Origin of the sequence: Streptomyces narbonensis, assembly GCF_014649015.1 — a bacterium.
GTDB classification, from domain to species: domain Bacteria; phylum Actinomycetota; class Actinomycetes; order Streptomycetales; family Streptomycetaceae; genus Streptomyces; species Streptomyces narbonensis.
Genome location: NZ_BMSF01000001.1, coordinates 458,710 through 516,380 on the forward strand (window position 1 = coordinate 458,710; position 57,671 = coordinate 516,380).

The window sequence follows — 57,671 nt, forward strand, 5'->3', positions numbered from 1 at the left end:
GGGGAGTCCGACGGCGGGGGCGTGCCCCCTCTTCGTGCGGGAGAGCCACAGACCCAGCAGCACTCCGACGGCGGCGGCGCCCGCGTACGCCCACTGGCCGCCGATCGTCTCCCACACGCGCCACCAGTCGCGGAACGTTTCTCTCAGGAGTGCGAACGACAGCGGCTCCGGCGGATGCTGGGCGCGCCGCCACCGCGCCCCCGGTGACGTCGAGAGCAGGACGAGGCCGACGGCGAGCCCCAGACAGGCCGCCGCGCACCAGGTCGACGCGTACCGGTCCTTCGCCCAGCCGAGTCGGGGCAGGCAGAGAAGACCGGCCGTGACCGCGAACACCCCGGCCACCAGGGCGAAGGGCTCGCTGAGCATGCCGAGCGCCGTCCCGAGAAGCAGCGCCGCGCCGACCGCCGCCGAGCGCTCCCACCCGCGCCCGCCGCGCGCCGCGCGGACGGCGCCGAGTACGGCCCAGAGGGCGATCACGCTCGGCAGGGTGTGGGAGATGGTCGCCGGGGCCCAGAGGAGTACCTGGTACGAGCGGGTGCCGGCGAAGAACAGCAGCGCCGAGAGGAGCGCCGCGGCCGCGGCGAGCAGGACCCGGGAGGGCGGGGGCACGCGCAGGGCGCGCAGCGCCGCGCGGGCGAGGAGGAAGAGCGCGGCGCCGAGCGCCACCACGAGGACGGCGGGCAGCAGTTTCGGCCCCCGCATGTCGTCGGAGTAGGCCAGGCCGGTCAGGAAGGCGTTGGTGACCCGCCCGTTCTGGGTGCGGTAGAAGTCCGCGGTGATGCCCAGGACGCCCATGTCCCGGGCCTTCCACAGGGCGCACCAGTCGTCCGACGTGGGGCGGACGTAGAGCCCGAGGAAGGCGCCGACCGAGAGGAGCGCGCCGGCGCCGGCGGCGACGACGAGCCCGGTCCAGGACAGAGCCCGCCCCGTGCCGTCCGCGCGCTCCGTGTGCCCGTCCTCTTCCTCGTCCTCGTTCCTGCCTGTCAGCGCGCTGCCGTGCTCCGGGGTGGTCGTCCTGCTCACCGGTCTTCGCTCCAGGTGGTCGACATGCGTGGCACGGCGTCTCTATGGGTGACAAATGGGTAAGGATGCCCCGTATATGAATATCTTCCCCGCATGCTTTGCTGCATGGACGACATGCCGACCAGGAGAGGCCACCCGGGCGACGCCCAGCGGTCACCGCCGCTCAGTACCGTGGCCGCGCTGCTCGAAGGAGAGTTCGGTGGCGGTCCCTCAGGACGTAATCTCGCTCAGCCCTCTGGAGTGACCGTTCCATGACCAGGCTTTCCGTCGTCGTCCCCTGCTACAACGAGGAGGACGTCGTCGAGCGGTTCGACGCGCGCATGCGCCAGGTGCTCGACGGCCTCCCGGTCGGCTACGAGATCTGTTACGTGGACGACGGCAGCTCCGACGGCACCCTCGGCAAGCTGCGCGCGATCGCCGCCCGGCACCCGCACCGCACCCAGTACGCCTCCTTCAGCCGCAACTTCGGCAAGGAGGCAGCCATGCTCGCGGGCCTGCGGAAGTCCACCGGCGACGCCGTGGTGATCATGGACGCCGACCTCCAGCACCCGCCCGAGCTCCTCGCTCGCATGCTGGACCTCTTTCACCAGGGCCACGACCAGGTCATGGCGCGGCGCACCCGCGAAGGGGACAAGAAGCTCCGCTCCGCGCTCAGCCGCGTGTACTACCGGGCCGTCAACCGCTGGGTCGACGTGGAACTCACCGACGGGGTCGGGGACTTCCGCCTGCTCTCCCGCCCCGCCGTCGACGCCCTGCTCTCGCTGCCCGAGTACAACCGCTTCTCCAAGGGCCTCTTCTCCTGGATCGGCTTCGACACCGTCACCTTCGACTACCAGAACGCCGCGCGCGAGGGCGGCGAGACGAAGTGGAAGTTCAGCTCCCTGCTCAACTACGGCATGGACGGGCTGATCTCCTTCAACAACCGCCCGCTGCGCATCGCCCTGTGGCTGGGAATGATGCTCAGCGGCCTCGCCGTCCTGTATGCGGCCTGGGTGGCCGTCGCCGCGATCACCCAGGGCGTCACCGCACCCGGATACGTCACCCTGGTCGCGATCATCGTGGGGCTCGGGGGAGTGCAGATGGTGATGCTGGGGCTGATCGGCGAGTACATCGGCCGGATCTACTACGAGACGAAACGGAGGCCGCACTTCCTCGTCAAGGAGACCCACCGCTCCTTCGGGCGCGGAGCCGCCGAGCTGGCCTCCGCCGAACGCATCCGCGTCGTGGCCACCGACCGGGACCACTGATGGCGTCAGGTGGCGAGAGGAACGGGAAGAGCGAGGGCGACGAGGGCCACGAGCGCCGCGAGCGCCACGAAGGAGGCAAGGGGAACGAGGGGAGCGGCCGGCGGGCGGGGCGGGCTCGGCGGGCACGACTGGCCGAGATCTTCCGGTTCGCCCTCGTCGGCGGCGTCAACACCTGCACGTTCTTCGGCTGTTACCTGCTGCTCCACCCCTGGATGCCGTATTTCGCCGCGTACTCCCTCGCCTTCGTCCTCAGCATGGTCGGCTCCTTCTTCCTCAACACCTACTTCACCTACCGCACCCGGCCGACCTGGAAGAAGTTCGCCCTCTTCCCGCTCACCAACGTCACCAACTACCTCGTGCAGAGCGTCGGACTGTACGCGCTCGTCACCTGGGCCGGCATGGACGACAGGATCGCGCCCCTCGTCGCGGCCGTCGTCGCGATCCCGTTCACCTATCTGATCTCCCAGCGGATCCTGGTGCCCCGCGGCAAGGCGGCCGAGGGACCGGACGGTCCGGAGGGCCCCGACGGGTCCGGTCCAGAGAACGGAATGGACGAGCGGCAGCCCTCCCGCCTCGCGTAGATTGCCTGGCAGCCGCGGCGGGGCGCGCGCGGCGCGTGGGACAGCCGAGTGAGGACGACGCAGGTGACGACGCAGGTGACGGGACAGACGGACGTGGCAAGGCAGTACGTGACGGAGGCCCGCAGGATCGTCGTCAAGGTCGGCTCCTCCTCGCTCACCACCGCCTCCGGAGGCCTCGACGCCGACCGCGTCGACGCCCTCGTGGACGTCCTCGCCAAGGTCCGCAGCGGAGGCGAGAAGGAGATCGTCCTCGTCTCCTCCGGCGCCATCGCGGCGGGTCTCGCCCCGCTAGGCCTCACCCGCCGCCCCAAGGACCTCGCCCGCCAGCAGGCCGCCGCCAGCGTCGGCCAGGGCCTCCTCGTCGCCCGCTACACCGCCTCCTTCGCCCGCTACGGCGTCCGCGTCGGCCAGGTCCTCCTCACCACGGACGACACCAGCCGCCGCGCCCACTACCGCAACGCCTACCGGACGCTCGACCAGCTCCTCGCCATGGGTGCGCTGCCCGTCGTCAACGAGAACGACACCGTCGCCACCGACGAGATCCGCTTCGGCGACAACGACCGGCTCGCCGCCCTCGTCGCCCACCTCGTCCGGGCGGACCTGCTCGTCCTGCTCTCCGACGTCGACGGGCTGTACGACGGCGACCCGGCCAAGCCCGGCACGTCGCGGATCGCGCAGGTCACCGGCCCCCAGGACATCGCCCACGTCGAGATCGGCGCTGCCGGCAAGGCCGGCGTCGGCACCGGCGGCATGGTCACCAAGGTCGAGGCCGCCCGGATCGCCGCCGCCGCCGGCGTCCCGGTGGTCCTCACCTCCGCGAGCCGCGCCGCCGACGCCCTCGCGGGCCGCGACACCGGCACCTACTTCCACCCGACCGGCCGCCGCTCCGCCGACCGGCTCCTCTGGCTCGCCCACGCCTCCACCCCGCAGGGCTCCCTGACCCTGGACGACGGAGCCGTACGAGCCGTCGTCGAGGGCAAGAAATCCCTGCTCGCGGCAGGTATCGCGGGTGTCGAGGGCGACTTCGTGGCCGGTGACCCCGTCGAGCTCCGCGACGCGCAGGGCCGGGCCGTCGCCCGCGGCCTCGTCAACTTCGACGCCAAGGAGATCCCCCAGCTCCTCGGCCGCTCCACCCCGGAGCTCGCCAGGGAACTCGGCCCTGAGTACGAGCGCGAGGTCGTCCACCGTGACGACCTGGTCGTCATCCGCTGAAACGGCTGAAAGTACGGCCATCCGGAAGGGACGTTTACCAAAACCGCCCCATCTGCCGCCTCGGGCTGGTCAACTTTGTCTCGGGGGTAAGAGCAAGGCGGGTACAGCACCACACGCATCACACAGGAGGCCGCCGGTGAGACGAGCGCGCCCTGGGGCACCGCCCCGTGGGACTGCCGAACGCGCCCTGACCAGTGTCGAGGCCGGAGCCGACTTCGACGAGGCACGGGACAGGTCCACGGACAGCAAGACCGAGACCACCACCGAGACACGGGAATCACGCGCCGAGGAGCGGCCCCTGTCCAAACTCTGGCACATCACCCTCAGCGTCTCCGGGGCGGAGTCACCGCTGAAGGAGGTGCGACGCGGGCTCGAACAGCTGGCCCATGACCACCCCTTCCTGCTGACCAGCCGCTATGCCAACGACCACGCCGAGATCCGGTACTGGGAAGAGGCCCGCGACCTGCACGACGCCGCGGCCGTCGCCCTGCGCCTGTGGGGCGAGCACCGACAGACCGCGAAGCTGCCGCCCTGGGAGATCGTCGGCCTCGAGGTCATCGACCGCGAGACCTACCACCAGCGGATCGCGGAGGGCTACGGCCCGCCCCCGGCGGCCCCGGTCGGCGTCCACCCCTACTGAGGACCTCCCGGCCCGAGGACGACGTCCCCCACCGAGATCGTCCTCGGCCGAGCCGAGATCGTCCCGGGACGAGTGTGTCTCGGAGTGCGGGATACGTGAGGGATGTCCGCAGGGGTGCCAGTACCCTGCGGACATGACCTCGCTCACGCCCCTCGACAACCTCTCCCCGGTCACCCGGGCCGCCTACCGGGCCCGTGGCGCCGCCGCCGAAATCGCGCCACTCCCGCGCTCGGCCAAGGACGACGCCCTGCTGGCGATCGCGGACGCCCTCGAAGTCCGTACCGCCGAGATCGTCGAGGCCAACGCCGAGGACATCGCCAAGGCCCGCGAGGCCGGCACCGGCGAGGGCATCATCGACCGCCTCACCCTCACCCCGGAGCGCGTCCGGGCCATCGCCGCCGACGTCCGCCACGTCGCCGCGCTGCCCGACCCCGTCGGCGAGGTCGTCCGAGGCTCGACCCTCCCCAACGGCATCGACCTCCGCCAGATCCGCGTACCCCTCGGCGTCGTCGGCATCATCTACGAGGCCCGGCCCAACGTCACCGTCGACGCCGCCGCCCTCTGCCTCAAGTCCGGCAACGCCGTCCTGCTCCGCGGCTCCTCCTCCGCGTACGCCTCCAACACCGCCCTCGTGAAGGTCCTGCGCGACGCCGTCGGCGGCGCCGGACTGCCCGCCGACGCCATCCAGCTCGTCCCTGGGGAGTCCCGCGAATCGGTCCGCGAGCTGATGCGCGCCCGAGGCCTCGTCGACGTCCTCATCCCGCGCGGCGGCGCCTCCCTGATCCGCACCGTCGTCGAGGAGTCCACCGTCCCGGTCATCGAGACCGGCACCGGCAACTGCCACGTCTACGTCGACGCCAACGCCGACCTCGACATGGCCGTGGACATCCTGATCAACTCCAAGGCCCAGCGGCCCAGCGTCTGCAACGCCGCGGAGACACTCCTCGTCCACCAGGACATCGCCGAGGCCTTCCTGCCCCGGGCCCTCGACGCCCTCGCCGAGGCCGGCGTCACCGTCCACGCCGACGAGCGGGTCCTCACCCACGCCCCGGCCTCCAAGGCCACCGTCGTACCGGCCACGCCCGAGGACTGGGAGACCGAGTACCTCTCGTACGACATCGCCGCCGCCGTCGTCGACTCCCTCGACAGGGCCGTGGAGCACATCCGCACCTGGTCCTCCGGTCACACCGAGGCGATCGTCACCACCTCGCAGGCCGCGGCGCGCCGTTTCACCCAGCTGGTCGACTCCACCACGGTGGCCGTGAACGCCTCCACCCGGTTCACGGACGGCGGGCAGTTCGGATTCGGCGCCGAGATCGGCATCTCCACGCAGAAGCTCCACGCCAGGGGCCCCATGGGCCTTCCGGAGCTGACCTCGACCAAGTACATCGTCACCGGCGACGGTCACGTTCGATAACCGGCTTCTTTCGGTACGGGCGGGGAGGGTTCGCACTCTCCCTGCCCAAAACCACCTCCCGGGTCTACTCTGAATCCGTGCCGGACGACGTGGGGGGCACGCCGTTTCCGGACGGCGGGGACCCTGAGGACTCTGTCGACCGCGGAGGCGCAGACGACTACGCCACCGTGGTCTTCGACGAGGCCTTCGTACGGGCCGCCACGGTGCACGAGCCGAGCGCGGTCGAGCGACTTCTCGCAGCAGCCCAGGCCCGCGCGGAGGCCGAATCCGCCCGTACCCGCGCCGCCGTCGGATCCGGGGACGACGACCCCTACGAGGACGGCTACGACCCCGTAGGCCTCACCTACGAGCCCGACGACATCGGCGACGACGCCAGCCCCTACGGCCGCCACGGCGGCGCCCTGCGCCCCTACCGGGGCAGCGCCCGCTGGCACCGGCCCGTCGCCTGGATCCTGGCCCTCCTGATGGGCATCGGCATGGTCGCCCTCGCCTTCAGCGCCGTCTACCGCGGCGCCGTCGCCAACCGCCAGGACCAGATTTCCCCGCCGGCCACGACCGGCGTGGACACCCCGAATCCGGCCCCGGCCCCGCCCGCCGCGTACGCACCCCCGCGGGTGTCCGTCGCCCCCCGTACCCCCTGACGGGCGCACCCGTCCGAAGTTGTCGTACCGCTCGGCGTTTACCGATGCCCCCGCAGACCTACCCTGAAGGTATGGCAGGGCGTGGCGACCCGCCTGAGGGGACACCCGAGGGTCTCCCCGGCGGTGGTGAGGACGAGTACCGATCCGTCGTCTTCGACGAGTCGTTCGTCCGCGCTGCCCGCCTCCAGGAGTACTCCGCCCAGGAGCGGATGGGGGAGTACGCCCAGCCCGTACGGTCCCGGACCGCCCGGGAGGGCAGAACCGGCTCCCGCCAGGCCGTCCTGCTGGTCCTGCTGATCCTTTTGGCCTTCGGCACCGCCATCTACCTCGGCGTCCGCAACCCGTACCAGCCCCCCGCCGACCAGCGGGCCGAACCGCTGCGGACGACCGTGGTCCCGCTCGCCCCGCAGGGCGCCGTCCCGGGCGGGCAGCCCGAGCAGCTCTTCGCCCGCAGCCCCGTCGCCGAGTACCGCACGGGAGCCGCCGGGATCAATCTGCCCGTCGTCGGACGCACCTCCCACTTCGCCGAGAGCCAGGTCGTCACCGCCCTCAGCATCGCCAAGGACTACCTCGTCGCCTCGTCCCTGGAGCCCGACACCCTCTCCGGGACCACCGTGCGGCCCGTCCGGCTGCTGCTCGACCCCGACCAGCTGGAGCAGTTCGACCGGAGCGTCGAGTCACCAGCCGATGACGGACGGCACGCGCTCGCCGCCTGGCTCGTCCGCTTCGACCCGAAGCAGGTCGTGCTCGCCGACTCCGGCACCCGCGTGCAGGGCACGCTCCGCTTCGAGGAGTCCGGCCCGGACACGCTGGACGTCACCGCCGACCACACGTTCACCTACGCCCTGCGCCCGGCCGAAGGCGCGGGACCGGCCGCCGCGGCCTCGCTCTTCACCGTCCACCGCGTGGTGCACTTCCGCTTCGACCGTGAGGACCTGCGCATGCACCGCGCCGAGCTCCTCGCCAGCACGGCGGAGGCCGGGCCGCAGGCCTGCGGCCCCGACTCCACAGGCGCCCTGAAGCCGCTCCTGGCCGGAGCGCGGGCCCCGGAGGCGGGCGGGCCGGCGGTCACCGACCCGTACGCCACGACCAGGCCCGCGGCCCCGTCCCTGTGCGGCGCGCTGGCGCCGAGCGCTCAGCCCTCGCTCTGATCGTCCCCGGTCCCGCCGTCGGCCTCCTTGGTGGTCTGCCCACCGCCCTGCCCGGCGCTCTGGCCGCCGAAGCGGTTGCGCAGCCGCCCGCCCAGGTCGCCCGCGAGGTCACCGGCGCCCCCCGCTATGTCCCCGACGAGCTTGATCAGCGGATCCTTGCTGGTCCGCACCGTCTCGGCGTAGTGCTCGGCCGACTCGCGGAAGGCGTCCGAGACCGAGGTGTCCTTGTCCTCGGAGCGCCGGGGGTAGTGCCCGTCCATGATCCGCTGGTGGTCGCGGCTTTCCGACCACTTCTTCAGCTCCGCGGCCCGCACGGTGGCGAAGGGGTGCGAGCGGGGCAGCACATTGAGGATCTTCAGGACCGAGTCCCGCAGGTCACCGGCCTTCTCGTACTCGTCGGCCTGGGCGAGGAACGCGTCCACGTTCATCTCGTGGAGGTGGTTGCCGCCGGCGAGCTTCATCAGACCGCGCATCGAGGCCTGCACGTCCTGCCCGACGAGGAGCCCGGCCCGGTCGGCGGAGAGCTCCGACTTGCGGAACCACTCGCGCAGCGCCGTCACGATGGCCGTGATCGCCACGGTCCCCAGCGGCACCCAGGCGATCTTGAGCGCGAGATTGGTGAGGAAGAGGAGGATCGTTCGGTACACGGCGTGGCCGGAGAGCGCGTGGCCCACCTCGTGGCCGATGACCGCCCGCATCTCCTCCTCGTCGAGCAGCTCCACCAGTCCGGTGGTGACCACGATGATCGGCTCGTCCATGCCGATGCACATGGCGTTGGGCTTGGGGTCCTGCGTGACGTACATCGACGGGACCTTCTCCAGGTCCAGGATGTAACAGGCGTCCCGCAGCATGTCGTTGAGCTGGCTGAACTGCGCGTCGCTCACCCGGACGGAGTCCGAGAGGAAAAGCAGCCTCAGGCTGCGCTCGGGAAGAAGCCCGCTGAGCGCCTTGAAGGCGGTGTCGAAGCCGCTGAGCTTCCGCAGCGCGACCAGCGCCGAGCGGTCGGCCGGATGTTCGTAGGCCCGCGAGGAGATGCCGGGGAACCGCTTTCGCTGCCTGCTCGGCACGTTCCCCTGGTGGTTCTCGGTCATGGATGCCCCCTGTTCGTACGAGTCGGTGCTCGTCCCCCTGACGGGACCCACCCTAGGCGTTGGCGCTACCGTGTGCCGGAGCCTGTGGATAACTCGGGCACAGCGGACCACCGAGGAGCACGACCGACATGCCGGACACCATCGACGCGACCGCGGCCCTGCTCGCGGCCGCCGCATCGGAAGGCCCCGGGGACACCCTCCGGATCGTGCTGCTCGGCTCGATCGTGGGAGTCGCCCTGCTCGCCTGGTTCCTGCTGCGCGGCTACCGCACCGACGACACCGCCACTCGTACGGACGGCGACGCCAACACCGACGGCGACGCCAACGCCTGAGTCGGCGTGAGAGTGTCCGGACGGCCCGCATACGATGTGCGCGAAGTCTCCGCTCCCATCCCCGATCGAATAGGTCCTGCTGACGATGAGCCTCCACAGCACCGCCGCCAACCTGGTCACGCTCGCCGAGGGCGCCACCGAGCACGGTGGCAACCACGAAAGCCTCAGCCCCTACCTCACCGGCTTCGGCGCCCTCGGGGCGCTGCTCCTGCTGCTGTGGATCACCACGCGCTTCAACCGCGACCGCTGATCCGACGACCGCCGATCGGGCGTCCGCCGCGGTGCCAGTAGGCTCTGCACGCATGGGAGAGCAGGAAGTGTCTACCGGCGGCCGCGGCAAACGCCGACTCGGCGTGATGGGCGGGACGTTCGACCCGATCCACCACGGTCACCTGGTGGCGGCCAGTGAGGTGGCCGCCCTGTTCCACCTCGACGAGGTGGTGTTCGTGCCGACCGGGGAGCCGTGGCAGAAGGGGCACAAGGCCGTGTCCGCGGCGGAGGACCGCTATCTGATGACGGTCATCGCCACCGCGTCCAACCCGCAGTTCTCGGTCAGCCGGATCGACATCGACCGGCCCGGCGCGACCTACACCATCGACACGCTGAGGGACCTGCGCTCTCTCAACAGCGACGCGGACCTGTTCTTCATCACCGGGGCCGACGCGCTGTCGCAGATCCTCACCTGGCGCGACGCCGAGGAGCTCTTCTCGCTCGCGCACTTCATCGGCGTCACCCGGCCGGGCCACGACCTCACCGACGACGGACTGCCCAAGGGCGGCGTCTCTCTGGTCGAGGTTCCCGCGCTCGCGATCTCGTCCACCGACTGCCGGGCGCGGGTCGCCCAGGGCGATCCCGTCTGGTATCTCGTCCCGGACGGTGTGGTGCGCTACATCGACAAGCGCCAGTTGTACCGCGGCGAGTGAGCTTCGGGGAGGGCCACCGGTGAACGACCAGCAGAATCCGTACGATCCGTACTATCCGCAGCCGCAGATCATCGGCTACGACGAGTACGGGCAGCCGGTGTACCAGCCACCGCAGCCACCGCAGCCACCGCAGCCACCGCAGCCACCGCAGCCACCGCAGCCACCGCAGCCACCGCAGCCACCGCAGCCACCGCAGCCACCGCAGCAGCCCGGGCAGCAGCACTACGACCCGTACGGCGGCCCGCAGCAGCAGCCGCAGCAGGCGTACGGCTACGACCCCTACGCCCAGCAGCAGCCCGTCCAGCAGCCTCAGCAGCAGCCGCAGTACGACCCGTACGGGCAGCAGGGCTACGCGTACCCCTCGTACGACACGGACACCGGCCGGCAGTGGGCCGCCCAGGCCGAGCCCGCCCCCGTACAGGCCACGCAGGCGATGCCGGCCGCGCAGACGGCGCAGGCCGCACCCGCCGCTCCCGTCGCTGCCCCGGCCGGTGTCCCCGGTCAGCGGCCCGCGTCCGAGCAGCCCGCCCCGGCCCGGCAGGGCGACGACGACCGGGAGTACCGCACCGAGCAGTTCTCGTTCATCGAGGAGCCCGACGAGGACTCCGAGGACGTCATCGACTGGCTCAAGTTCACCGAGAGCCGATCGGAGCGGCGCGAGGAGGCCAGGCGGCGCGGCCGCAACCGGATCGTCGCGCTCGTCGTCGTCCTCGTGCTCGCCGTCGTGGGTGGTGTCGGCTACCTCTGGTCCGCCGGGATGCTCCCCGGCACCTCCGCCCCGGAGCAGAAGCAGGACACGGCGACCGGCCCGCAGAAGCGCGACACGATCGTCGTCCACCTCCACAACACGAAGGGCGGGGGGACCTCCACCGTCCTGCTCGTCGACAACACCACCACCAAGCAGGGCACCACGATCCTGCTCCCCAACAACCTCACCGTCGCCGACGGCGAGGGTTCCGCGACCACCCTCGGCAAGTCCGTCGAGGACGACGGCTCGGGCGGCACCCGCGAGGCGATCGGCAACCTCCTCGGCGCGAAGATCACCGGCACGTGGCGGCTCGACACCCCGTTCCTGGAGAACCTGGTCGAGCTGGTCAGCGGCATCGAGATCGACACGGACACGGCCGTGCCCGACACGAAGAAGGGCGCGGGGCCGCTCGTCGAGAAGGGCGAGAAGCAGAGCCTGGGCGGCCGCGCGGCCGTCGCCTACGCGACCTACCGGGCTCCCGGCGAGGCCGAGGTCAAGCAGCTCCAGCGCTTCGGCCAGGTCATGTACGGGGTGCTGCGCAAGATCTCCGACGACCCCAAGGCCGCGACGGTCACCGTCGAGTCCCTGGTCCAGATCCTCGACCCCTCGCTCCCGGAGAAGGACCTCGGCGCCTCCCTCGCGAAGCTCGCCGAGCACGCCAAGATCGGCGACCACAAGACCGCCCTGCTGCCGGTCGGGCAGGACGGCACCCTCACCGAGGGCACCAGCGACAGCGTGGTGAAGGACATCCTCGGCGGCAAGGTCTCCGCGCCCGACGCAGGAGACGTCCCGCGGGTCTCCGTGCGGGACGGATCCGGCAAGGACGCGACCGAGGCGGCCCGGGTGGTCCTGATCAACGGTGGCTTCGCCTTCATCGGCGGCGCCGAGGCGGAAACGCAGGAGAAGTCGCAGGTCATCTACGGTGACGAGGCCCAGAAGGTGACGGCGGCCGAGGTCGCCAAGACCCTGGGGCTCCCGGCCGGCTCCGTCGAGAAGGGCAAGCCCTCCGGGACAGCCGCGGTGACCGTCGTCCTGGGCCAGGACTACAAGGCCCCGGGGGCCCGGTAAAGGCCCCGGGATTAAACGTTGGCGGCGTCGTCGGCGGTCCGTGAGACCCTGGAGGGGTACTGGACCGCCGACGAAAGCCTGCTTGTGACCGCCACGGATCGCTCCATCGAGCTCGTCAACGCCGCCGCTCTTGCGGCCGCCGACCGGCTCGCTCACGACATCATCGCGTACGACGTCAGCGATGTGCTGTCGATCACCGACGCCTTCCTGCTCGCCTCCGCCCCCAACGACCGCCAGGTCAAGTCGATCGTCGACGAGATCGAGGAGCGGCTCAACAAGGACCTCGGCGCCAAGCCGGTGCGCCGCGAGGGCGACCGCGACGCCCGCTGGATCCTCCTGGACTACGTCGACATCGTCGTCCACGTCCAGCACAGCGAGGAGCGTGTCTTCTACGCCCTCGAGCGCCTGTGGAAGGACTGCCCCGAGCTCCCGCTGCCCGAGGAAGCCCTGAAGACCCGCGGCAAGGCGGCCGAGCACGCCGCCCTGACCGGTGTCGACCTGGAGGGCTCCGGCCTGCCCGACGGACCGGACGGTGAGCTCAGCTGAGCACCACCAAGGGCGGCAGTGGCCGCCGCATCGTCCTCTGGCGTCACGGCCAGACCTCCTGGAACCTGGAGCGCCGGTTCCAGGGGTCCACGGACATCGAGCTGACGGAGACCGGTGTCGCCCAGGCGCGCCGGGCCGCCCGGCTGCTCGCCGCGCTGAAGCCGGACGCCGTCGTGGCCTCCGACCTGAAGCGGGCGGCGGCCACCGCCGCCGAGCTGGCCGCGCTCACCGGCCACACCGTCGCCCACGACTCCGCGCTGCGCGAGACGTACGCGGGGGCGTGGCAGGGGCTCACCCACGACGAGATCGTCGCCCGCTACGGCGAGCAGTACGCCGCCTGGAAGCGCGGCGAGCCCGTGCGCCGGGGCGGCGGCGAACTGGAGACCGAGGTGGCCGACCGGGCTGCTCCGGTCGTCCTGGAACACGCCGAGAAGCTTCCCGAGGACGGCACGCTCGTCGTCGTGAGCCACGGCGGCACGATCCGCACCACCATCGGCCGGCTCCTGGGCCTGGAGGCCCGGCACTGGGAGAGCCTGGGCGGGCTCTCCAACTGCTGCTGGTCCGTCCTCGGAGAGGGCGCCCGTGGCTGGCGCCTGATGGAGCACAACGCCGGCACGCTGCCCGAGCCGGTCCTCGGCGACGACGACTGAGGCACGTGAGCGGCCTGCCGGACCCGGATTTCACTTTCCGGCAGGTCACAGGCTAAAGTTCATCTTGTTCGCAGCGCAGAGAGCGCAGAGAACACGAGGGGCTATAGCTCAGTTGGTAGAGCGCCTGCATGGCATGCAGGAGGTCAGGAGTTCAATTCTCCTTAGCTCCACAGTCACCGGATCCCGTCCCCAACAGGGGGCGGGATTCGTCGTTTCCACCCAGCGTCCGTATCGCGCGGCGGCTCTCCTCGTCGTTCGGCGTGTACGTCACGATCCGGCACTCCGGCATCCCGTTGACGGAGAGGGAGACCGAGGTCATCCGCATCTCGCCGACCGCCTCGTGACGGAAGGCCTTCACCCGGGTCCCCGGCGGCACGACGTCGCCGCTCCGCCAGAGCCGCGCGAAAACGGGGCTGGCCTCCGCCAGACGCCGCACGAACGCCTCCCACGCGGGCTCGCCCACATGGCGTCCGTACGCGCCCCTCAGCTGGGCCACCATCAGCGGCAGCTCCTGCTCCCGGTCGACCAGGGGGCACGTCGGCTCCGGCGCCGTGAAGAGCGCCCACAGCACGTTGCGTAAACCGAACGGGCCCGTGTCGAGGCCACTGCCTTCCCACAGGAAGAGCCGCTCATAGGTGGTGTTGGTCGCCAGCACGTCGTACCGCGCGTTGTAGAGCACCGCCGGGTGCGGGTCCAGGGCGTCGAGGATCCCCTGGATCTCCGGGCTGACGACCTCGACGTCCGGGGCGGCGCGCTCCGGCGTGTACGGCACCTCGGCCAGGTGGTAGAGGTGCTCGCGCTCGGGCCGGTCGAGGCGGAGTGTGCGGGCGACGGCGTCGAGCACCTGCGCCGAGGCGTTGATCGGGCGACCCTGCTCCAACCACGTGTACCAGGTCACACCGACACCGGAGAGCTGGGCGACCTCCTCGCGGCGCAGCCCCGGGGTGCGGCGGCGCAGCCCCGGCGGCATGCCCACGTCCTCCGGGGTCACCCGGGCCCTGCGGCCGCGCAGGAACGCGGCCAGCTCAGGCCGTCGGCGCGGCTGGATCGGTACAGCTGCCACAGTCGTCACACCCCCATGGTCGGGTCCCCGTGCCGCCGTTGCCAGGTGGTGTCAGTACCAGCATCAGCGGGCTCTCGTTACCCGTATCGGACCGAGGGCACGCTCCTCGCATGCCCTCGACCACAACACGTCCCGTACTCAGTAAAGACGGTGGCACCGACAATCGGCCCGGAATGCTGCTCGCCGTGGTGCTGGCCGCCCAGTTCATGGCGCTCCTCGACGTCTTCATCGTCAACGTCGCCGCACCCACCATCCGCTCCGAACTCTCCGCGTCCGGAGCCGGACTCCAGCTCGTCGTCGCCGGATACACCGTCACCTACGCCGTGTTGCTGATCACCGGCGCCCGACTCGGCGACCTGCTGGGCCACCGCCGGATGTACCTCGGCGGCCTCGCCCTCTTCACCGCGGCCTCCCTGGCCTGCGGACTCGCCGCCGATACCGGCCAGTTGATCGCCTTCCGGATGCTCCAGGGCGCCGGCTCCGCCCTGATGATCCCGCAGGTGCTGAGCCTCATCCAGCGGAACTTCACCGGCGAGGGCCGGGTCCGGGCGCTCGGCGCGTACTCCGCCGTCCTGGCCACCGGCGCCGCCGCGGGCCAGGTCGCCGGCGGCGTCCTCGTCAGCGCCGACCTCTTCGGCACGGGCTGGCGGCCGGTCTTCCTGGTCAACGTCCCGATCGGCATCGCCCTGCTCGCCCTCGGCGCCCGGGTCCTGCCGCGCGACGCCCGCACCGGCCCCGAGCGGACCCGCGGCCTCGACCTGCCCGGACTGCTCCTCCTCGCGGCCGCCGTGGCCCTGCTGACCGCCCCCCTGGTGCTCGGGGAGGAGCAGGACTGGCCGCTGTGGTCGTGGCTCTCGCTCGGCGGCTCCCTGCTGCTCCTCGCCCTGTTCGGCGCGTACGAGTCGAGGCTCGCCCGGCGCGGCGGCGCGCCCCTCATCGCCCCGCGCGTCCTGCGGATTCCCGGTATGGGACGGGCGGTCGTCCGGATCGCCGTGGCGATGGGCGTCAACGCCGGTTTCCTGTTCACCCTCACCCTCCACCTGCAGGGCGGGCTCGGTCACAGCGCCCTGCGCGCCGGACTCACCTTCGGCCCCGCCGCCGTCGCGTTCGGCGTCGTCGGACTGACCTGGCGGCGCTGGCCGGACCGGGTGCAACGTGCGCTGGTCCCGGGCGGATTCCTGCTCACGGCGGGCGCCTCGATCGCCCTCGGCCGGTCCCTCGCGGACGGCGGCACGGGCGGCTGGGGTCTCTACCCGGCCCTGTGCGGCATGGGCGTGGGCATCGCCCTGGCCTTCAGCCCCGCCCTGACCGGCGCGCTGGCCACCGTACGGCCCGAGGACGCCGCCGATGCCAGCGGACTGCTCGTCACCGTCACCCAGCTCGGCCAGCTCGTCGGAGTCGCCGCCTTCGGCACTCTCTTCCTGGGCCGGGTGACGGCCACCGGAGCGCAGACGTCCGCCGACGCGTTCCGGGCGACCGCCCTCGCCCTGGCCGTCGCGGCGGTCGTGGGCGCCCTGGCCGGGCTGCCCCGGCGAGCGCGCTGACCCTCTTGCGGGGCCATGGCAGAATCGGACGGCCGGAGGGGGACGAGAATCCGGACGGGAGGGTGACCCTAGTGCTCGGCGACAACGGCAGGGTGTCCTATGGGTGCGCGGCCTGCGGCCACAGCTGGAGCTGACTGATGGGTGCACACAGGCGGAAGTGCGACTGGTGCGGCAGCGGTACGCCCATCGTGCGCGACATGGACCCCGTCAACCCCGACTTCCAGTACTGGTGCGAGGAGTGCGCGCGGGCGCTGATCATAAAAGGCGATCCCATCGAGACGTACCGCGAGCTGGAGGGAGAGCCGATCTACGGCCGGCTCCTCGACGAGCACTGCACCCTCAAGCGCTTCTACTCCTTCGCCAGAGCCTGACGCCGCTCCTTCAGCACGTACGCCACGAGCAGCGCCGTCGCCGTCAGCGGATAGACGGCGGACAGCAGCATCTGACCCGCGTTCTGGTCCAGTTCGGGACGGCCCGGGTCGTGCGGCACCCACCACAGCGCGAACGACGTGAAGGCCAGGGCCACCACACCCGTCACCGGCCACGCGCGCGTGGCGCGGTCCGCGAGCAGGATCAGCAGGGGCACGCACCAGACCCAGTGGTGGGACCAGGAGATCGGGCTGATCATCAGCGCCGTGAACGCACAGATGATCACGGCCACCGCCTTGTCGCCGCGGACGGCGGCCCGGACCGCGAGGTACATCGCCGCGCCGCCCATGACGGCGGCGGTCAGCAGCCACCAGATGCCCGGGGAGTCCGTGTGCATCAGGCGGGCCAGGACGCCGCTGATGGACTGGTTGGCGGTCTCCTCGGCGAAGCCGACCCGGCCGGTCGCGAAGAGCGTCTCCGTCCAGAACTTCTTCGAGTCCGCCGGCAGGGCCAGCGCCACGGTCAGCGTCGTCGCCAGGAACACGCCGGTCGCCGTCACCGCTGTGCGGAGCCACTGGTTCCAGCGGCGGTCCCGGCGCCACAGCAACAGTCCGGCGGCGAGCAGCAGGACCACGAAGAGCCCCGGCGTGAGCTTCACCGCTGTCGCGAGACCGATGCCGAGCCCGGCCCAGCGGCTGCCCTCGCGGCGCGTCAGGTCCCAGAGGACCGCCACCGCTATGAGCAGGTTGATCTGGCCGTACCGCAGCGTCGTCCACACCGGCTCGCACCAGACCACGGCGGCGGCGACGAACAGTGTCGTGCGCCACAGGTCCGTCCGGGACAGCGCCGGGCGGACCAACTGCAACGACAGCTGGACCAGGGCGATCACCAGGAGCAGGTTCCCCGCGGTCGAGAGCGTCCGCATCAGGGGGACGCTCACCAGGGTCAGCGGGACGAACAGCACCGCCGCGAACGGCGGATAGGTCATGGCGAGATTCGCCGAGGTGGCGCGCATCGCGTAGAGGTCCCCGCCGGCCCGCAGCGTCTCGCCCTCGGCCCGGTAGACCATCACGTCGAGCATGTTCACGTGGGCGAGGCGTTGCGCCACCCAGAAGGACGCGAAGGAGAGCAGGCATACCGTCGCGGCGGTGGCCAGGGGCCACGGCCGGACGCGGGATTTCGAGAGCACGGAGACGGACACAGTCGGCGACCCTACCGGGCAGGTCGGAGGGGCTCGGAGAATCGATTTGGAGATCTGCCCGGGAGCCGGTTAATGTTCTGTCTGTCGCCGCGAGGGAAACCGAAACGGAGACGGGAAAGAAGCAAGGGGCTATAGCTCAGTTGGTAGAGCGCCTGCATGGCATGCAGGAGGTCAGGAGTTCAATTCTCCTTAGCTCCACAGTTAAAGAAGCGGGTCACCCGGATCGGGTGGCCCGCTTCTTCGTTTATCTGCTTCCTTCTTCGTTCGCCTGCTTCACTGATTGCCCGGACGTCTGTGCCCGGACGTCGTGTGGACGTCTTCCCCGTCCGTTCGCGCGTGGAACGCCGGTGCGGCCCGCGCGGGCCCTGCGGTACCCTGGCGCCATGCGTGCCGTACGCCTCCTGCTTACCGAGCCGCGCTGATCAGTCCCGGCGCATGACCGTCGCCCCGTCGACCGTCATCCCGCCGGAGTCGGCGCGGCGTCCCCTCCTGTGCGAGGGGATTTTTCATTTCGCGGCAGTTCGTGGCAGTGGGCAGAGACGATCGATGGAGCTTCAAGGACCATGACCGAGATCAATACGACCGCCGAGACGGCGGCCCCGCATCGCTACACGGCGGCCATGGCCGCCGACATCGAGGCACGCTGGCAGGACTTCTGGGACGCCGAGGGCACGTACGAGGCGCCGAACCCTTCCGGTGACCTGGCGGGCGACCCCGAGGTCGCCGCCCGGCCCAAGAAGTTCATCATGGACATGTTCCCGTACCCCTCGGGTGCGGGCCTGCACGTCGGCCACCCGCTGGGCTACATCGCCACGGACGTCTACGCCCGCCACGCGCGTATGACCGGTCACAACGTGCTGCACACCCTGGGCTTCGACGCCTTCGGCCTGCCGGCCGAGCAGTACGCCGTGCAGACGGGCACGCACCCGCGTGTGTCCACCGAGGCCAACATGGAGAACATGAAGGTCCAGCTGCGCCGGCTGGGTCTGGGCCACGACAAGCGCCGGTCGTTCGCCACGATCGACCCGGAGTACTACAAGTGGACCCAGTGGATCTTCCTGCAGATCTTCAACTCCTGGTACGACGACGAGGCCGGCAAGGCCCGTCCGATCGCCGAGCTGATCGAGCAGTTCGAGAACGGCACGCGTGAGGTTCCCGGCGCCGCGCGCGCGTGGAGCGAGCTGACCGCCGCCGAGCGCTCCGACGTCCTGAGCGAGTACCGCCTGGCGTACGCCTCCGACGCGCCCGTCAACTGGTGCCCCGGCCTGGGCACGGTCCTGGCCAACGAGGAGGTCACCGCCGACGGTCGTTCCGAGCGCGGCAACTTCCCCGTCTTCAAGTCCAAGCTGCGCCAGTGGAACATGCGGATCACCGCCTACGCGGACCGCCTGCTGGACGACCTGGACGCGCTGGACTGGCCCGAGGCCATCAAGCTGCAGCAGCGGAACTGGATCGGCCGCTCCGAGGGTGCCCGCGTCGACTTCCAGGTCGGCGACACCGGCGCGATCACCGTCTTCACCACCCGCCAGGACACCCTGTTCGGCGCCACCTACATGGTCCTGGCTCCTGAGCACCCCCTGGTCGACGGCGCTGCGAAGATCGTCCCGGCCGTCTGGCCCGAGGGCACCCACGACGTCTGGACCGGCGGGCACGCCACGCCGTCCGAGGCCGTCGACGCCTACCGCAAGCAGGCCGCCTCCAAGTCCGACGTCGAGCGCCAGGCCGAGGCCAAGGACAAGACCGGCGTCTTCACCGGCGCGTACGCGACCAACCCGGTCAGCGGCGAGCAGGTCCCCGTCTTCATCGCCGACTACGTCCTGATGGGCTACGGCACCGGCGCCATCATGGCCGTCCCGGCGCACGACACCCGCGACTTCGCCTTCGCGCGCGCCTTCGAGCTGCCGATGCGCTGCGTCGTCGAGCCGTCGGACGACCGCGGCACGGACCCGTCGCTCTGGGACGACGCCTTCGCCTCGTACGAGGCGAAGCTGATCAACTCGGCCAACGACGAGATCTCGCTGGACGGTCTGGGCGTCGTCGACGCCAAGGCGAAGATCACCTCCTGGCTGGCCGACCGCGGCATCGGCGAGGGCACCGTCAACTTCCGGCTGCGCGACTGGCTGTTCAGCCGCCAGCGGTACTGGGGCGAGCCCTTCCCGATCGTCTACGACGAGGACGGCGTCGCGCACTCGCTGCCCGAGTCGATGCTGCCGCTGGAGCTGCCCGAGGTCGAGGACTACTCGCCGCGCACCTTCGACCCGGACGACGCGGACACCCAGCCGGAGACCCCGCTGTCCCGCAACGAGGACTGGGTCAACGTCACCCTGGACCTGGGCGACGGCGCGGGCCCGCGGAGCTACCGCCGCGAGACCAACACCATGCCCAACTGGGCCGGCTCCTGCTGGTACGAGCTGCGCTACCTGGACCCGCGCAACTCCGAGAAGCTGGTCGACCCGGCCGTCGAGCAGTACTGGATGGGCCCGCGCGAGGGCATGCCCACCGGCGGCGTCGACCTGTACGTCGGTGGCGCCGAGCACGCCGTGCTGCACCTGCTGTACGCGCGCTTCTGGTCCAAGATGCTGTTCGACCTGGGCCACGTCTCCTCGGCCGAGCCGTTCCACAAGCTGTACAACCAGGGCATGATCCAGGCCTTCGTCTACCGGGACGCCCGCGGCATCGCCGTGCCGGCCGCCGAGGTCGAGGAGCGGGACGGCGCCTTCTGGTACGAGGGCGAGAAGGTCAGCCGCGTCCTGGGCAAGATGGGCAAGTCCCTGAAGAACGCGGTGACGCCGGACGAGATCTGCTCCGAGTACGGCGCCGACACCCTGCGCCTGTACGAGATGGCGATGGGCCCGCTGGACGTCTCGCGTCCCTGGGACACGCGCGCGGTGGTCGGCCAGTACCGGCTGCTGCAGAGGCTGTGGCGCAACATCGTCGACGAGGCGACCGGCGAGGTCACCGTCGTCGACACCGCGGCCGACGAGGACACGCTGCGTGCCCTGCACAAGGCGATCGACGGTGTCGCCCAGGACATGGCGGCGATGCGCTTCAACACCGCGATCGCCAAGGTCACCGAACTGAACAACCACCTGACGAAGACCGGTGCCGCGCTGTCCCGGCCGGTCGCCGAGCAGCTGGTGCTGCTGGTCGCTCCGCTGGCCCCGCACATCGCCGAGGAGCTGTGGCGCCGGCTGGGCCACACCGAGTCGGTCGTCCACCAGGGCTTCCCGGTCGCCGACCCGGCGTACGTCGTCGACGAGACCGTGACCTGCGTCGTGCAGATCAAGGGCAAGGTCAAGGCCCGCCTGGAGGTCTCCCCGTCGATCACGGACGCGGAGCTGGAGACGCTGGCGCTGGCCGACCCGCACGTGGTCGGGGCGCTGGGCGGCGCGGAGATCCGCAAGGTGATCGTGCGCGCGCCGAAGCTGGTCAACATCGTCGCAGGCTGACGGCTACGGCTGACGGCCACAGCCGACGTCCGTCGGCTGACGTCTGACGTCTGACGTCTGTCGGCTGACGACGGAGGTATGGGGGGTTTCCCCTACGGGCAGGTTGGGGGTTCCGATGGAACCCCTGGCCTGCCTGTTCCGTTTACGGTGGAGGGACCACAGCCGTGGGGACTCGACCGATGCCGGAGGGGCGGACATGGAAGCCGCGATTATCACGATCATGGCGCTGCTCTTCTTCGCCTTCGTGGCGCTCGGCGTCTACGCCACCGTGAAGGTGGCCAAAGCGACCAAGCGCGGGGTGGACCGCACCCTGGACCAGGCACGACGCACGGTGGAGGACACCACGCTGCGCGCCAAGAGCTTCGGTCAGGCCGGGGTCGCGGGAGAGCTTGCCCGGCTGCGACTCTCGCTGCGCACCTCGATGAGGGCCACGCAGGAGGCGCTGCAGGCGGGTGTCGGCGAGGATGCCTCGCTCAAGGAGTCGCTCGACCTGTTCCACCGCCTCAGCGCGCACGGGCTCGAACTGGACGGGGACCTGAAGCGCATGGAGCGGGAGCCGGACAAGGCGTGGGTGGCCGGTCAGCTGCCCGAGCTCACGCGGCGGACGGAGCAGATCGCGGGATCGGCCGACGCCCTGCGCCGGGCGGCCCGGGACCGGGCGCTGAAGTTCGCGGAGGACGACCTGTCCTCGCTGAGTGCGCAGATCGACGTCGAGGCGGGCGCCCTGCGCCACTGGGACGGTCCGGAGACGGCGTCGGAGTCGGGTGCGGCGGATCCGTGGGGGAGCCCCACCGGGGCGGCGGGTCCGGCGTCCGGGGACGAGCCGCCCGCGATCACGGCGCCTGATCCCCGGCGCACTGCCTATCCGTGGGAGAAGTCGGCCCGCCCGGAGACCACGACCTGATGTGACCCGACCCGCCGGACCTGACGTGGTCCGGCGGGTCGCGTGTGTTTGGTGGGGCGGGAAGGGGCGTCCGGGGCGTCCGGCGGGGGGCCGGGCTGCCGCGCCGGGGCTGCGGGAGGTAACCTCCCGCTCATGTCCCGGCATGTCGCGATCGTCACCGATTCCACGGCCTACCTGCCACCCCAGACGAGGGAGCGGCACGCCATCACGACGGTCCCGCTGACTGTCGTCATCGGTGACCGCGCGCTGGAGGAGGGTACGGAGATCTCGGCCCGGTCCCTGGCCGAGGCTCTGCAGAAGCGGCGGCCCGTCACCACCTCGCGGCCGAGTCCCGAGATCTTCGCCGCCGCCTACCGCGAGGCGGCGGAGGCGGGGGCGCGGGGAATCGTCTCGCTCCATCTGTCCGCCGAGGTCTCCGGGACGTACGACGCCGCCGTGCTCGCGGCGAAGGACGCCCCCGTGCCGGTGCGCGTGGTGGACACCCGCATGGTCGGCATGGCGCTGGGGTTCTGCGCGCTGGCCGCGGCGGAGGTCGCGGAGGCGGGCGGCTCTCTCGACGAGGTGGTCGCGGCGGCCGAGAAGCGGGTCGCCGGGACCTCCGCGTACTTCTACGTGGACACGCTCGACTACCTGCGCAGGGGCGGGCGCATCGGTGCCGCGCAGGCGCTGCTCGGCTCCGCGCTCGCGGTGAAGCCGCTCCTCGAACTCGACGGCGGGCGCATCGAGCTGCGGGAGAAGGTGCGGACGGCCTCGAAGGCCATCGCACGCCTGGAGGAGATCGCCGTGGAGCGGGCCGGCTCCGGCGCCGTCGACATCGCCGTGCACCACCTTTCCGCACCGGAGCGGGCCGCTGTGCTGGCCGACCGGCTCAGGGAGCGGATCCCGGGCATCGAGGATTTCCACGTCAGCGAGGTAGGGGCGGTCATCGGCGCCCACACGGGCCCGGGGCTCCTCGCGGTCGTCGTCTCACCGCGCTGAGATCCGCCTGCACCTTCGTCTTTTCGTCCTCGTCCTCGTCCTCGTCCTCGTACGAGTGACGGAGATATCCACAACCGAACTCTTTTCCACGGGACTTGAGTGAGTCCCGCGCAGGGCCGTCGTGATCTCTACCGTCACGAGCATGGCACTTCGTACACGTATCGCATCGATCACCACCGGAGCCGCGGACAGGCCGGGGGCTCCGACGAGCGGGCCCGGCAGGGCACCGGGTTCGGACGGGCGCAGTCGACCGGGAAGGCGCGGCGCGTCCCCTGGGCGGGCGCGGAGGCGCACCCGGGTGCGCCCGGCCTCCGAGGTACCGGGAGCTGTCGTACGACGACGGGGGGATGCCCTGTTCCCGCCGGTCGTGTCCGAGGCAGCGGAGGCGCTGGAGGCACGGGAGCGGGGGTCTCCGGTGGGGGCGGTGCGGGGGCGGCTGGTGGCAGTGCTGCGGGAGCGGACTCCGCTGTGGGTGCAGACGCGGTGCGGGCTCGAACCTCGGGCGCTGGCCGCGCTGACCGTGATCCTGCTCGTGGCCGCCGGCCTCGCGGGCGGGTACTTCTGGACGGGCCGGCCGGAGCCGGTGCGGGCACCCGAGATCGTCCGCGCCGCCCCCGCGGCGGCCACACCCGCCCCGTCCGGGGCCCGGACCGGAGCGGGGAGCGGGCAGAGCCCGGGGCACGGCGCGGGTGGGGCGAGGGTGGTCGTCGACGTGGGCGGCAAGGTGCGCAGGCCCGGAGTGCTGACGCTGCCCGGGGGCTCGCGGGTGGCGGACGCGCTGAGGGCCGCGGGCGGGGCGGAACCGGGCGCCGATCTGACCGGGATCAACAGGGCCCGTGTGCTCATGGACGGTGAGCAGGTCCTGGTCGGGCTGCCGGGGGTGCCGGTCGGCGGCTCCGGTCCTGGAGCCGGCGTCGGGCCGGGCGGGCCGGGGGCGCCGCTGAGTCTCAACGCGGCCACCGTGGAGCAGCTCGACACCCTGCCCGGCGTCGGCCCGGTCCTCGCGCGGCACATCGTCGACCATCGCACGGAGCAGGGCGGCTTTCGGTCGGTGGCCGAGCTGCGGGAGGTCAACGGCATCGGGGAGCGCCGGTTCGCCGACCTCGAACCGTTGGTGCGGCCGTGAACCGGTCCCGAGGGGTGGGGGAGGAGGGGCCGGCCGACCTGCGGCTCGTTCCTCTCGCGCTGGCGGTCTGGGCGGCGTCGGCCTGTGCTGTGGGGGGCACCGGCTGGTGGACGGTTGCCGGTGTCGCGGTCTGCCTGGTGGGGGCGTTGGTCCTGCTGGTTCCGGGACTGGTCCGGAGGCGGTCCGGCGGGGCGGGGGCCGCTCCGGTGACGTCGGGGCGGCGGTTGCGGGTGACCGCGTGTGCGGGGGTCCTGCTGTGCGCGGCGGCCGGGGCGGCCTCGGCGGGACTGCACGCGGCGGACCTGCGGCGCGGTCCCGTGCCGGCGCTGGCGCGTGACCATGTCCGGGCGCAGATGGAGGTCACCGTCACGTCCGATCCACGGCTCACCCGGCCCCGGGTGCGGGGCAACGCGATGGCGCCGGTCTCGGTCGTCCTCGACGGCGAGGTGACCCGCGTCGAGCGGCCGGACGGATCGGCGCACCGGACGCGAGCGCCGGTGCTGCTGATCGTGCCGCCGGGGGAGCACAGGGAGGAGTGGCTGCGGCTGCTGCCCTCGACACGGCTGCGGGTCGGAGCCCGTGCGGCGCCGCCGCTGCGCTCCGGCGAGCCGTTCGCCGCGGTCGTCAAAGTCGACGGAGCGGGTCCGCCGCTGATCGTCGGTCCACCGAGCGCGCCACAGCGCACGGCGGGTGAGCTGCGCGCCGGGCTGCGGAGAGCGACCGAGGGGCTTGCTCCGGACGCGCGGGCCCTGTTGCCGGGGCTGGTCGTGGGGGACACCTCAAGGATCGAGCCCGACCTGCGGGACGCCTTCGAGGCCACCGACCTCACGCATCTCCTCGCGGTCTCCGGCAGCAACCTTTCCGTGATCTTGCTCCTGCTCATCGGGCGTCCCGGGAGGGCGCACCAGGTGGAGCGAGGGGGCCTCGCTCCCCGGCTCGGGCTGTCGCTGCGGGCGACCGCGGTGGCCGGGGGAGCGCTGACGCTGGCCTTCGTGGTCGTCTGCCGGCCCGATCCGAGCGTGCTGCGTGCCGCGGCCTGCGGGCTCGTCGTCCTCCTGGCGATCGGCACCGGGCGCCGGAGATCGCTGATCCCCGCGCTGGCCGCCGCCGTCCTGATCCTGGTGCTCTACGACCCCTGGCTGGCGCGGAGTTACGGCTTCCTGCTCTCGGTGCTCGCTACCGGGGCCCTGCTGACGGTCGCCCCGCGGTGGAGCGAGGCGCTGCGGCGGCGTCGGGTGCCGGGGCGGCTCGCGGAGGCACTGGCGGCGGCCCTCGCGGCGCAGGCGGTGTGCGCGCCGGTCGTGGTGGTCTTCGCCGCCCGGGTGAGCCTGGTCGCGATCCCGGCGAATCTCTTCGCCGAACTGGCGGTCGCGCCCGCGACGGTGCTGGGCTTCGCCGCGCTCGCCCTGGCGCAGGTGTGGGAGCCGGCCGCGGCGGCGGTCGCCTGGGTGGCGGGGTGGCCGGCCGGGTGGATCGCGAGGGTGGCCCGTGTGGGCGGGGAGTTGCCGGGAGCCCAGCTGGCCTGGCCCGGCGGGTGGTGGGGCGGGCTGGTTCTGGCGGTGGCCACGGGGCTCTTGCTGGTCGGGGCGCGCAGGCTGCCGTACCGGGGGTGGATCGCCGGTTTCGTCGCCGCGCTGCTTCTCCTCGTGGTCGTCCGGCCGGTGCCCCTCACCCGGTGGGCCACGGGGTGGCCGCCGCCGGGCTGGGCGTTCGCGATGTGCCAGGTGGGGCAGGGGGACGCGACGGTGCTCTCGGCGGGCGGTGACGCGGCCGTCGTGGTGGACGCCGGCCCTGATCCCGTACTGGTGGATCGTTGTCTGCGGGAGCTCGGGGTGCGGCGGGTGCCGTTGCTGGTGCTGACGCACTTCCATGCCGATCACGTGGCCGGGCTGAGGGGGGTGCTGCGGGGGCGCTCGGTGGGGGCGATCCAGACCACGGGGCTCGAAGAGCCGCCCACACAGGCCGCGTTCGTGCGGCGGACGGCGGCCGCCGCGGGGGTGCCGGTGGTCCGTGCGGGGGCGGGCGAGCACCGGCGGGTCGGAGGACTGGAGTGGTGGGTGCTGTGGCCACCGGCCGGTTCCGGCGAGGCGGTCGGCCACTCGGCCGGCGGGGCGAACGACGCCAGTGTCACCCTCCTCGTCCGGGCCGCCGGAGGGCTGCGACTGCTGCTCCTGGGCGACCTCGAACCGCCGGCCCAGCGCGCGCTGCTGAGGAGCGGTCCGGGGCTGGGGCCGGTGGACGTGCTCAAGGTCGCCCACCACGGGTCCGCGCACCAGGATCCCAGGCTGATAAGGGCGGTGCGGCCGCGTCTCGCGCTGGTGTCCGCGGGGCGAGACAACCCGTACGGGCACCCGTCGCCCCGGACCGTGGAGGCCTTGCGGGCCGGTGGGGCGCGGGTGCTGCGGACCGATCGGGACGGGGCCGTCGCGGTGGTGGGTGCGGGGCGCGGGCTCGTGGCCGTGCCGAGGGGGTGAGCCGGTGGAGTGAAGGGGGCGAGTCGATGTAGAGAACGCTTGTAAAGGCGCTTGTAAAGGATCCTTTCTAAAGATACCTTTTCATCGTGCCGGAGACGAGTGAACCGCAACCCGAGGGCGAGCAGCCCCGCAGTATCCGCCTCACCAACCCGCGGGCCCTGCGGGCCTACGCCCACCCCCTGCGGATGACCCTGGTGGGACTGCTGCGCAGCAGTGGCCCTTTCACCGCGACCAAGGCCGCCGAGCTGACCGGCGAGTCCGTGGCCAGCTGCTCCTACCACCTGCGGATACTCGCCAAGTACGGCCTCGTGGAGGAGGCGCCGGGCGGCAAGGGGCGGGAGAAGCCCTGGCGGGCCACCGCGCGGTACACGGAGTGGCCGGAGTACAGCGAGGACGCGACGGTCGCGGAGGCCTCCGACGCGCTCACGGTCGCCGTCGCCGAGCGCTACTTCGAGCGGGTCACCCGGGCCATGGAGCGCCGGCACACGCTGCCGAGGGAATGGCGGGAGGCCGAGCAGTTCGGCGACTCCCTGCTCTTCCTCACCCCCGAGGAGCTGACCGGCCTCGGCGAGCGGATCGAGGCACTGCTCCGCCCCTTCGAGGGGCGCGAGTCCGACCCGTCCCTCATGCCCGAGGGCGCCCGGGCCGTCAGCATCCTGCGGATCGCCCACCTGGAACAGGACGTCCCCCACCACCGAGACGCGGAGTGAACGGCATGGCCCTCGTGGAACGCATACCGGAACTGCTGCGCGAGCGGACTTTCCGCCGCTACTGGACCGGGCAGACCATCTCGCTCGCCGGGGACCAGATCTCACTCATCGCCATCCCGCTCGCCGCCGTCCTGATCCTCGGTGCGGACGCCGCCGAGATGGGCTGGCTCAAGACGGCCGAACTCCTCCCCGCCCTCCTGCTCAACCTGCCGCTCGGCGCCTGGGCCGACCGGCAGACGAGCCGCAGACGCGCCATGATCGTGGCGGACCTCGCGCGGGCCGCGCTCATCCTGACCCTCCCGGTCGCCTACGCGCTCGACGCGCTGACGCTCGGGCAGCTGTACGCGGTGGCCTTCGGGGTCGGTGCGCTCACCGTTCTCTTCGAGGCCTGCAACAACACGCTCCTCGTCGCGCTCGTCCCCACCGACCGGTACATACAGGCGAACGCACTGGTCAACGGCAGCCGTTCGATGTCCTGGCTCGCGGGCCCCGGGATCGGGGGCGTGCTCGTGCAGGTCCTCACCGCGCCCTTCGCCCTGGTCGCCGACGCCCTCACCTACGTGGCGTCGGCCGGGTACCTCGCCCGGATCGACGCGGTCGAACCCCCGCCGGCCCCCGTGGTCAAGGGGCACTTCACCGAAGGGCTGCGCTGGGTGCTCCATGACGCGTCCATGCGCGCGCTGTTCGCCGCTTCCGGCACGATCCAGCTGTTCAACTACATGTTCCACACCCTCTTCGTGCTCTACGCGACCGCTGAACTCGGTATCAGCGCGGGCCTGCTCGGCCTGATCCTGGGAGCCGGAGCGGTGGGCGGTCTCATCGGAGCCGCGGTCAGCGGAGCCGTCGTCCGGCGGATCGGCATCGGCGCTTCACTCGTCGTCGGCTTCCTCGGGTTCACGATGCCCCTGCTCCTGATACCCCTGGCCGGTGGGCCGCTTCCGCTGGTGGTGGCCGTGATGTTCGTGGCCGAGTTCCTCTCCTGTGTCGGCGTGATGATCGTGGACATCGCCGCGGGTTCGTTCCAGATGGCGGTGATCCCCGACGCCGTACGGGCCCGGGTCATGGGGGCGTTCCGCACGCTCAACCACGGTTTCCGCCCCGTGGGCGCGCTGCTCGGAGGCCTGCTCGGCACGGCGATCGGGCTGCGCCCGACGCTGTGGATCGCCACCGGCGGAGCCGTCCTCGCCGTGCTCTGGCTGCTGCCCTCGCCGCTGGCGCGCATGCGTGAACTGCCCGCGAAGGAAGAGGAGTCGGCCCCTGTCGGGGCCTCGTGACCGACCGGGAAGAGGGAGACTGGCCGCATGAGTGACGAAGTGACGGACGCACCCGACCGGACGGCTCCCGCCCCGGCGGCCCCCACCCTCCCGGACACGGGCGCCTACCTGGCACGGATCGGCGCGCGGCGGCCCGTGCGCGCAGACGCGGACGCCTTGCGCGAACTCCATGTGCGGCACCTGCTGAGCGTGCCCTTCGAGAACCTCTCGATCCATCTCGGCGAGGACATCGTCCTTGACGAGAAGGCACTGGTCGGCAAGGTGGTCGACGACCGCAGGGGCGGCTTCTGCTACGAGCTCAACACCGCGTTCGCGGTGCTGCTGAGGGAGCTCGGCTACCGGGTGTCGCTGCTCCAGGCGCGCGTCGTCGACGCGGAGGGGAGAGTCGGGATCCCGTACGACCACATGGCGCTGCTTGTGGTGACGGCCGACGGGGAACGGTGGCTGGCCGACGTCGGATTCGGCGACCACAGCCACTACCCGCTGGCCTTCGACGAGCGCGGCGACCAGGAGGACCCGGGCGGCCGGTTCCGTGTCCAGGAGGCCGCCGACGGCGATCTGGAGGTGCTGCGCGACGGGAAGCCGCAGTACCGGCTGGAGGTGCGGCCCCGTGAGCTCGCGGACTTCGCGGCCGGCGCGTGGTACCACCGGACCTCGCCCGACTCGCACTTTCCGCGCTCCCTGGTCTGCTCCCTGCTCACGGAGGAGGGGCGGATCACCCTCAGCGAAAGGAAGCTGATCACCCGCGCCCACGGGGAGCGCGTCGAGCGAGTGCTCGACGGGGACGAGGAGGTGCGGGGCGCGTACCGGGAGCTGTTCGGGATCGTTCTCGACGAGCTTCCGGTCGTCGGTCACGACACACCGAACTCCTGAGGGGTGTCACTGCACGGAACCCTCGATTCGGACTCTCGGTAACACTTGGCGGGCCGCAAGGTGGGTCGTCCGCAAGAACGCCTAGGGGAGGCCGGCTCTACGGGGCCTCCAGCCAGCCCTCGTACTCGGCGGCGAGCTCGTCGAGCGCCGCCGCGTCGAGCTTTCCGTCCGGGTCCTCGACGACCACCAACCACTGGGCGTCCTCGGCGTCGTCCTCGCCGGCGAGGGCGTCCCGGACGAGCTGCGGTGTCTCGGCGACGCCGAAGCGGTCGGGGAGTTCCTCGGCGACCTCCTCGGCGGCGTCGCGGTCGGGGAGTACCAGTACGTGTCGTCGTTCGCTCACCCGGTCATTCTCGGGCATGACCGTAGGGGTCTCGGGTGCGGCCCTTGGTCGCGGCCTTCGGGCACGGCTGTCGGTGGCCCGTGGGATGCTGGATCGCGATGGCCACCAGAAAGACTTCCCCCGACGACCTCCTCGGCCCCGTGACGCTCGCCGTGGGGCAGGAGGACCTGCTCCTCGACCGCGCCGTCCAGGAGGTGGTGGCGGCCGCCAGGGCCGCCGACGCCGACACGGACGTACGCGACCTCACCTCCGACCAGCTCCAGCCCGGGTCGCTGGCGGAGCTCACCAGCCCCTCGCTCTTCGCCGAGCGCAAGGTCCTGGTCGTGCGCAACGCGCAGGACCTCTCCGCCGACACGATCAAGGACGTCAAGGCCTACCTCGACGACCCGGTCGAGGACATCTCGCTCGTCCTGCTCCATGCCGGAGGCGCGAAGGGCAAGGGCCTGCTCGACGCGGCGCGGAAGGCGGGCGCGCGGGAGGTGGCCTGCCCGAAGACGACGAAGCCGGCGGAGCGGCTGACGTTCGTACGGCAGGAGTTCCGGGCGCTCGGGCGCGCGGCGACGCCGGAGGCGTGCCAGGCGCTGGTGGACTCGATCGGCAGCGACCTGCGGGAGCTGGCGTCCGCGTGCGCGCAGCTGACGGCGGACGTCGACGGCACGATCGACGAGGCGGTCGTCGGGCGGTACTACACGGGCCGTGCCGAGGCCTCGTCCTTCAACGTGGCGGACCGGGCCGTCGAGGGGCGTGCCGCGGAGGCCCTGGAGGCGCTGCGGTGGTCGCTGTCGACCGGGGTCGCGCCGGTACTCATCACCAGTGCGTTGGCGCAGGGCGTACGGGCGATCGGCAAGCTCTCGTCGGCGCGGGGTGGGCGGCCGGCGGATCTGGCGCGTGAGCTGGGCATGCCGCCCTGGAAGATCGACCGCGTGCGGCAGCAGATGCGGGGCTGGACCCCTGACGGGGTCTCGGTCGCACTCCGTGCGATCGCTGACGCCGATGCGGGGGTGAAGGGCGGAGGCGACGATCCCGAGTACGCCCTGGAGAAGGCGGTGGTCGCGGTGGCGCGGGCGGCGAGGATGCGGCGCGGGTAGCCGGGGCCGGGGCGGTATCGGTGGCCGGGCCCTGCCGGGCCGGGCCGGGCCGGTGGGCTGGTCGGTGCGGTGCGGTGCGGTGCCGTGCCGTGCGGTTCGTGGCTGGTGTCTGGGTCGATTCCCCCACCCCGCCCCTTCCCGAAACCCTGCCGGGGGCTGGTGGGGGACGAGGTTGTTTCCCGGGGGCTCCGCCCCCGGACCCCGGATGCTCCGGCGGCGGCTTCGCGCCGCGGGCTCCGGCTCCCCCGGGGGAGGGACTCGCGGCTGGGCTCCGCCCCGGGCCCCTGCAGGGCCGGCGGCGGCTTCGCGCCGTGGTGTGTCGAATCCGGGCCCCTCGAGGAGCAGCGGCAGCTTCGCGGGTGTGGCTTCGGCCCGCGCCCCGGAGGGCACGCGGCGGCTTTGCGGGTGTGGCTTCGGCCCGCGCCCCGGAGGGCACGCGGCAGCTTAGCCGTGGTGCCCTGCCCCGGGACCCCCGGCGGCTTCGCGCCGCCCACGTGTCGGTTTCTTCGTGGCTCGTCCTGGAGCGGGGGCATCACGCCCTAGGCGCGGCGAAGGCCCCGGCGGCTCCTGGGGTGGAGGCGGCGGGGCCTTCGGCGTTACAGCTGGTGGGCTCGCACCCGCGTGGCGAACGCGTCCGCGTGCGAGTCCTGGTGGTCGGCGGGAGCGGGAGAGAGGGCCCGCTGGGTCCCGTACGACCGGTTACATCAGAGCTCAGCCCTGGAGGGAGGCAACCTTGGTGGCCAGCGCCGACTTCTTGTTGGCGGCGGCGTTCTTGTGGATGACACCCTTCGAGACAGCCTTGTCGAGCTGACGCGAGGCGGCACGAGTGGCAACGGTGGCCTTCTCGAAGTCGCCGGCGGCGACGGCCTCGCGGGCCTTGCGGATCGCGGTCTTGAGCGACGACTTGACGGCCTTGTTACGCAGGCGCGCCTTCTCGTTGGTCTTGTTCCGCTTGATCTGGGACTTGATGTTCGCCACGAAAAGAGCCTTTACAGGTTCGATGTTCCTTCTGGAGTGTGACTCGCAGCTGAGAGGGCACACGAGGCACAGCTGTCCACAGTATCAGTCACCCGCGGGGCCGCCCAAACCGGGCGCAGGGCGGCGGGCATGGGACCATGGAGCCTACGTATCGATCCGACATCGCCCCGAGACGAGACCCTGCGTGCCCGCGACTCCTACCAACGTGCCCGAGCCGAGCCGTACCGACCCGGCTCTGATCCGCAACTTCTGCATCATCGCGCACATCGACCACGGCAAGTCCACGCTCGCCGACCGGATGCTCCAGCTCACCGGTGTGGTCGACCAGCGGCAGATGCGTGCCCAGTATCTCGACCGGATGGACATCGAGCGGGAGCGCGGCATCACGATCAAGTCCCAGGCGGTCCGTCTGCCGTGGGCGCCCACCGACGGGCAGGGTGACGGGAAGACCCACATCCTGAACATGATCGACACTCCTGGGCACGTCGACTTCACGTACGAGGTGTCGCGTTCGCTGGCCGCCTGTGAGGGCACGGTCCTGCTCGTGGACGCGGCGCAGGGCATCGAGGCGCAGACCCTCGCCAACCTCTACCTGGCGATGGAGAACGACCTCACGATCGTTCCGGTCCTGAACAAGATCGACCTTCCGGCCGCCCAGCCGGAGAAGTTCTCCGAGGAGCTGGCCAACCTCATCGGCTGCCAGCCGGAGGACGTGCTGAAGGTCTCCGCCAAGACCGGCATGGGCGTCGAGGCGCTGCTCGACCGTGTCGTCCGGGACGTGCCGGCTCCGGTCGGTGTCGCCGACGCACCCGCCCGCGCGATGATCTTCGACTCCGTGTACGACTCGTACCGGGGCGTCGTGACGTACGTCCGTGTCGTCGACGGGCAGCTCAACAAGCGCGAGCGCATCAAGATGATGTCGACGGGCGCCACGCACGAGCTGCTGGAGATCGGCGTCTCGTCGCCGGAGATGACCGCGTCCGACGGGCTCGGCGTCGGTGAGGTCGGCTACCTCATCACCGGCGTGAAGGACGTCCGTCAGTCCAAGGTCGGTGACACGATCACCTCCCTGAACAAGGGCGCGACCGAGGCGCTCGGCGGCTACAAGGACCCCAAGCCGATGGTGTTCTCGGGTCTCTACCCGCTGGACGGATCGGAGTACCCGGACCTCCGCGAGGCCCTCGACAAGCTCCAGCTCAACGACGCCGCGCTCGTCTACGAGCCGGAGACCTCCGCCGCGCTGGGCTTCGGCTTCCGCGTCGGCTTCCTGGGCCTGCTCCACCTCGACGTGATCCGCGAGCGGCTGGAGCGCGAGTTCGGGCTCGACCTGATCGCCACCGCCCCCAACGTGGTCTACCGCGTGGTCATGGAGGACGGCAGCGAGCACACGGTCACGAACCCGAGCGAGTTCCCCGAGGGCAAGATCGACGACGTGTTCGAGCCCGTCGTGCGCGCCACGATCCTCGCCCCCAGCGAGTTCATCGGCGCGATCATGGAGCTGTGCCAGACCCGTCGCGGCACCCTGATCGGCATGGACTACCTCTCCGAGGACCGGGTCGAGATCCGCTACACCCTGCCCCTCGCCGAGATCGTCTTCGACTTCTTCGACCAGCTGAAGTCCAAGACGCGCGGCTACGCCTCCCTCGACTACGAGCCCACGGGCGAGCAGGCCTCCAGCCTGGTCAAGGTCGACATCCTGCTGCACGGCGACAAGGTCGACGCGTTCTCCGCCGTCACCCACAAGGACGCCGCGTACGCCTACGGTGTGCGGCTCGTCGCCAAGCTGCGCGAGCTCATCCCGCGCCAGGCCTTCGAGGTGCCGATCCAGGCCGCCATCGGCTCCCGGGTCATCGCCCGCGAGACCATCCGCGCCATCCGGAAGGACGTCCTCGCCAAGTGCTACGGCGGTGACATCTCCCGTAAGCGGAAGCTGCTGGAGAAGCAGAAGGAAGGCAAGAAGCGCATGAAGATGGTCGGCTCGGTGGAGGTGCCGCAGGAGGCCTTCATCGCCGTCCTGTCGAGCGACGAGTCCGCCGGCAAGAAGAAGTAGCCGGGAACGTCAGAAGTAGGTGCCTAGTGCATCGAACGGGTCCACGTGCCGACGGCGCGTGGACCCGTTCGTTATGAAGCGGCGGCTTGCAAGCCCTTACGCGCCAGTCCTCGGCCCTTTACTCTGATCCCGACTCGAAGGTTACTCGCCAGTTAGTTACGTAGTTACGCACCGCCAGCAGGCACCGCCGCCGCCCGGAGGACGTCGTGAGCGACACACAGACCCTGATCGAGAACCGGCCGCCCTCCGTGGCGACCCTCTTCCTTGAGCGCGTCGAGCGGACTCCCGACGCGGAGGCCTACCGATACCCGGTGCCCGCCGCGTCCGGTGCCGGTCCCGACGACTGGAAGTCGCTCAGTTGGGGGCAGGCCGCCGAGCGGGTCTACGCGATCGCCGCCGGCCTCATCGATCTCGGCGTGCGGCCCGAGGAGCGGGTGGCCCTCGCCTCCTCCACCCGGGTGGAGTGGGTCCTCTCCGACCTCGGCGTGATGTGCGCGGGCGCCGCGACGACCACCATCTACCCGCAGACGAACGCCGAGGAGTCGGCCTTCATCCTCGCGGACTCCGAGTCCAAGGTCCTGATCGCCGAGGACGCGGCCCAGGTCGCCAAGGCCCGTGAGCGCCGCGCCGAGCTGCCCGACCTCCACCACGTCGTGGTCCTCGACCCCGAGGGCGTGGAGACCGACGACTGGGTCCTCTCGCTCGCCGACCTGGAAGCGCGCGGCAAGGCGTACCTGGAGAAGAACCCCGAGGCCGTGAAGGAGCGGGTCGCCGCGATCACCGCCGACCAGCTCGCCACCCTCATCTACACCTCGGGCACCACCGGCCGCCCCAAGGGCGTCCGCCTCCCGCACGACAACTGGTCGTACATGGCCAAGGCCATCGCAGCCACCGGCCTCGTCACCAAGGACGACGTCCAGTACCTGTGGCTGCCGCTCGCCCACGTCTTCGGCAAGGTGCTGACCTCCGGCCAGATCGAGGTCGGACACGTCACGGCCCTGGACGGCCGGATCGACAAGATCATCGTGAACCTGCCGATCGTGCAGCCGACCTACATGGCGGCCGTCCCGCGCATCTTCGAGAAGGTCTACAACGGGGTCGCCGCCAAGGCCCGCGAGGGCGGCGGCGCCAAGTACAAGATCTTCCAGTGGTCGGCCGGCGTCGCCCGCGAGTACGCCAAGGTCACCCAGGACAACTTCCGCCGCACCGGCACGGCCTCGGCCCCCTTCGGCCTCACGGCCAAGCACAAGGTCGCCGACGCGCTGGTCTACAAGAAGCTCCGCGAGGCCTTCGGCGGGCGGCTGCGCGCCGCCGTCTCCGGCTCCGTCGCCCTGGCGCCCGAGATCGGCTACTTCTTCTCCGGCGCCGGCATCCACATCCTGGAGGGCTACGGCCTCACGGAGTCCAGCGCCGCCTCCTTCGTCAACCCCGGCGAGGCCTACCGCACCGGCACCGTCGGCAAGCCGCTCCCCGGCACCGAGGTCCGGATCGCCGACGACGGCGAGATCCTGCTGCGCGGCCCCGGCATCATGGAGGGCTACCACCGCCTGCCGGAGAAGACGGCCGAGGTCCTGGAGCCGGACGGCTGGTTCCACACCGGCGACATCGGCGAGCTGTCCGCCGACGGGTACCTGCGGATCACCGACCGCAAGAAGGACCTGTTCAAGACCTCCGGCGGCAAGTACATCGCCCCGACCGAGGTCGAGGGCCAGTTCAAGGCCGTCTGCCCCTTCGTCTCCAACATCGTGGTGCTCGGCGCCGACCGGAACTACTGCTCCGCGCTCATCGCCCTCGACGAGCCCGCCATTCTCGGCTGGGCCGCCGAGCAGGGCCTCACCGGCAAGACCTACGCGGAGGTCGTCGCCGCCCCGGAGACCGAGAAGCTCGTCCAGGGGTACATCGAGCGCCTCAACGAGAACCTCCAGCGCTGGCAGACGATCAAGAAGTTCCGCCTGCTGCCGCGCGACCTCGACGTCGAGCACGGCGAGCTGACCCCGTCGCTGAAAATGAAGCGGCCCGTCGTGGAGCGGACCTACCAGCACCTCATCGACGCGATGTACGAGGGCTCGCGCGAGGCGTAAGCCGGACCGGAGGGCGGGACCGTCGCCGTGAGGCGGCGGATACCCACAGGCCGGCTGTCCACAGGCCGGCTGTCCACAGGCCGGCTGTCCGCAGGTCGGCTGTCCGCAGGCCGGCTGTCCGCAGGCCGGCTGTCCGCAGGTCGGTTATCCACAGGCCGGAGGTTCACCTCGGGCGGTACGGGACAATGGGCTCATGCCTTCCGTACTGCCCGATGGTGAGAACGTCCCCGACGACGGGGCGCTGCCCCCGCACGCCCTCGAAGGGGCGGGGGAGCGGCCCCTCGGGTTCTACCTGCACGTGCCGTACTGCGCCACGCGCTGCGGCTACTGCGACTTCAACACGTACACCGCGAGCGAGCTCCGCGGTGCCGGTGGCGTGCTCGCCTCCCGGGACAACTACGCCGGGCAGGTCACCGAGGAGATCCGGCTCGCCCGGAAGGTCCTCGGCGACGATCCCCGGCCGGTCCGGACCGTCTTCGTCGGCGGCGGCACACCCACGCTGCTCGCCGCCGGTGACCTCGTACGGATGCTGGGGGCCATCCGCGACGAGTTCGGACTCGCGGACGACGCCGAGGTCACGACCGAGGCGAACCCGGAGTCCGTGAACCCCGCGTATCTGGCGGAGCTGCGGGAGGGCGGGTTCAACCGGATCTCCTTCGGCATGCAGAGCGCCAAGCAGCACGTCCTGAAGATCCTCGACCGGACCCACACCCCCGGTCGCCCCGAGGCGTGCGTCGCGGAGGCGCGGGCCGCCGGCTTCGAGCACGTCAACCTCGACCTGATCTACGGCACGCCGGGGGAGTCCGACGACGACTGGCGGGCGTCCCTCGACGCGGCCATCGGTGCCGGGCCCGATCACGTCAGTGCGTACGCCCTGATCGTCGAGGAGGGGACGCAGCTCGCGCGCCGCATCCGGCGCGGCGAGGTGCCGATGACCGACGACGACGTGCACGCGGACCGGTACCTGATCGCGGACGCGGCCTTCGAGGAGGCGGGGTTCTCCTGGTACGAGGTGTCCAACTGGGCCACCTCCGAAGCCGGGCGCTGCCTCCACAACGAGCTGTACTGGCGCGGCGCCGACTGGTGGGGCGCCGGGCCCGGTGCGCACTCGCACGTCGGCGGGGTGCGCTGGTGGAACGTGAAGCATCCGGGGGCGTACGCGGCGGCACTGGGGGCCGGGAAGTCGCCCGGTGCCGGGCGGGAGCTCCTCTCGGAGGAGGACCGGCGGGTGGAGCGGGTGCTGCTGGAGCTGCGGCTGCGGGACGGGTGCCCACTGGATCTGCTGAAGCCGGCGGGGCTGGCGGCCGCGGGGAGGGCGCTGGGGGACGGGCTTCTCGACCCCGGGTCGTACGAGGACGGGCGGGCGGTTCTGACCCTGCGGGGTCGGCTGCTGGCCGATGCGGTGGTGCGGGACCTGGTGGACTAGGGCCGGGGCGGGGTGCTGCCCCGGCGGGGCGCATGCCCGCGCTACGGGGCCGTCACGAAGTCGATCAGTTCTTCCACTCGGCCCAGGAGCTCCGGTTCCAGGTCCTTGTAGGACGTGACCTTCGACAGGATGTGCTGCCAGGCCGCGCCCGTGTTGTCCGAGGGCCAACCCAGGGCGCGGCAGACGCCGGTCTTCCAGTCCTGGCCGCGCGGGACCGTCGGCCAGGCCCTGATGCCGACCGAGGACGGTTTCACCGCCTCCCAGACGTCGATGTACGGGTGGCCGACCACCAGGACGTCCGGGGACGTGACCTGGGCGGCGATCCGGCTCTCCTTCGAGCCCGGGACCAGGTGGTCCACCAGGACGCCCAGGCGGGCGTCCGGCGCCGGACCGAACTCGGCCACGATCGACGGCAGGTCGTCGATGCCCTCCAGGTACTCGACGACCACGCCCTCGATCCGCAGGTCGTCACCCCAGACCCGCTCGACGAGCTCGGCGTCGTGCCGGCCCTCCACGTAGATGCGGCCCGCCCGCGCCACGCGCGCCCGCGCGCCCGGGACGGCGACCGAGCCGGAGGCCGTGCGGGTGGGGCGTACCGGGGCGGCCGGGGCCGGGCGGACCAGGGTCACGACCCTGCCCTCCAGGAGGAAGCCGCGCGGCTCCATCGGGAAGACCCGGTGCTTGCCGAAGCGGTCCTCCAGGGTCACCGTGCCCGCCTCGCAGCGGATCACCGCCCCGCAGAAGCCCGTGGCGACCTCCTCCACGACGAGGTCGGGGTCGGCCGGCACCTCGGGGACGGGCGCCGAGCGCTTCCAAGCGGGAGTCAGATCCGGGTCGTAGCTGCGCATGGGGCCCAATTCTCTCCGGGACGAGGTGGCGGGGGGACGCTGCTGGGGGTCCGGGGGTCGTCCCCCGGGAGCTGGAGTCAAGCGGGAGTCAGATCCGGGTCGTAGCTGCGCATGGGGCCCAATTCTCTCCGGGACGAGGTGGCGGGGGGATGCTGCGGGGGTCCGGGGGTCGTCCCCCGGGAGCTGGAGTCAAGCGGGAGTCGGATCCGGGTCGTAGCTGCGCATTCGGGCGACGTTATGACACGGCGAAGCGCCGTGCCAGTTCCTCGCGCTGTGTCCGTACGAACGTGGCGTCCACCACGGCCCCGTGGCCCGGCACGTACACCGCGTCCTCGCCGCCGAGCGAGAGCAGCCGGTCCAGCGCGTCCGGCCAGCGGGACGGGATCGCGTCCGGTCCAGCCTGCGGCTCGCCCGACTCCTCCACCAGGTCCCCGCAGAAGACGACCTCCCGCTCCCCGGGGACGAAGAGCGCCAGGTCGTGGCCCGTGTGGCCCGGGCCGATGTTCGCCAGGAGTACCTGCCGGCCGCCCAGGTCGAGCGTCCACTCGCCGGAGACCACGTGCCGCGGGGCCACCAGCACGTCCACCGCCTCGGCCGCCTCCGCGGCGTCGAGCCCGTGGCGCACCGCGTCCGTGCGCAGCGCCTCCCGGTCCCGCGTGCGCGCCATGAGGTCGTCCGAGCCCACCGCGCCGAAGACCTCCGCGCCCGCGAACGCCGCCGTCCCGAAGACGTGGTCGAAGTGCGGATGGCTCAGTGCGATGTGCGTCACTCTTCGGCCGCCCGTCAGCGCCGCGATCCGCCCCCGGAGCTCGGCGCCCTCCGCGAGCGACGAGCCCGTGTCGTACAGCAGAAGCCCCTCCGCGCCCACCACCAGGCCCACCGTGGCGTCCCAGCCCGGCAGTCGGACCCTGCCGACACCGCGCGCCAGCCGCTCCCACCCGTACGCTTCCCAATCGATGTCCATGGGGCGACGCTAACCGGTGCGCGCCCGCCTCCTTGCCAGGAGCGTTGCCCGCCGCCGTACACTGGCCGGGGGATTTGCTGGCACTCGGGCAGGGTGAGTGCCAAAAGTGGAGCAACCGGAACGACGACGACAGCTGGAGGTGCGCACGAATGCTCAGCGAACGCAGACTCGAGGTCCTGCGCGCCATCGTCCAGGACTACGTCGGGACGGAGGAGCCGGTCGGCTCGAAGGCGCTCACCGAGCGCCACAAGCTCGGCGTCTCGCCCGCCACCGTCCGCAACGACATGGCGGTGCTGGAGGAGGAGGGGTACATCGCCCAGCCCCACACCAGCGCCGGCCGCATTCCGACCGACAAGGGCTATCGGCTCTTCGTCGACCGGCTGGCCGGCGTCAAGCCGCTGTCGACGCCCGAGCGGCGGGCCATCCACAACTTCCTCGACGGCGCGGTCGACCTCGACGACGTCGTCGGCCGCACGGTGCGGCTGCTCGCGCAGCTGACCCGTCAGGTCGCCGTCGTCCAGTACCCCTCGCTGACCCGTTCGACCGTCCGGCACGTGGAGCTCCTCGCGCTGGCCCCGGCCCGCCTGATGCTCGTGCTCATCACGGACACCGGCCGCGTCGAGCAGCGCGTCATCGACTGCCCCGCGCCCTTCGGCGAGACCTCCCTCGCCGACCTGCGGGCCCGGCTCAACAGCCGGGTCGTCGGCCGCCGGTTCGCCGACGTGCCGCAGCTGGTGCAGGACCTCCCCGAGTCCTTCGAGGAGATCGAGGACCGCGCCACGGTCTCGACCGTGCTCGCGACCCTCCTCGAAACGCTCGTGGAGGAGCACGAGGAGCGGCTGATGATCGGCGGCACCGCCAATCTCACCCGCTTCGGACACGACTTCCCCCTGATGATCAGGCCCGTCCTGGAGGCTCTGGAGGAGCAGGTCGTGCTCCTCAAGCTGCTCGGCGAGGCCAAGGAATCGGGCATGACCGTACGCATCGGGCACGAGAACGCCCACGAGGGGCTGAGCTCCACCTCGGTCGTCTCGGTCGGCTACGGTTCGGGCGGCGAAGCAGTCGCCAAACTCGGCGTGGTCGGACCGACCCGCATGGACTACCCCGGAACGATGGGAGCGGTACGCGCAGTGGCACGTTACGTCGGACAGATCCTGGCGGAGTCGTAAGTGGCCACGGACTACTACGCCGTACTCGGCGTGCGCCGCGACGCTTCCCAGGACGAGATCAAGAAGGCCTTCCGGAGGCTCGCGCGCGAGCTGCACCCGGACGTCAACCCTGATCCGAAGACGCAGGAGCGCTTCAAGGAGATCAACGCCGCCTACGAGGTCCTCTCGGACCCGCAGAAGAAGCAGGTCTACGACCTGGGCGGCGACCCCCTCTCGGCCTCCGGCGGCGGTGGCGCGGGCGGCTTCGGCGCGGGTGGCTTCGGCAACTTCTCCGACATCATGGACGCCTTCTTCGGCACGGCCTCGCAGCGCGGTCCGCGCTCGCGGACGCGCCGCGGCCAGGACGCCATGATCCGTCTGGAGATCGACCTCAACGAGGCGGCCTTCGGCACCACGAAGGACATCCAGGTCGACACGGCCGTCGTCTGCACCACCTGTTCGGGTGAGGGCGCGGCCCCCGGCACGTCCGCGCAGACCTGTGACATGTGCCGCGGCCGCGGCGAGGTCTCCCAGGTCACCCGGTCCTTCCTGGGCCAGGTCATGACCTCCCGGCCCTGCCCGCAGTGCCAGGGCTTCGGCACCGTCGTCCCGACCCCGTGCCCCGAGTGCGCGGGCGACGGCCGGGTCCGGTCCCGCCGCACGCTCACCGTCAAGATCCCGGCCGGTGTCGACAACGGCACCCGGATCCAGCTCGCGGGCGAGGGCGAGGTCGGCCCCGGCGGCGGCCCCGCCGGCGACCTGTACGTCGAGATCCACGAGATCCCGCACGAGACGTTCCAGCGGCGCGGCGACGACCTGCACTGCACGGTGACCATCCCGATGACGGCGGGTGCGCTCGGCACGAAGGTGCCGCTGCAGACCCTCGACGGCATCGAGGAGATCGACATCCGCCCGGGCACGCAGTCCGGCCAGTCGGTCCCGCTGCACGGCCGCGGCGTCACGCACCTGCGGGGCAACGGCCGGGGCGACCTGATCGTGCACGTCGAGGTGCAGACCCCGGGCAAGCTCGACGCAGAGCAGGAGCGGCTCCTGCGCGAGCTGGCCAAGCTCCGCGGCGAGGAGCGCCCCACCGGGCAGTTCCAGCCTGGGCAGCAGGGCTTGTTCTCGCGCCTCAAGGACGCCTTCAACGGGCGGTAGGCGCTTGGCCTGGGCCGCTCGGCTCACAGCCGGCGGACGAGGGCGGTACCCGTGTCTCACGGGTACCGCCCTTTCCCCGTCCCGCCTACGGGTTCGGCCCGCCGACTCCCCGTCCCGCCCACCGGTTCGGCCCGCCGACACGGCCATGAAACGATGCCCGTATGTCCACCACCGCACTGAACGATCTCTTTCGGTTTCCGATCGTGCAGGCCCCCATGGCGGGTGGCGCTTCCTGTCCCGAGCTCGTCGGAGCCGTCTGCAAGGCCGGTGCGCTCGGCTTCCTGGCCGGCGGGTACAAGACGGCCGGAGGCCTGTACCAGGAGATCAAGCAGGTACGCGGGCTCACCTCGCGGCCCTTCGGCGTCAACCTCTTCATGCCGCCGGGCGGCCCGCACGCCGACCCCGCCGCCGTCGAGGTCTACCGGCACCAGCTCGCGGGCGAGGCGACCTGGTACGAGACCTCCCTCGGCGAGGCCGACGACAGCCGTGACGACGGCTACGACGCCAAGCTGGCGATCCTCCTGGAGGACCCGGTCCGCGTCGTCTCCTTCGCCTTCGGCTGCCCCGCACCCGAGACGCTCGCCGCCTTCGCCCGTGCCGGAACGTTCACGCTCGTCACCGTCACCTCCGCCGAGGACGCCGTCGCCGCCGAGCGGGCCGGTGCGGACGCCGTCTGCGTCCAGGGCGCCGAGGCCGGCGGCCACCAGAGCACGTACCGCGACGACCCGGCCGACGACGGCACGCCGGGGACCGGGCTCCTCGCCCTCGTCACCCAGGTCCGCGAGAGCGTCGCGCTGCCGATCGTCGCCACCGGCGGGATCATGCGGGGCGCGCAGATCGCCGCAGCCCTCGCCGCCGGGGCCGACGCCGCCCAGCTCGGCACCGCCTTCCTCTCCTGCCCCGAGTCCGGCGCGCACCCGCTGCACAAGAGGGCCCTGACCGATCCGCTCTTCACCCGGACCGCCTTCACCCGGGCCTTCTCCGGGCGTCCGGCGCGCGGGCTCGTCAACCGCTTCATGCGCGAGCACGGGCCGTACGCCCCCGCCGCCTACCCGGAGGTCCACCACCTCACCGCCCCGCTCCGCAAGGCCGCCGCCGCCGCCGGCGACGCCCAGGGCATGGCCCTGTGGGCCGGGCAGGGCCACCGTCTCGCCCGCGAACTCCCCGCCGGGCAGCTCGTCGAGGTCCTGGCAGCCGAACTCGACACCGCACTCTCCGACCTGGCTCACAGGAGCGCCTCATGACCGCACCCGTCTTCGTCGTCGACACGATCCCCGACACCCGCCTCTTCGTCCTGGACGGGCCCGAGGGCCGGCACGCCGTCTCCGTGAAGCGGCTGAACCCGGGGGAGGAGCTCGTCCTGACGGACGGCCGGGGCCGCTGGGCCGACTGCGTGGTGTCCGCCGCCGAGGGCAAGGACCGGCTGACGGTGGAGCTCTCCACCGTGCACGAGGACCCCGAGGAGGAGCCGCGCGTCACCGTCGTCCAGGCGCTGCCCAAGGGCGACCGGGGCGAACTCGCCGTCGAGACCATGACGGAGACCGGGGTCGACGCGATCGTGCCCTGGGCCGCCTCCCGCTGCATCACCCAGTGGAAGGGCGACCGGGGCCTCAAGGCGCTCGCCAAGTGGCGCTCCACCGCCCGCGAGGCGGGCAAGCAGTCGCGCCGCACCCGCTTCCCCGAGGTCGCCGACCTGATGACGACCAAGCAGGTCGCCGCCCTCCTCGCCGCCGCCGACTTCGCCGGGGTCCTGCACGAGGACCGCGCGCACGGGAGTGACGCGCTGGCCACCGTCGAACTGCCCGCGAAGGGCTCGATCGTGCTGGTCGTCGGCCCCGAGGGCGGTGTCTCGCCCGACGAGCTCGCGGCCTTCGAGGCGGCCGGGGCGAAGCCGTACCGGCTGGGCCGCAGCGTCCTGCGCACCTCCACGGCGGGGACGGCGGCGACGGCGCTCGTCCTGGCACGCACCGGCCGCTGGAGCTAGGGGGTGTCGTCACATTCCCGTCTGCCCCGCGGCGCCGCCCTTCGGGCGACGACGGGAATGTGACGACACCCCCTAGGGGGAGCCGGCTGGTGTCAGCCTGAGCCGGCCGGAGCCCGCTGGGGCTATCCCTCGGCCGGCTCCGCCAGCGTGTCGTAGAGCGGCCAGGCGTCCTCCTCGCGGACGCCGTGGGCCGTGGGGAGGAGGCCGCGGGTCCCGGCCTCCTCCAGGAAGCGGCGTACGACTCCCGGCTTGTTGAGGTTCAGGATCTCGCCGCCGGTCGAGGCCACGTCGCCCAGGCCGAAGGGGTATCCGGCGACGATGCGGCCCGGGCCGTCCCGGAAGGCCAGACGGAGCTGGGCGTGCCGGGTCTCCGCGCGGCGCAGGGTGAGGACCGTCCGGCAGTCGGGGTGGCGGTGGCGGACGTTCCAGAGCCACACCGTGCCGTCCACCGTCAGTTCGCGCACCGCGCCGTCCCGTCTCATCCGGCGCAGTGTACGGACGGTGGCTCCGGCGGAGGGTGACGTCGGTGGACCGTGGGTGCCGGGGGTCGGTGATGTTGGTGGACCGTGATGCCGGGGGTCGGTGACGTCGAGGGTCGGCGTTTTTGCCGGAACCCGGTGGACGGCCGCCCCCGGGTCCTTCATAGGGTGGCCGCATGGCCGACGAGTCCCCTCTGATCCGCAGTCTGCGCACCGCCGTTGCCGCCGCACCCGGTGACGTACCCCTGCGCCTCCACTTCGCCGAGCTGCTCCTTTCCGAGGGGCGCAACGAGGAGGCCGTCGCGGAGGCGGCCGTCGCCCTCCAGCACGCGCCCGGGGACGCGGACGCCCGCGCGCTGATGATGCGGGCGATGGGCGTGCCCTCGGCCCCGGTGCCGGAGCCGGACCCCGCGCCGGTGCAGCCGCCCGTGGCCGAGAAGCCCGCGGCGTCGGCCGAGAAGCCCGCGGCGTCGGCCGAGAAGCCCGTGGCAGAGAAGCCCGCGGCCCCGAGCGAGGCCTCCGCCCCGTCCCACCCCGCCTTCGACTGGGACGCCGCCGAGCAGCAGGTCCAGGACCTCGTCGGCCCCCGCTTCCTCGACGATCCGCAGGCCGAGGGCGGCGAGGGCGCCGCCGGGGACGCCGCCGCCTGGGACGTGGACGCCCCCGGTGCCGTACGCCTCGCCGACGTCGGCGGCATGGAGGAGGTCAAGGAGCGCCTGGAGGCCGCCTTCCTCGCCCCCATGCGCAATCCCGAACTGCGCAGGCTGTACGGCAAGTCGCTGCGCGGCGGCCTGCTCCTGTACGGGCCTCCCGGCTGTGGCAAGACCTTCATCGCCCGGGCCGTCGCGGGCGAGCTCGGCGCGAACTTCCTCACCGTCTCGCTCTCCGACGTCCTCGACATGTGGATCGGGGCCTCCGAGAAGAACATCCACGACATCTTCGAGACCGCCCGCCGCCAGGCCCCCTGTGTCGTCTTCCTCGACGAGCTGGACGCCCTCGGCGCCAAGCGTTCCCGTACGCACCACAGCGGCCTGCGCAATGTCGTCAACCAGCTCCTCACCGAGCTGGACGGCATCGCGAGCGGCGCCGGCAACGAGGGCGTCTTCGTGCTCGCCGCCACCAACGTGCCCTGGGACGTGGACATCGCGCTGCGCCGCCCCGGCCGGCTCGACCGCACGCTCCTCGTGCTGCCGCCCGACGCCGCCGCCCGGGAGGCGATCCTCCGCTACCACCTGCGGGAGCGCCCCATCGAGGCCGTCGACCTCGGCAAGCTCGTCAAGGTCACCGAGGACTTCTCCGGCGCCGACCTCGCCCACCTCTGCGAGTCCGCCGCCGAGTCCGCGCTCCTCGACTCCGCCCGCACCGGCTCCGTACGCCTGATCACCACCAAGGACCTCCTCGGCGCGGCCAAGCAGATCAAGCCGTCCACGGAGCCGTGGTTCGCCGCCGCGCGGAACGTCGCCATGTTCGCCAACGAGGGCGGGCTGTACGACGACCTCCTCGCCTACCTGAAGCGGAAGCGCAAGCTGTGACCACTCCGACCGCGCTCCTGCGCGCCGAGGCGCTGTACGACACCGGCCGGTACGAGCAGGCCGGGGCGCTCGTCGCCCAGCACCTGGCGACCGACCCGGAGGACGCCGACGCCCTCGTCCTGCTCGCCCGCTGCCACCACCGGGCCGGCGACGCCCCGGCCGCCCTGGCCGCCGTGGAGGAGGCGCTGCGCGCCCGGCCCGAGCTGCTCATGGGCTGGCTGATGCGCGTCCAGATCCTGCTCGCCCTGAAGCGGTTCCAGGACGCCGAGGCGAGCGGCCGGCAGGCCGTCGAGCTCGCCCCGCAGTACTGGGGGAGCCACTACGCGCTCGGCACGGCCCTCGCCGAGCACGCCGAGCACGCCCGGTCCCGGGGCCGCGCGCACGAGGCCTACGAGGCGGCGCGGGCCGCCGTCGCCCTCGGCCCCGAGGAGGACGCGGCCCACTTCCTGGTGGGCCTGACCGCCCAGCGCCGGGGCGACCACGCCACCGCGCAGCGGGCCTACGAGACGGCTCTGCGGCTCAACCCGCAGAGCAGCGAGGCCCACAACAACCTCTCGCTGCTGCGGCTGCGCCGCCGCTGGTTCCGGCGCGGGGCCTGGACGCAGGCCGCCGAGGGCTTCGTCGCCTCCGCCGCGCTCGACCTCGACGACCGCAAGGCCCGCTACAACCTGGAGGCCATGGCCTGGAACACCGCGGCAGGGGCCCGCTGGGTCGCCCTCCTCGGCTTCATCGCCTCCGCCGTCGCCGTCGCCTGGATCCCCGTCGGCGCGGGCTGGGCCGAGGCGGCCGTCCCGCTCCTGCTCGGCGGGGCCGTACTCGTCGGCGCCTGGGCCGGGTGGGCGGTGTGGATGGGCCGCCGGGTGCCGCCCCGGCTGCGCCGCCCCATGCTGCTCGTGGCGCGCAACTGCAGGCCCGTGCTGTTCATGGCCGGTGCCGTCGGCCTTCTCGGGCTCTATTCGCTCGCCGACCTCGCCCTGTGGTCCTTCGACTCGGGGGTGGTGAGCGCATTCGGCACGCCCCTCTTCTGGGGTGTGATCATCACGTACTGGGTGAGCCGCTCGGCACTGAACCGCCGCGCGCCGAAGGACTGATCGAGCGAACGGCCGGACGTCCCGATCTTGTCGGCGGCGGCCTATAGCATTCCCGATGGACCCATACACAACAGAGGCGAGGAGGCCCGGGCCATGGCCGGAGAGCCGCAGAGCGACTGCCTGTTCTGCAAGATCGTGGCAGGGGAGGTGCCGGCGACGATCGTGCGCGAGACCGAGACGACCGTCGCGTTCCGCGACATCAACCCGCAGGCGCCGACGCACGTCCTGGTCATCCCGCGCCTCCACTACCCGGACGCCGCGTCGCTGGCCGCCGCCGTGCCGACCGTCGCCGCCGACATACTGCGTGAGGCCGGAGAGGTCGCCGCCCAGGAGAAGGTCGACGGCCACGGCTTCCGGATCGTCTTCAACACCGGCGCCGGCGCGGGCCAGACCGTCTTCCACGCCCACGCGCACGTGCTGGGCGGCCGCGGTCTCAACTGGCCCCCCGGCTAAGCCGTGTCCGTACGCGAACTGGTCGTCCTCGGGACCGCGAGCCAGGTCCCGACCCGGCACCGCAACCACAACGGCTACCTGCTGCGCTGGGACGGCCAGGGCATCCTCTTCGACCCCGGCGAGGGCACCCAGCGCCAGATGCTGCGCGCCGGGGTCGCCGCCCACGACCTCGACCGGATCTGCGTCACGCACTTCCACGGCGACCACTCGCTCGGCCTGGCCGGGGTGATCCAGCGGATCAACCTCGACCAGGTCCCGCACCCGGTCACCGCCCACTACCCGGCGAGCGGGCAGCACTTCTTCGAGCGGCTGCGGTACGCCACGGCCTACCGCGAGACGGTGCAGCTGACCGAGTCGCCGGTCGCCGCCGACGGGCCGCTCGCGGTCACCGAGGCGTACACCCTCGACGCGTGCAGGCTCTCGCACCCCGTCGAGTCGTACGGCTACCGGGTCACCGAGCCCGACGGGCGCCGGATCCTGCCGGAGAAGCTCGCCGCGCACGGCATCAAGGGCCCGGACGTAGGCCGGATCCAGCGGGAGGGCAGCCTGAACGGCATCTCCCTCGACGAGGTCAGCGAGGTCCGTCGCGGGCAGCGCTTCGCCTTCGTCATGGACACCCGCCTCTGCGACGGGGTGCACGCGCTCGCCGAGGGTGCCGACATGCTCGTCATCGAGTCGACCTTCCTCGACGAGGACGTCCGGCTCGCCACGGACCACGGCCATCTGACGGCCGGACAGGCCGCCGCCGTCGCGCGGGACGCGGGCGTGCGGCACCTCGTCCTGACCCACTTCTCCCAGCGCTACAGCGAGCCGGCCGAGTTCGAGCGGCAGGCGCGGGCGGCCGGCTTCGACGGCGAACTGAGCATTGCCCAGGACCTCATGAGGGTCCCCGTACCGAAGAGATAGAGCACCACCCATGCACCTCCCCGTGGGCCTCCCCAAGGCCGAGCTCCACCTCCACATCGAAGGCACCCTCGAACCCGAGCTGGCCTTCGCGCTCGCCGCGCGCAACGGCGTCACCCTGCCGTACGCGGACACGACCGCACTGCGCGAGGCGTACGAGTTCAGCGACCTCCAGTCCTTCCTGGACCTGTACTACGGCCTGATGGCGGTCCTGCGCACCGCCGAGGACTTCACCGAGCTCGCCGAGGCCTATCTGGAGCGGGCCGCGGGCCAGGGCGTCCGGCACGCCGAGATCTTCTTCGATCCGCAGGCTCACACCGCGCGCGGAGTCCCGATCGGCACGGTCATCGAGGGCCTTGGGGCCGCCCTCGACCGGTCCGAGGAGCGGTACGGGATCTCGACCCGGCTGATCCTGTGCTTCCTGCGCGACGAGTCCGCCGAGTCGGCCCTGGCCACCCTGGAGGCCGCGAAGCCGTACCTGCACCGGATCACCGGCGTCGGCCTGGACTCGGCGGAGGCCGGCCACCCGCCCGCGAAGTTCCGCGAGGTGTACGAGGAGGCCGCCCGGCTCGGGCTGCGCCGCGTCGCCCACGCCGGCGAGGAGGGCCCCGCGGCCTACGTCCGGGAGGCCCTCGACGTCCTCGGGGTGGAGCGGATCGACCACGGTCTGCGCTGCATGGAGGACCCGGAGCTCGTCGACCGGCTGGCCCGGGAGCAGGTGCCGCTGACGCTCTGCCCCCTGTCGAACGTCCGGCTCCGCGTCATCGACACCCTCGCCGACCACCCGCTCCCCGCGATGATGGCCGCAGGCCTCCTCGTGACGGTGAACTCCGACGACCCGGCCTACTTCGGCGGCTACGCGGGTGACAACTTCGACGCGGTCCGGGCCGCCCTGGCCCTGGAGCCGGAGCAGCTCCGCGCACTCGCCCGCAACTCCTTCGAGGCCTCCTTCCTGGAGGACGACGAACCGCGCAGGGCCCGGTACCTCGCGGACGTGGAGGCCTACGACTTCGGCGCCTCCTAGGGCTCTCCCAGCGCTCTCCGGTTTCGACGATCGCGCCTTCGCACCGGCCGACCATCCGATGATTCTCCGGCGGTGATCGCCCGGTCGAGCACACTTGCAAGCGGTGGCGGCGGGCAGGTGTGTTGCCCGTTTCGGGTTCGATGGCGAGTGCCATCATCGGGCAAAAATCCGCTCCTCTATCACTGGGGCCGTCAGGCCTTGAGGAGGACCATCGCATGTCAAGGGTCGGTCGGTGCGCGCGTCTGTTCGCCGCACTTCTGTTGATGCTCGTGGGCTCGGCCGCCGTAGGCGCCACCTCAGCCCACGCCGCCACCGAGCAAATCACCGTGAGCCTCTACCGGGTCGTCGAAATCTCCTGTGACGAGGGAGACGGCGAGGCGTGTGGGAACGACTACTATCCGAAATTCGAAATCGACCATCAAGGGCTGTTCGACGGGAAAGACGACTACTGCTGCGCCCACGGGGCCGACTTCAGGACCAACTGGGTCCGGACGGCGACCGTGGACACCAGCCACAACCCCGTCGCCATCCACCTGGAGCTGTGGGACCAGGACGACCTGAGCGCCGACGACCCCGTCCGGTGGGTCGGTGCGAGCAACGACCTCAACCTCTCGTTCGACCTGACGACCTGCACGTTCACCGGCAGCGGTCTGACCGGTCAACAGGGAGCGGGGGTCCCCACCCTGGCCGGTGAGAGCGAGGGCCCCGTGGCCCGGGGCTACTTCACGATCACCACACCCACGTGCGTGGGCCTGGCGAACAGCGTGGACAGCGACGGCGACGGCCTCATGAACACCTGGGAGGTCCCGGGCAGGGGCTACGACTTCGACACCGACGGAACCGTGGACCTGCCCCTGGGGGACCAGCCGTACGGGGCCGTCCCCTACCGCAAGGACCTGTTCGTCGAGGCGGACTACATGGCCGAGACCAAACCGCAGGCCGAAGCCCTCGCCGACGTGGTCAAGGCGTTCGCCGAGGCTCCGGTCGACCCGTACCCCGATCCGGCCGACGCGACGAAGACCAAGTTCCGGGGAGTCAACCTCCATGCCATGGAGGGAGAAGCCGTCACGACCGTGAACCCCCTCATGTGGCGGTCGGACGGCCCTGGCACGGCGGACGACTTCAACGACCTGAAGAGCGGGACCCCGCGCGGCCCCTGCACCGGATTCTTCGGCTCGGCAGCCGATCGGTCCAGCCCCAACTGCGCGAACATCCTGAGTGCGAAACGCCAGGCCTTCCGCTACATGCTCTTCGCCATCAGCTTCTTCGACGGATCCACGCCGCCCAAGGCGTCAACGGCGTCGGGCAGTTCCGAGTGGACCTCCGTGGGCCCGCAGGGCGGCAACGACTTCATCGTGACCCTGGACACCTGGGATTCCTCGACGGTCGAGAAGATCGGCGCACGCAGGAAGTCCGAGGCCGCCACCTTCATGCACGAGCTCGGGCACACGCTGAGCCTGGGACACGGCGGCAACGACGCGGTCAACTGCAAACCGAACTACCTCAGCGTCATGAACTACACGCTGCAGTTCGCGGGCAGGGACCCCGAAAGGCCGCTGGACTATTCCAGCGCGGCCCGGGGCACGGCCCTCGGGACGACCCCGGCCACGGTGCTCGACGAGGCGAGCCTGAACGAGAACAACGGCGTGTACGGGACGCCCTCACCCGCGCGCAAAACCGTCTACGGAGTCGGCGGCAAGCTGCGCGTCGCACCCGCCACGAACGGTCCCATCGACTGGAACGAAACCGGCGGCGACAAGGAATCCGCCATCCCGGCCGACATCAACTACATCCAGTCCATCGGTCCTGACAACGGCGGATGCAGCAAGGCCAGCCCCGGTCAGAGCCTGGGCGGCTTCGACGACTGGGCGAACATCCAGTACAACCCCCGCCTCAACGCCGAGTTCTTCGCCGACGGAGACCGCCCGCTCCTGCCGGAGCTGACCGAGGAATCGGTCCGCGCCATGTTCCAGCAGGCCGACCTCAAGATCGCCAAGTCCGCCGACGAAGCCGACGCCACCGGCGGGGACACGGTGCACTACACGACCACCGTGACCGACCTCGGCCCCGGTACCGCCACGGGCATCCACGTGGACGACACCCTGCCCGACGGCAGCACCCAGCAGCGCTCGCTCGCCGACCTGGCCAACGGCGCCACCGCCACGGTCACACCGGCCTTCACCTACCTCGTGCCGTGCGACACGGCAGACGGCACGGTCCTCACCAACCGCGCCACGGTCACCGGCACCGACACCGAGGGCGTGCCCGACCCGTACACGGACGACAACACGGCACGGGCGACCACCACCGTGCACGCCCCGGTCCTGACCGTGGACAAAGCCGCCACGGCCACCGTCGACGCGGGCCAGGCCATCACGTACACCCTCACCTACGCGAACACGGGGAGCGGCGCCGCATCCGGCGTCACCCTCACCGACACCCTGCCGGCGGGCGTGTACTACAGCCAGGCCCTCGATCTCGGCACCGGCCCCAGGCCGAGCTCCGTGACCCTCAACGACGACGGCACCCGGACCCTGGTCTGGAACGTCGGCAGCCTCCCGGCGCACTCCGGCGACCGGCAGATCGTCTTCACCGCGAGGCCGACGCTCCTGGCCCTGGCCGGCACCACCTACACCGACACCGTGTCCGTCGGCTACAAGAACGCCGGCGGGGCGTGCACCTTCGCGCCCGTCACGGACTCCGCCACCACCACCATCACCGTGACTCCGCCCAGCCGCGACCCGCTCTCCCAGGGCTACTGGAGGAACCACCCGGAGCAGTGGACCGCCGAGTTCCTGGCCCGCGTACAGGCCACCGACCAGCGATACGACACCGACCGGAGCGGGGCCCTGTCCGCAGCCGAGGTCACCGCGGCCTTCGGCGACAACAACGCGCCCAAGAGCATCCTGGGCAAGCAGCTGTTGGCCGTCTACCTCAACCTGGCCACCCGGCGCATCAACGCCGGAACGGTCATCCTCTCGCGTACCACCCAGTCACTGGGCCTGCACAACGTCCGCGAGGCCGTGATCCACGCACAGGACACGCTGCTCCTCCCGGTGAACTCCGGCACCGCGCAGCGCTACAGCAGGATCATCGGAGTGCTGGACGACATCAACGCCAACAGGATCGAGCAGTACTGACGGCTGACCACAAGGCCCTCCGTACGCTCCGAGGCCCCGCTCCCGCGCGTTTCCGCGCCGGTGGCGGGGCCTCGCCGCCGAGGTGTCCGCGCAGCCGCCCCGCCCTCCCCGCAGGGCGGCCCCGCGGACCGCGTCAGGCGCGGCAGCGCAGCAGTTCCAGCGGCGGGTTGGAGAGCATGTCCGCCCAGAACTCCTCGCCGTACTCGCGGACGCCCCCCTCGGACACCGACAGCGGGACCCACTCCAGCGCGCCGAACCCGGCCCCCTTGAGGGACTGCTCGTAGACCTCGCGGCGCGGGCACGTGGTGATGATGGTGATCGGATGCGGGGCGAGGAGGGCCGTGAGCCGTCCTCGGCTGCCCGTCTCGATCTCCTCGCCGGTCGCCTCGATGCGGAAGCCGTACTTGTCCAGCGGCGGGCCGTCGTAACGGTAGTCGGGTGTCTGGACGAGCAGGAAGAACTCCCCGCCCGGCTTCAGGTTCTTGTGGATGGCGGCGCACATCCGCTCCATCTCCGCGATGTCCCCAGCGTAGTTGAGACACTGCACGCCCAGCGCGACGTCGTAGCTCCGGTCGAGCTGCCGCAGCTCGGAGACGTCGCCGACCTCGTAGACCACGCCCAGCGGGTCACGCCGGTCGATCTCCTTCGCGGCGGCGATCATCTCGGCGGAGAGGTCGACGCCGAAGACGTCGGCGGCGCCGCGCCGCTTGAACTCCCTGCTGTAGAAGCCGGTGCCGCACGCCAGGTCGAGGACCGACTTGCCGGTCACGTCCCCGACCAGGCTCAGGAAGCTGGGCACCTCCCCGTAGCGCATCAGGGGCAGGGACTTGAATCCTTCGAACGCCTCGCCGATCTCGTCGTACTGGTCCTGCACGTTCACGTGCTTCCCCCGTCTACGTTTCGTCCGGTAGGTGGCCACGCCGAACAGCCCTCCGGGAAGGGAGGGTTGGCCGGCAGTGGTCGTGGCAGTGAGTCTGCGCCCGTCCCGTCCGGCCGTCGTATTGGCGGAAGGCACGAAGAAGTCGACGGGGTGACGCCCGTATCACCCAACAAGTCGATCGACGGCGGGACGAACGCCGCAGGTGGCGGGCGTGGAGCCGCCGCTCAGCCCCGGTCCGACGGTCCGGCCGGCCGGAAGGCCGATTTCGCCGCGCGGCGGCGGGACGCGCGGACGGGGAACTCGGTCACCGGCTGCTCCGGGGCGCCCATCTGGGGGACGAGCGCGGAGGACGCCGAGGCCGTGCCCGCGAGGACGGCGGCGGGGGCGCCGCCGCGGCGCCGGACGGAGCCCGGGACGAGCGGGCGGCCGGAGGCGTGGCGGGCCACGGCCGTCATGGGGACCGCGACGAGGAGGAGCAGGGAGCAGAGGACCACGCCCATGCCCGTGTACCCGGCGTTCTCCGAGAGCAGGCTGCCGACGACCGGGCCGCAGGCGACGCCCAGGGAGGACGCCGAGCCGACCAGGACGGCCCAGCGGCCGCGGGGGTCGAGGGAGGCGGCGAGGCCCAGGAGGTACGAGAGGACGACCGGGTAGACGGCGTTCCAGAGGATCTCGCCGGTCGCGAAGGAGGCCAGGCTCCCGGCGGCCGAGCTCAGCAGCACGCAGCCCGCGATGACGACGGTGCCCACGCCGATCGGCACCGCCCGGCCGAGGCGCGAGCCGAGCGCGCCCGCCGCGGTGACCCCGGCGAGCCCGGCGCCGAGCGCCGCCGCGAAGACCGCGCCGACGGTGACCTCTGAGAGGCCGGCCTGGGTGAGCCCGATCCGGCCGCTGACGCCCCAGAGCGCGTTCTGCGCGAGGGACCAGCACAGGATGCCCCCGGCGAGCACGGCCCCGGCCCGGCGGTGGGGCAGCGGGCCGGTGGGGGCGGCCGACGGTTCCGTACGCCCGGCTCCCGCGCGCGGGGCGCCCGGCAGCCGGCCCGTCAGCGGCCACACCAGGGCAGCCGCGCAGGCGATGGCGACCAGCGGGGGAGCGTGCCCGGAGCTCAGGTGCGGCAGCGTGAGGTAGAGGGCACCGGCGGTCGCCGAGACCGTGAGCAGGCCCAGCGACGAGGCCCGGTGCGGGTCGCGCTGCCCGGCGATCCCGGCCGCCGCGACCGCCGTCGCCGTGCCCGAGCCGAGGCCGCCGAGGACCGCGCCCGCGACCACCAGCGGCACGGCGTGGGTCGCGGCGGCGGAGCCGTACCCGATCGCCATGGCGATCAGACCCGCGCGGGCCGCCGCGCGGGGGCCGATCCGCTCCCCGCGCGCGGCGAGCGTGAATCCGGCGGTGGAGGAGCCGAGCAGCAGGACGGAGCCGACCAGGCCCGCCTGGGAGGGGCCGATGCCGAGGCCCGAGGCGAGGCGGCCGACGACGGTCGGCAGCAGGTACGGAGCGAGGTAACCGGCGGTGAAGAGAGCAACGAGGGCGACGAGGGCCCCCGAGCCGCGAGGCCGCGACGACATGGGCGTTCCCGGGAACGAAAAGGGGAGGGGTGGAGCGCCCGGTGGTGCACGGGGCACGGGGTCGCGGAACCATGTGTATCAAGCAGGTGAGTTGCCCGAGAAGGTGGTATCCGGGAGTAAATTATGTGATCCGGGTCACCATCGGTTTGGCATGCGACTTTCCGGGTAGGCGGTCAGCCTTCCTCGTGCGTCCCACCCGTCACCCGGCCCTCATCGGGCACACTGATTTGATCCGCACCACGTCCGGGGAGCCGCCGTGAGCACAGCAAGGGGAGACCAGCCGCAACACCAAGCAGGGGTCGACCCGTTGGTGTGCCTGCGCGAGCCCACCGACCCCGCCTGCGACGTCTTCCTGACCGGCACGGTCTTCCTCGACATCATCTTCACCGGCCTCGACAGCGCCCCCGTCCGCGGCACCGAGTCCTGGGCCCGCGGCATGGGCTCCAGCCCCGGTGGCGTCGCCAACATGGCCACCGCCCTCGCCCGCCTCGGCCTGCGCACCTCCCTCGCCGCCGCCTTCGGCGACGACCACTACGGCGAGTACTGCTGGGACGCGCTGGAGCAGGGCGAGGGCATCGACCTGACGCTCTCCCGCACCGTCCCCGGCTGGCACTCCCCGGTGACCGTCTCCATGGCCTACGAGGGCGAGCGGACCATGGTCTCCCACGGCCACGAGGCCCCGCCGCTCGACGGCGCCCTGCCCGCCTACCCGCCGCACGCCCGCGCCGCCGTCGCCTCCCTCGTCCCCGGCCGCGCCGAGGAGTGGGTGGCGCAGGCCGCGCGCGGCGGCGCCAAGGTCTTCGCCGACGTCGGCTGGGACGACACCGGCCGCTGGGACCTGGCGGGCCTCACCGACCTGGAGCACTGCGAGGCCTTCCTGCCCAACGCCGCCGAGGCCATGCGGTACACCCGCACCGACTGCCCCCGGGCCGCCGCCCGCGCCCTCGCCGACAAGGTCCGCTACGCGGTGGTCACCCTCGGTGCCGAGGGCGCCTACGCCGTCGACGGCGCCACCGGCGAGACCGCCGAGGTCCCCGCCATCCAGGTCTCCGCCCTCGACCCGACCGGCGCCGGGGACGTCTTCGTCGCCGGTTTCGTCACCGGCACCCTCGCCGACTGGCCCCTCGCCGACCGGCTCGCCTTCGCGGGCCTCACCGCCGCCCTCTCCGTCCAGGAGTTCGGCGGCTCGCTCTCCGCCCCCACCTGGGGAGAGATCGCCGCCTGGTGGCAGCACGTCCAGGGCCACGCCCAGCAGGATCCGGAGGCGCTGCGCGACCGGTACGCCTTCCTGGAGCGGCTCCTTCCGGCCCCCGCGCGCCCCTGGCCGCTGCGCCGCGCGGTGCCCACGATCGGCTTCCGTGCGGCCGCCTCGTAAATCCCTTCGGCCCGTCGCCCCCAAGTCGTAGGCTTGGAAGCCGAGAGGTTGTCGAGCAGCGAGAACCCTGCAACGGGAGGTATGCGCAGGCCACAGTGCCGGCCCATGACTCAGACACCCACAGCCCACGACGGAGCGTCCCTCGACGGGAAGCCCGACCAGGCCCGCGCCCACTTCACCGTCCCCGCCAAGCATCCGATGGTGAGCCTGCTGGGCTCCGGTGACGCGCTGCTCCGCGTCATCGAGAAGTCCTTCCCGCGGGCCGACATTCATGTCCGGGGCAATCAGGTCAGCGCGGTCGGGGACGCGGCGGAAGTCGCCCTGATACAGCGCCTGTTCGACGAGATGATGCTGGTGCTCCGCACCGGTCAGCCGATGACGGAGGACGCAGTGGAACGCTCGATCGCCATGCTCAGGGCGAGCGACGAAGGATCGGCGGACGGCGGCGAGACCCCCGCAGAGGTGCTCACGCAGAACATCCTCTCCAGCCGGGGCCGCACCATCCGCCCCAAGACGCTCAACCAGAAGCGGTACGTCGACGCCATCGACAAGCACACGATCGTCTTCGGCATCGGCCCCGCCGGCACGGGCAAGACCTACCTCGCCATGGCCAAGGCGGTCCAGGCCCTGCAGTCCAAGCAGGTCACCCGGATCATCCTGACCCGGCCCGCCGTCGAGGCGGGCGAGCGGCTCGGCTTCCTGCCCGGCACGCTCTACGAGAAGATCGACCCCTACCTGCGCCCGCTCTACGACGCGCTGCACGACATGCTCGACCCCGACTCGATCCCCAAGCTCATGGCGAGCGGGACGATCGAGGTCGCACCGCTGGCATACATGCGTGGCCGCACCCTCAACGACGCGTTCATCATCCTCGACGAGGCGCAGAACACGAACCCCGAGCAGATGAAGATGTTCCTCACCCGCCTCGGCTTCGACTCGAAGATCGTCATCACCGGTGACGTCACCCAGGTCGACCTGCCGAACGGCACGAAGAGCGGTCTTCGCCAGGTCCGCGACATCCTGGACGGTGTCCCGGACGTCCACTTCTCGACGCTCACGTCGCAGGATGTCGTCCGGCACAAGCTCGTCGGCCGTATCGTCGACGCGTACGAGCAGTACGACCTCCGCAACGACAGCCGCGACGACAGCCGCGGCGAGCACCGGCGCGGCCGTAACGGGAAGTAGAACGCAGAACACATGTCGATCGACGTCAACAACGAGTCCGGTACCGAGGTCGACGAGCAGGCGATCCTCGACATCGCCCGCTACGCGCTCGCGCGCATGCGCATCCACCCGCTCTCCGAGCTCTCGGTGATCGTCGTGGACGCGGAGGCGATGGAGCAGCTCCACATCCAGTGGATGGACCTGCCCGGGCCCACGGACGTCATGTCCTTCCCGATGGACGAGCTGCGTCCGCCGGCCAAGGACGACCAGGAGCCCCCGCAGGGGCTCCTGGGCGACATCGTGCTCTGCCCCGAGGTCGCCACCCAGCAGGGCAAGGACGCGCCGACGGAGCACTCCATGGACGAGGAGCTCCAGCTCCTCACCGTCCACGGCGTGCTCCACCTCCTCGGGTACGACCACGAGGAGCCCGAGGAGAAGGCCGAGATGTTCGGCCTCCAGGCGGCGATCGTCGACGGCTGGCGCGCGGAGAAGGGCCTCACCGGCCCGTCCCCGGCTCCGACCGTCTCCTGACCCGATGGACGTCTCGCTGATCCTCGGCGCCGTCGCGCTGGTCGTCGTCGCCTGGCTCGCCGCCTGCGCCGAGGCCGGCCTCGCCCGCGTCTCCAGCTTCCGCGCCGCCGAGGCCGTCCGGTCCGGGCGGCGCGGGGCCGAGAAGCTCGCCCAGATCTCCTCCGACCCGACCCGCTATCTCAACGTGGCGCTGCTCGTCCGCGTCGCCTGCGAGATGGCGGCCGGCGT

The 57,671-nt window shown here is 71.8% G+C and carries 52 protein-coding genes and 2 tRNA genes (2 of these 54 only partly in view); 43 read left to right on the top strand and 11 right to left on the bottom strand.

From position 1 onward, the window contains the following. Window positions 1-1,023, bottom strand: the 5' portion of a protein-coding gene (locus IE124_RS01945; protein ID WP_189504099.1) for a DUF6056 family protein. Its footprint begins 516 nt before the window's first position; only the first 1,023 of its 1,539 coding nucleotides appear in the window; it begins with the start codon at window positions 1,021-1,023; its stop codon lies beyond the left edge, outside the window. Window positions 1,024-1,274: 251 nt separating this feature from the next. Here IE124_RS01945 and IE124_RS01950 point away from each other — a divergent pair, with 251 nt between their 5' ends. From IE124_RS01950 to IE124_RS01980, 7 genes are all read left to right on the top strand, one after another. Next, window positions 1,275-2,270 (top strand): glycosyltransferase family 2 protein, encoded by a 996-nt coding sequence (locus IE124_RS01950; protein WP_189504101.1) that lies wholly within the window; start codon window positions 1,275-1,277, stop codon window positions 2,268-2,270. Beyond that, on the top strand, window positions 2,270-2,851 hold the full coding sequence (locus IE124_RS01955; RefSeq protein ID WP_370468723.1) for a GtrA family protein: 582 nt from the start codon (window positions 2,270-2,272) through the stop codon (window positions 2,849-2,851). Before IE124_RS01950 ends, IE124_RS01955 begins: the two co-directional genes overlap by 1 nt. A 108-nt stretch (window positions 2,852-2,959) precedes the next feature. Next, on the top strand, window positions 2,960-4,063 hold the full coding sequence (proB, locus tag IE124_RS01960; protein WP_189504727.1) for a glutamate 5-kinase: 1,104 nt from the start codon (window positions 2,960-2,962) through the stop codon (window positions 4,061-4,063). Between the two features lie 136 nt (window positions 4,064-4,199). Beyond that, a complete protein-coding gene (locus tag IE124_RS01965) occupies window positions 4,200-4,703 on the top strand; it encodes a DUF8830 family protein (protein ID WP_189504103.1) in 504 nt (167 codons plus the stop codon). A gap of 133 nt (window positions 4,704-4,836) precedes the next feature. Further along, window positions 4,837-6,120: a glutamate-5-semialdehyde dehydrogenase gene (locus tag IE124_RS01970; protein ID WP_189504105.1), complete on the top strand. Its 1,284-nt coding sequence runs from the start codon at window positions 4,837-4,839 to the stop codon at window positions 6,118-6,120. Window positions 6,121-6,197: 77 nt separating this feature from the next. Next, window positions 6,198-6,761, top strand: coding sequence for an SCO2584 family spore wall biosynthesis protein (locus tag IE124_RS01975; protein ID WP_189504107.1), 564 nt, complete (start codon window positions 6,198-6,200; stop codon window positions 6,759-6,761). A 71-nt stretch (window positions 6,762-6,832) separates the two neighbouring features. After that, window positions 6,833-7,912 (top strand): SCO2583 family membrane protein, encoded by a 1,080-nt coding sequence (locus tag IE124_RS01980; protein ID WP_189504109.1) that lies wholly within the window; start codon window positions 6,833-6,835, stop codon window positions 7,910-7,912. Here the strand turns inward: IE124_RS01980 and IE124_RS01985 are convergent. Continuing rightward, window positions 7,897-9,003, bottom strand: a complete 1,107-nt coding sequence (locus tag IE124_RS01985; RefSeq protein ID WP_189504111.1) for a M48 family metallopeptidase — start codon at window positions 9,001-9,003, stop codon at window positions 7,897-7,899. The genes IE124_RS01980 and IE124_RS01985 overlap by 16 nt on opposite strands. Before the next feature lie 128 nt (window positions 9,004-9,131). Between IE124_RS01985 and IE124_RS01990 the strand changes: the two genes are divergently transcribed. The 7 genes from IE124_RS01990 to IE124_RS02020 all read left to right on the top strand — a co-directional run bounded on the left by IE124_RS01990 (window position 9,132) and on the right by IE124_RS02020 (window position 13,440). Further along, a complete protein-coding gene (locus IE124_RS01990) occupies window positions 9,132-9,335 on the top strand; it encodes a hypothetical protein (RefSeq protein WP_229832103.1) in 204 nt (67 codons plus the stop codon). Window positions 9,336-9,420: 85 nt separating this feature from the next. Then, entirely contained in the window at window positions 9,421-9,585 is a 165-nt protein-coding gene (locus IE124_RS01995) for a hypothetical protein (protein WP_189504114.1), read from the top strand. A 52-nt stretch (window positions 9,586-9,637) separates the two neighbouring features. Then, window positions 9,638-10,258 (top strand): nicotinate-nucleotide adenylyltransferase, encoded by a 621-nt coding sequence (nadD, locus tag IE124_RS02000; protein ID WP_189504116.1) that lies wholly within the window; start codon window positions 9,638-9,640, stop codon window positions 10,256-10,258. 19 nt (window positions 10,259-10,277) lie between these two features. Further along, window positions 10,278-12,074, top strand: a complete 1,797-nt coding sequence (locus IE124_RS02005; RefSeq protein WP_189504118.1) for an LCP family protein — start codon at window positions 10,278-10,280, stop codon at window positions 12,072-12,074. An 84-nt stretch (window positions 12,075-12,158) separates the two neighbouring features. Further along, complete coding sequence (gene rsfS / locus IE124_RS02010; RefSeq protein WP_189504731.1) at window positions 12,159-12,620, top strand: ribosome silencing factor; 462 nt, start codon at window positions 12,159-12,161, stop codon at window positions 12,618-12,620. Next, on the top strand, window positions 12,617-13,270 hold the full coding sequence (locus tag IE124_RS02015) for a histidine phosphatase family protein (protein WP_189504733.1): 654 nt from the start codon (window positions 12,617-12,619) through the stop codon (window positions 13,268-13,270). Before rsfS ends, IE124_RS02015 begins: the two co-directional genes overlap by 4 nt. A gap of 97 nt (window positions 13,271-13,367) precedes the next feature. Next, window positions 13,368-13,440: transfer RNA gene (locus IE124_RS02020), tRNA-Ala, on the top strand. Here IE124_RS02020 and IE124_RS02025 read toward each other — a convergent pair. Then, window positions 13,422-14,342, bottom strand: coding sequence for a helix-turn-helix transcriptional regulator (locus IE124_RS02025; RefSeq protein WP_189504120.1), 921 nt, complete (start codon window positions 14,340-14,342; stop codon window positions 13,422-13,424). The two genes, IE124_RS02020 and IE124_RS02025, sit on opposite strands and share 19 nt — an antisense overlap. A 164-nt stretch (window positions 14,343-14,506) precedes the next feature. Between IE124_RS02025 and IE124_RS02030 the strand changes: the two genes are divergently transcribed. Both IE124_RS02030 and IE124_RS02035 read left to right on the top strand, forming a co-directional pair. Continuing rightward, the gene (locus tag IE124_RS02030) at window positions 14,507-15,877 is read left to right on the top strand and encodes an MFS transporter (protein WP_229832025.1); all 1,371 of its coding nucleotides are present in this window, start codon (window positions 14,507-14,509) and stop codon (window positions 15,875-15,877) included. A gap of 137 nt (window positions 15,878-16,014) precedes the next feature. After that, entirely contained in the window at window positions 16,015-16,248 is a 234-nt protein-coding gene (locus IE124_RS02035; protein WP_055643500.1) for a hypothetical protein, read from the top strand. On the opposite strand, the gene IE124_RS02040 is transcribed toward IE124_RS02035, so the two are convergent. Then, the gene (locus IE124_RS02040) at window positions 16,227-17,447 is read right to left on the bottom strand and encodes a glycosyltransferase 87 family protein (RefSeq protein WP_189504124.1); all 1,221 of its coding nucleotides are present in this window, start codon (window positions 17,445-17,447) and stop codon (window positions 16,227-16,229) included. The genes IE124_RS02035 and IE124_RS02040 overlap by 22 nt on opposite strands. 125 nt (window positions 17,448-17,572) lie before the next feature. On the opposite strand from IE124_RS02040, the gene IE124_RS02045 reads away from it, so the two are divergent. The 9 genes from IE124_RS02045 (at window position 17,573) to IE124_RS02085 (ending at window position 29,235) form a co-directional block, all read left to right on the top strand. After that, a tRNA-Ala gene (locus IE124_RS02045) sits at window positions 17,573-17,645 on the top strand. 365 nt (window positions 17,646-18,010) lie between these two features. Beyond that, window positions 18,011-20,896, top strand: coding sequence for a leucine--tRNA ligase (gene leuS / locus IE124_RS02050; RefSeq protein WP_189504127.1), 2,886 nt, complete (start codon window positions 18,011-18,013; stop codon window positions 20,894-20,896). Between the two features lie 196 nt (window positions 20,897-21,092). Beyond that, the gene (locus IE124_RS02055) at window positions 21,093-21,800 is read left to right on the top strand and encodes a hypothetical protein (RefSeq protein WP_189504129.1); all 708 of its coding nucleotides are present in this window, start codon (window positions 21,093-21,095) and stop codon (window positions 21,798-21,800) included. A 132-nt stretch (window positions 21,801-21,932) separates the two neighbouring features. After that, the gene (locus tag IE124_RS02060) at window positions 21,933-22,778 is read left to right on the top strand and encodes a DegV family protein (protein ID WP_189504132.1); all 846 of its coding nucleotides are present in this window, start codon (window positions 21,933-21,935) and stop codon (window positions 22,776-22,778) included. Between the two features lie 142 nt (window positions 22,779-22,920). Beyond that, window positions 22,921-23,904: a ComEA family DNA-binding protein gene (locus tag IE124_RS02065; protein WP_189504134.1), complete on the top strand. Its 984-nt coding sequence runs from the start codon at window positions 22,921-22,923 to the stop codon at window positions 23,902-23,904. After that, window positions 23,901-26,378 carry a ComEC/Rec2 family competence protein gene (locus IE124_RS02070; protein WP_229832027.1) on the top strand — a complete coding sequence of 826 codons (2,478 nt, stop codon included), beginning with the start codon at window positions 23,901-23,903 and terminating at the stop codon, window positions 26,376-26,378. The genes IE124_RS02065 and IE124_RS02070 overlap by 4 nt, the downstream gene beginning before the upstream one ends. Window positions 26,379-26,464: 86 nt before the next feature. Then, a complete protein-coding gene (locus IE124_RS02075) occupies window positions 26,465-27,088 on the top strand; it encodes a winged helix-turn-helix domain-containing protein (RefSeq protein WP_189504136.1) in 624 nt (207 codons plus the stop codon). A gap of 5 nt (window positions 27,089-27,093) precedes the next feature. Further along, window positions 27,094-28,362 carry an MFS transporter gene (locus IE124_RS02080; RefSeq protein WP_229832029.1) on the top strand — a complete coding sequence of 423 codons (1,269 nt, stop codon included), beginning with the start codon at window positions 27,094-27,096 and terminating at the stop codon, window positions 28,360-28,362. A gap of 27 nt (window positions 28,363-28,389) precedes the next feature. Further along, complete coding sequence (locus IE124_RS02085) at window positions 28,390-29,235, top strand: arylamine N-acetyltransferase family protein (RefSeq protein ID WP_189504140.1); 846 nt, start codon at window positions 28,390-28,392, stop codon at window positions 29,233-29,235. Window positions 29,236-29,332: 97 nt separating this feature from the next. Here IE124_RS02085 and IE124_RS02090 read toward each other — a convergent pair whose 3' ends face one another. Next, a complete protein-coding gene (locus IE124_RS02090) occupies window positions 29,333-29,596 on the bottom strand; it encodes a hypothetical protein (protein ID WP_189504142.1) in 264 nt (87 codons plus the stop codon). 80 nt (window positions 29,597-29,676) lie between these two features. Between IE124_RS02090 and holA the strand changes: the two genes are divergently transcribed. Further along, window positions 29,677-30,666 carry a DNA polymerase III subunit delta gene (gene holA / locus IE124_RS02095; RefSeq protein WP_189504144.1) on the top strand — a complete coding sequence of 330 codons (990 nt, stop codon included), beginning with the start codon at window positions 29,677-29,679 and terminating at the stop codon, window positions 30,664-30,666. 711 nt (window positions 30,667-31,377) lie between these two features. Here the strand turns inward: holA and rpsT are convergent. Next, window positions 31,378-31,644 carry a 30S ribosomal protein S20 gene (gene rpsT / locus IE124_RS02100; protein ID WP_150270330.1) on the bottom strand — a complete coding sequence of 89 codons (267 nt, stop codon included), beginning with the start codon at window positions 31,642-31,644 and terminating at the stop codon, window positions 31,378-31,380. Between the two features lie 184 nt (window positions 31,645-31,828). On the opposite strand from rpsT, the gene lepA reads away from it, so the two are divergent. The 3 genes from lepA to hemW all read left to right on the top strand — a co-directional run bounded on the left by lepA (window position 31,829) and on the right by hemW (window position 37,201). Beyond that, complete coding sequence (gene lepA / locus IE124_RS02105) at window positions 31,829-33,694, top strand: translation elongation factor 4 (RefSeq protein WP_189504146.1); 1,866 nt, start codon at window positions 31,829-31,831, stop codon at window positions 33,692-33,694. 206 nt (window positions 33,695-33,900) lie between these two features. After that, entirely contained in the window at window positions 33,901-35,775 is a 1,875-nt protein-coding gene (locus IE124_RS02110; RefSeq protein ID WP_189504148.1) for an AMP-dependent synthetase/ligase, read from the top strand. A gap of 193 nt (window positions 35,776-35,968) precedes the next feature. Then, entirely contained in the window at window positions 35,969-37,201 is a 1,233-nt protein-coding gene (hemW, locus tag IE124_RS02115) for a radical SAM family heme chaperone HemW (RefSeq protein WP_189504151.1), read from the top strand. Window positions 37,202-37,242: 41 nt separating this feature from the next. Here hemW and IE124_RS02120 read toward each other — a convergent pair whose 3' ends face one another. Together IE124_RS02120 and IE124_RS02125 are read right to left on the bottom strand one after the other, a co-directional pair. Further along, on the bottom strand, window positions 37,243-38,049 hold the full coding sequence (locus IE124_RS02120; RefSeq protein WP_189504153.1) for a DUF3097 domain-containing protein: 807 nt from the start codon (window positions 38,047-38,049) through the stop codon (window positions 37,243-37,245). Window positions 38,050-38,284: 235 nt separating this feature from the next. Beyond that, entirely contained in the window at window positions 38,285-39,013 is a 729-nt protein-coding gene (locus IE124_RS02125) for an MBL fold metallo-hydrolase (RefSeq protein ID WP_189504155.1), read from the bottom strand. Between the two features lie 149 nt (window positions 39,014-39,162). On the opposite strand from IE124_RS02125, the gene hrcA reads away from it, so the two are divergent. The 4 genes from hrcA to IE124_RS02145 all read left to right on the top strand — a co-directional run bounded on the left by hrcA (window position 39,163) and on the right by IE124_RS02145 (window position 43,303). Beyond that, entirely contained in the window at window positions 39,163-40,182 is a 1,020-nt protein-coding gene (gene hrcA / locus IE124_RS02130; protein WP_055643517.1) for a heat-inducible transcriptional repressor HrcA, read from the top strand. Next, entirely contained in the window at window positions 40,183-41,319 is a 1,137-nt protein-coding gene (gene dnaJ, locus IE124_RS02135; protein WP_056640391.1) for a molecular chaperone DnaJ, read from the top strand. It abuts the gene before it with no gap. A gap of 161 nt (window positions 41,320-41,480) precedes the next feature. Further along, window positions 41,481-42,563 carry a nitronate monooxygenase gene (locus IE124_RS02140; RefSeq protein WP_189504157.1) on the top strand — a complete coding sequence of 361 codons (1,083 nt, stop codon included), beginning with the start codon at window positions 41,481-41,483 and terminating at the stop codon, window positions 42,561-42,563. Continuing rightward, entirely contained in the window at window positions 42,560-43,303 is a 744-nt protein-coding gene (locus tag IE124_RS02145) for a 16S rRNA (uracil(1498)-N(3))-methyltransferase (RefSeq protein ID WP_189504159.1), read from the top strand. Before IE124_RS02140 ends, IE124_RS02145 begins: the two co-directional genes overlap by 4 nt. Window positions 43,304-43,425: 122 nt before the next feature. On the opposite strand, the gene IE124_RS02150 is transcribed toward IE124_RS02145, so the two are convergent. Continuing rightward, entirely contained in the window at window positions 43,426-43,785 is a 360-nt protein-coding gene (locus IE124_RS02150) for a hypothetical protein (protein WP_229832030.1), read from the bottom strand. Between the two features lie 173 nt (window positions 43,786-43,958). Here IE124_RS02150 and IE124_RS02155 point away from each other — a divergent pair, with 173 nt between their 5' ends. The 6 genes from IE124_RS02155 (at window position 43,959) to IE124_RS02180 (ending at window position 51,925) form a co-directional block, all read left to right on the top strand. Then, window positions 43,959-45,314, top strand: coding sequence for an AAA family ATPase (locus tag IE124_RS02155; protein WP_189504161.1), 1,356 nt, complete (start codon window positions 43,959-43,961; stop codon window positions 45,312-45,314). Beyond that, entirely contained in the window at window positions 45,311-46,405 is a 1,095-nt protein-coding gene (locus tag IE124_RS02160) for a tetratricopeptide repeat protein (RefSeq protein WP_189504163.1), read from the top strand. Before IE124_RS02155 ends, IE124_RS02160 begins: the two co-directional genes overlap by 4 nt. Before the next feature lie 93 nt (window positions 46,406-46,498). Continuing rightward, window positions 46,499-46,858, top strand: coding sequence for a histidine triad nucleotide-binding protein (locus IE124_RS02165; protein WP_189504165.1), 360 nt, complete (start codon window positions 46,499-46,501; stop codon window positions 46,856-46,858). 3 nt (window positions 46,859-46,861) lie between these two features. Next, complete coding sequence (locus tag IE124_RS02170; protein WP_189504167.1) at window positions 46,862-47,764, top strand: ribonuclease Z; 903 nt, start codon at window positions 46,862-46,864, stop codon at window positions 47,762-47,764. 22 nt (window positions 47,765-47,786) lie between these two features. Then, window positions 47,787-48,785: an adenosine deaminase gene (locus IE124_RS02175; RefSeq protein WP_189504739.1), complete on the top strand. Its 999-nt coding sequence runs from the start codon at window positions 47,787-47,789 to the stop codon at window positions 48,783-48,785. Between the two features lie 500 nt (window positions 48,786-49,285). Further along, window positions 49,286-51,925 (top strand): CLIPPER-2 domain-containing protein, encoded by a 2,640-nt coding sequence (locus IE124_RS02180; RefSeq protein WP_189504169.1) that lies wholly within the window; start codon window positions 49,286-49,288, stop codon window positions 51,923-51,925. Between the two features lie 133 nt (window positions 51,926-52,058). On the opposite strand, the gene IE124_RS02185 is transcribed toward IE124_RS02180, so the two are convergent. Beyond that, on the bottom strand, window positions 52,059-52,805 hold the full coding sequence (locus IE124_RS02185; RefSeq protein WP_189504171.1) for a class I SAM-dependent methyltransferase: 747 nt from the start codon (window positions 52,803-52,805) through the stop codon (window positions 52,059-52,061). 224 nt (window positions 52,806-53,029) lie between these two features. Beyond that, window positions 53,030-54,373 carry an MFS transporter gene (locus tag IE124_RS02190; protein ID WP_189504173.1) on the bottom strand — a complete coding sequence of 448 codons (1,344 nt, stop codon included), beginning with the start codon at window positions 54,371-54,373 and terminating at the stop codon, window positions 53,030-53,032. 256 nt (window positions 54,374-54,629) lie between these two features. On the opposite strand from IE124_RS02190, the gene IE124_RS02195 reads away from it, so the two are divergent. The 4 genes from IE124_RS02195 to IE124_RS02210 form a co-directional block, all read left to right on the top strand. Continuing rightward, window positions 54,630-55,748: a carbohydrate kinase family protein gene (locus IE124_RS02195; protein WP_189504175.1), complete on the top strand. Its 1,119-nt coding sequence runs from the start codon at window positions 54,630-54,632 to the stop codon at window positions 55,746-55,748. 105 nt (window positions 55,749-55,853) lie between these two features. Further along, window positions 55,854-56,933: a PhoH family protein gene (locus IE124_RS02200; protein ID WP_189504177.1), complete on the top strand. Its 1,080-nt coding sequence runs from the start codon at window positions 55,854-55,856 to the stop codon at window positions 56,931-56,933. A 12-nt stretch (window positions 56,934-56,945) separates the two neighbouring features. Continuing rightward, window positions 56,946-57,443 carry an rRNA maturation RNase YbeY gene (ybeY, locus tag IE124_RS02205; protein ID WP_024757712.1) on the top strand — a complete coding sequence of 166 codons (498 nt, stop codon included), beginning with the start codon at window positions 56,946-56,948 and terminating at the stop codon, window positions 57,441-57,443. 4 nt (window positions 57,444-57,447) lie between these two features. Next, on the top strand, window positions 57,448-57,671 hold the start of the coding sequence (locus IE124_RS02210) for a hemolysin family protein (RefSeq protein WP_189504179.1). 1,072 nt of this gene lie beyond the right edge of the window; 224 of the gene's 1,296 nt are visible here — the first part of the coding sequence; it begins with the start codon at window positions 57,448-57,450; the stop codon falls past the right edge of the window.

Bases quoted from the DNA above. Each gene is read 5' to 3' on its own strand.
- IE124_RS01950 (WP_189504101.1), top strand. From the start codon at position 1,275: ATGACCAGGCTTTCCGTCGTCGTCCCCTGCTACAACGAGGAGGACGTC.
- IE124_RS01955 (WP_370468723.1), top strand. From the start codon at position 2,270: ATGGCGTCAGGTGGCGAGAGGAACGGGAAGAGCGAGGGCGACGAGGGC.
- IE124_RS01970 (WP_189504105.1), top strand. From the start codon at position 4,837: ATGACCTCGCTCACGCCCCTCGACAACCTCTCCCCGGTCACCCGGGCC.
- IE124_RS01980 (WP_189504109.1), top strand. From the start codon at position 6,833: ATGGCAGGGCGTGGCGACCCGCCTGAGGGGACACCCGAGGGTCTCCCC.
- IE124_RS01985 (WP_189504111.1), bottom strand. From the start codon at position 9,003: ATGACCGAGAACCACCAGGGGAACGTGCCGAGCAGGCAGCGAAAGCGG.
- IE124_RS01990 (WP_229832103.1), top strand. From the start codon at position 9,132: ATGCCGGACACCATCGACGCGACCGCGGCCCTGCTCGCGGCCGCCGCA.
- IE124_RS01995 (WP_189504114.1), top strand. From the start codon at position 9,421: ATGAGCCTCCACAGCACCGCCGCCAACCTGGTCACGCTCGCCGAGGGC.
- nadD (WP_189504116.1), top strand. From the start codon at position 9,638: ATGGGAGAGCAGGAAGTGTCTACCGGCGGCCGCGGCAAACGCCGACTC.
- IE124_RS02030 (WP_229832025.1), top strand. From the start codon at position 14,507: ATGCTGCTCGCCGTGGTGCTGGCCGCCCAGTTCATGGCGCTCCTCGAC.
- IE124_RS02035 (WP_055643500.1), top strand. From the start codon at position 16,015: ATGGGTGCACACAGGCGGAAGTGCGACTGGTGCGGCAGCGGTACGCCC.
- leuS (WP_189504127.1), top strand. From the start codon at position 18,011: ATGACCGAGATCAATACGACCGCCGAGACGGCGGCCCCGCATCGCTAC.
- IE124_RS02055 (WP_189504129.1), top strand. From the start codon at position 21,093: ATGGAAGCCGCGATTATCACGATCATGGCGCTGCTCTTCTTCGCCTTC.
- IE124_RS02060 (WP_189504132.1), top strand. From the start codon at position 21,933: ATGTCCCGGCATGTCGCGATCGTCACCGATTCCACGGCCTACCTGCCA.
- IE124_RS02065 (WP_189504134.1), top strand. From the start codon at position 22,921: ATGGCACTTCGTACACGTATCGCATCGATCACCACCGGAGCCGCGGAC.
- IE124_RS02080 (WP_229832029.1), top strand. From the start codon at position 27,094: ATGGCCCTCGTGGAACGCATACCGGAACTGCTGCGCGAGCGGACTTTC.
- IE124_RS02085 (WP_189504140.1), top strand. From the start codon at position 28,390: ATGAGTGACGAAGTGACGGACGCACCCGACCGGACGGCTCCCGCCCCG.
- IE124_RS02090 (WP_189504142.1), bottom strand. From the start codon at position 29,596: ATGCCCGAGAATGACCGGGTGAGCGAACGACGACACGTACTGGTACTC.
- holA (WP_189504144.1), top strand. From the start codon at position 29,677: ATGGCCACCAGAAAGACTTCCCCCGACGACCTCCTCGGCCCCGTGACG.
- hemW (WP_189504151.1), top strand. From the start codon at position 35,969: ATGCCTTCCGTACTGCCCGATGGTGAGAACGTCCCCGACGACGGGGCG.
- IE124_RS02120 (WP_189504153.1), bottom strand. From the start codon at position 38,049: ATGCGCAGCTACGACCCGGATCTGACTCCCGCTTGGAAGCGCTCGGCG.
- IE124_RS02125 (WP_189504155.1), bottom strand. From the start codon at position 39,013: ATGGACATCGATTGGGAAGCGTACGGGTGGGAGCGGCTGGCGCGCGGT.
- hrcA (WP_055643517.1), top strand. From the start codon at position 39,163: ATGCTCAGCGAACGCAGACTCGAGGTCCTGCGCGCCATCGTCCAGGAC.
- IE124_RS02140 (WP_189504157.1), top strand. From the start codon at position 41,481: ATGTCCACCACCGCACTGAACGATCTCTTTCGGTTTCCGATCGTGCAG.
- IE124_RS02145 (WP_189504159.1), top strand. From the start codon at position 42,560: ATGACCGCACCCGTCTTCGTCGTCGACACGATCCCCGACACCCGCCTC.
- IE124_RS02150 (WP_229832030.1), bottom strand. From the start codon at position 43,785: ATGAGACGGGACGGCGCGGTGCGCGAACTGACGGTGGACGGCACGGTG.
- IE124_RS02155 (WP_189504161.1), top strand. From the start codon at position 43,959: ATGGCCGACGAGTCCCCTCTGATCCGCAGTCTGCGCACCGCCGTTGCC.
- IE124_RS02165 (WP_189504165.1), top strand. From the start codon at position 46,499: ATGGCCGGAGAGCCGCAGAGCGACTGCCTGTTCTGCAAGATCGTGGCA.
- IE124_RS02190 (WP_189504173.1), bottom strand. From the start codon at position 54,373: ATGTCGTCGCGGCCTCGCGGCTCGGGGGCCCTCGTCGCCCTCGTTGCT.
- IE124_RS02200 (WP_189504177.1), top strand. From the start codon at position 55,854: ATGACTCAGACACCCACAGCCCACGACGGAGCGTCCCTCGACGGGAAG.
- ybeY (WP_024757712.1), top strand. From the start codon at position 56,946: ATGTCGATCGACGTCAACAACGAGTCCGGTACCGAGGTCGACGAGCAG.